This window comes from Blastopirellula retiformator (assembly GCF_007859755.1).
Taxonomy (GTDB): Bacteria; Planctomycetota; Planctomycetia; order Pirellulales; family Pirellulaceae; genus Blastopirellula; species Blastopirellula retiformator.
In genome coordinates this window covers 924,294-981,964 of the sequence record NZ_SJPF01000002.1, presented here as the reverse complement: position 1 = coordinate 981,964, position 57,671 = coordinate 924,294, and the positions used below count along the sequence as shown (strand labels likewise).

49 protein-coding genes (2 of these 49 cut by a window edge) are annotated in these 57,671 nt (G+C 60.3%); 25 read left to right on the top strand and 24 right to left on the bottom strand.

Annotated elements, in window-relative coordinates:
• The 5 genes from Enr8_RS11285 to Enr8_RS11265 form a co-directional block, all read right to left on the bottom strand.
• Positions 1 to 512, bottom strand: the 5' end (the start) of a protein-coding gene (locus tag Enr8_RS11285; RefSeq protein ID WP_146431466.1) for a flavin-containing monooxygenase. 943 nt of this gene lie to the left of the window's left edge; the window shows 512 of its 1,455 coding nt (coding positions 1–512); the start codon lies at positions 510 to 512; its stop codon lies beyond the left edge, outside the window.
• A gap of 474 nt (positions 513 to 986) precedes the next feature.
• Positions 987 to 2,645 carry an FGGY-family carbohydrate kinase gene (locus Enr8_RS11280; RefSeq protein WP_146431464.1) on the bottom strand — a complete coding sequence of 553 codons (1,659 nt, stop codon included), beginning with the start codon at positions 2,643 to 2,645 and terminating at the stop codon, positions 987 to 989.
• 4 nt (positions 2,646 to 2,649) lie between these two features.
• Positions 2,650 to 4,275 (bottom strand): fucose isomerase, encoded by a 1,626-nt coding sequence (locus Enr8_RS11275; RefSeq protein WP_186767582.1) that lies wholly within the window; start codon positions 4,273 to 4,275, stop codon positions 2,650 to 2,652.
• 5 nt (positions 4,276 to 4,280) lie between these two features.
• Entirely contained in the window at positions 4,281 to 5,192 is a 912-nt protein-coding gene (locus Enr8_RS11270) for a dihydrodipicolinate synthase family protein (RefSeq protein WP_146431460.1), read from the bottom strand.
• A 64-nt stretch (positions 5,193 to 5,256) separates the two neighbouring features.
• Complete coding sequence (locus Enr8_RS11265; RefSeq protein WP_246120039.1) at positions 5,257 to 6,801, bottom strand: sodium:solute symporter; 1,545 nt, start codon at positions 6,799 to 6,801, stop codon at positions 5,257 to 5,259.
• A 333-nt stretch (positions 6,802 to 7,134) separates the two neighbouring features.
• On the opposite strand from Enr8_RS11265, the gene Enr8_RS11260 reads away from it, so the two are divergent.
• Positions 7,135 to 7,914, top strand: a complete 780-nt coding sequence (locus Enr8_RS11260) for a GntR family transcriptional regulator (protein WP_146431456.1) — start codon at positions 7,135 to 7,137, stop codon at positions 7,912 to 7,914.
• Positions 7,915 to 8,103: 189 nt separating this feature from the next.
• Positions 8,104 to 10,038, top strand: a complete 1,935-nt coding sequence (locus tag Enr8_RS11255; protein WP_146431454.1) for an FG-GAP repeat domain-containing protein — start codon at positions 8,104 to 8,106, stop codon at positions 10,036 to 10,038.
• On the opposite strand, the gene Enr8_RS26155 is transcribed toward Enr8_RS11255, so the two are convergent.
• A complete protein-coding gene (locus tag Enr8_RS26155) occupies positions 9,999 to 10,589 on the bottom strand; it encodes a LysR family transcriptional regulator substrate-binding protein (RefSeq protein ID WP_146431452.1) in 591 nt (196 codons plus the stop codon). The genes Enr8_RS11255 and Enr8_RS26155 overlap by 40 nt on opposite strands.
• A 24-nt stretch (positions 10,590 to 10,613) precedes the next feature.
• Here Enr8_RS26155 and Enr8_RS26150 point away from each other — a divergent pair, with 24 nt between their 5' ends.
• From Enr8_RS26150 to Enr8_RS11225, 7 genes are all read left to right on the top strand, one after another.
• Positions 10,614 to 10,862, top strand: a complete 249-nt coding sequence (locus Enr8_RS26150; RefSeq protein WP_246120038.1) for a c-type cytochrome domain-containing protein — start codon at positions 10,614 to 10,616, stop codon at positions 10,860 to 10,862.
• Between the two features lie 79 nt (positions 10,863 to 10,941).
• Positions 10,942 to 11,079, top strand: a complete 138-nt coding sequence (locus tag Enr8_RS25410) for a hypothetical protein (RefSeq protein ID WP_186767581.1) — start codon at positions 10,942 to 10,944, stop codon at positions 11,077 to 11,079.
• Between the two features lie 250 nt (positions 11,080 to 11,329).
• The gene (locus tag Enr8_RS11240; protein ID WP_146431448.1) at positions 11,330 to 12,763 is read left to right on the top strand and encodes a purple acid phosphatase family protein; all 1,434 of its coding nucleotides are present in this window, start codon (positions 11,330 to 11,332) and stop codon (positions 12,761 to 12,763) included.
• Between the two features lie 265 nt (positions 12,764 to 13,028).
• Complete coding sequence (locus tag Enr8_RS25405; RefSeq protein WP_186767580.1) at positions 13,029 to 13,415, top strand: hypothetical protein; 387 nt, start codon at positions 13,029 to 13,031, stop codon at positions 13,413 to 13,415.
• Positions 13,416 to 13,585: 170 nt separating this feature from the next.
• The gene (locus tag Enr8_RS11235; protein WP_186767579.1) at positions 13,586 to 14,968 is read left to right on the top strand and encodes an efflux RND transporter periplasmic adaptor subunit; all 1,383 of its coding nucleotides are present in this window, start codon (positions 13,586 to 13,588) and stop codon (positions 14,966 to 14,968) included.
• A gap of 62 nt (positions 14,969 to 15,030) precedes the next feature.
• Positions 15,031 to 18,234 carry an efflux RND transporter permease subunit gene (locus Enr8_RS11230; RefSeq protein WP_146431444.1) on the top strand — a complete coding sequence of 1,068 codons (3,204 nt, stop codon included), beginning with the start codon at positions 15,031 to 15,033 and terminating at the stop codon, positions 18,232 to 18,234.
• A gap of 75 nt (positions 18,235 to 18,309) precedes the next feature.
• Complete coding sequence (locus Enr8_RS11225; RefSeq protein WP_146431442.1) at positions 18,310 to 18,852, top strand: hypothetical protein; 543 nt, start codon at positions 18,310 to 18,312, stop codon at positions 18,850 to 18,852.
• Positions 18,853 to 19,096: 244 nt separating this feature from the next.
• Here the strand turns inward: Enr8_RS11225 and Enr8_RS11220 are convergent, their stop codons facing one another.
• The 8 genes from Enr8_RS11220 to Enr8_RS11185 form a co-directional block, all read right to left on the bottom strand.
• Positions 19,097 to 19,621 (bottom strand): response regulator, encoded by a 525-nt coding sequence (locus Enr8_RS11220; protein WP_146431440.1) that lies wholly within the window; start codon positions 19,619 to 19,621, stop codon positions 19,097 to 19,099.
• A 91-nt stretch (positions 19,622 to 19,712) separates the two neighbouring features.
• On the bottom strand, positions 19,713 to 20,105 hold the full coding sequence (locus Enr8_RS11215) for a hypothetical protein (RefSeq protein ID WP_146431438.1): 393 nt from the start codon (positions 20,103 to 20,105) through the stop codon (positions 19,713 to 19,715).
• A gap of 226 nt (positions 20,106 to 20,331) precedes the next feature.
• A complete protein-coding gene (locus Enr8_RS11210) occupies positions 20,332 to 21,780 on the bottom strand; it encodes a TolC family protein (protein ID WP_146431436.1) in 1,449 nt (482 codons plus the stop codon).
• A 229-nt stretch (positions 21,781 to 22,009) separates the two neighbouring features.
• Positions 22,010 to 22,546, bottom strand: coding sequence for an IclR family transcriptional regulator (locus Enr8_RS11205; RefSeq protein WP_246120037.1), 537 nt, complete (start codon positions 22,544 to 22,546; stop codon positions 22,010 to 22,012).
• 139 nt (positions 22,547 to 22,685) lie between these two features.
• Positions 22,686 to 23,165, bottom strand: a complete 480-nt coding sequence (locus Enr8_RS11200; protein ID WP_186767578.1) for a tetratricopeptide repeat protein — start codon at positions 23,163 to 23,165, stop codon at positions 22,686 to 22,688.
• A 615-nt stretch (positions 23,166 to 23,780) separates the two neighbouring features.
• Positions 23,781 to 25,031 carry an NAD(P)/FAD-dependent oxidoreductase gene (locus Enr8_RS11195; RefSeq protein ID WP_146431430.1) on the bottom strand — a complete coding sequence of 417 codons (1,251 nt, stop codon included), beginning with the start codon at positions 25,029 to 25,031 and terminating at the stop codon, positions 23,781 to 23,783.
• A 27-nt stretch (positions 25,032 to 25,058) separates the two neighbouring features.
• The gene (locus tag Enr8_RS11190; protein WP_246120036.1) at positions 25,059 to 26,021 is read right to left on the bottom strand and encodes a proline racemase family protein; all 963 of its coding nucleotides are present in this window, start codon (positions 26,019 to 26,021) and stop codon (positions 25,059 to 25,061) included.
• 9 nt (positions 26,022 to 26,030) lie between these two features.
• Positions 26,031 to 26,933 (bottom strand): dihydrodipicolinate synthase family protein, encoded by a 903-nt coding sequence (locus Enr8_RS11185; RefSeq protein WP_146431428.1) that lies wholly within the window; start codon positions 26,931 to 26,933, stop codon positions 26,031 to 26,033.
• A gap of 137 nt (positions 26,934 to 27,070) precedes the next feature.
• On the opposite strand from Enr8_RS11185, the gene Enr8_RS11180 reads away from it, so the two are divergent.
• The 4 genes from Enr8_RS11180 to Enr8_RS11165 all read left to right on the top strand — a co-directional run bounded on the left by Enr8_RS11180 (position 27,071) and on the right by Enr8_RS11165 (position 33,434).
• Entirely contained in the window at positions 27,071 to 27,931 is an 861-nt protein-coding gene (locus tag Enr8_RS11180; RefSeq protein ID WP_186767577.1) for a GntR family transcriptional regulator, read from the top strand.
• Between the two features lie 310 nt (positions 27,932 to 28,241).
• A complete protein-coding gene (locus tag Enr8_RS11175; RefSeq protein WP_146431424.1) occupies positions 28,242 to 30,905 on the top strand; it encodes an AMP-binding protein in 2,664 nt (887 codons plus the stop codon).
• Between the two features lie 40 nt (positions 30,906 to 30,945).
• A complete protein-coding gene (locus tag Enr8_RS11170; protein WP_146431422.1) occupies positions 30,946 to 31,710 on the top strand; it encodes an ABC transporter ATP-binding protein in 765 nt (254 codons plus the stop codon).
• A 110-nt stretch (positions 31,711 to 31,820) separates the two neighbouring features.
• Positions 31,821 to 33,434 carry an ABC transporter permease/substrate-binding protein gene (locus tag Enr8_RS11165; protein ID WP_222434846.1) on the top strand — a complete coding sequence of 538 codons (1,614 nt, stop codon included), beginning with the start codon at positions 31,821 to 31,823 and terminating at the stop codon, positions 33,432 to 33,434.
• Here Enr8_RS11165 and Enr8_RS11160 read toward each other — a convergent pair.
• From Enr8_RS11160 to Enr8_RS11145, 4 genes are all read right to left on the bottom strand, one after another.
• Complete coding sequence (locus tag Enr8_RS11160) at positions 33,412 to 34,290, bottom strand: hypothetical protein (protein WP_146431420.1); 879 nt, start codon at positions 34,288 to 34,290, stop codon at positions 33,412 to 33,414. The two genes, Enr8_RS11165 and Enr8_RS11160, sit on opposite strands and share 23 nt — an antisense overlap.
• A 118-nt stretch (positions 34,291 to 34,408) precedes the next feature.
• Positions 34,409 to 35,638 (bottom strand): esterase-like activity of phytase family protein, encoded by a 1,230-nt coding sequence (locus Enr8_RS11155; RefSeq protein ID WP_146431417.1) that lies wholly within the window; start codon positions 35,636 to 35,638, stop codon positions 34,409 to 34,411.
• Positions 35,639 to 35,743: 105 nt separating this feature from the next.
• Positions 35,744 to 36,718 (bottom strand): DUF1559 domain-containing protein, encoded by a 975-nt coding sequence (locus Enr8_RS11150; RefSeq protein ID WP_146431415.1) that lies wholly within the window; start codon positions 36,716 to 36,718, stop codon positions 35,744 to 35,746.
• A gap of 106 nt (positions 36,719 to 36,824) precedes the next feature.
• Complete coding sequence (locus tag Enr8_RS11145) at positions 36,825 to 37,301, bottom strand: hypothetical protein (RefSeq protein WP_146431412.1); 477 nt, start codon at positions 37,299 to 37,301, stop codon at positions 36,825 to 36,827.
• A gap of 441 nt (positions 37,302 to 37,742) precedes the next feature.
• Here Enr8_RS11145 and Enr8_RS11140 point away from each other — a divergent pair, with 441 nt between their 5' ends.
• Positions 37,743 to 38,771, top strand: a complete 1,029-nt coding sequence (locus Enr8_RS11140; protein ID WP_146429833.1) for an IS110 family RNA-guided transposase — start codon at positions 37,743 to 37,745, stop codon at positions 38,769 to 38,771.
• Positions 38,772 to 39,164: 393 nt separating this feature from the next.
• Here Enr8_RS11140 and Enr8_RS11135 read toward each other — a convergent pair whose 3' ends face one another.
• Complete coding sequence (locus Enr8_RS11135) at positions 39,165 to 39,827, bottom strand: 3-keto-disaccharide hydrolase (RefSeq protein ID WP_146431410.1); 663 nt, start codon at positions 39,825 to 39,827, stop codon at positions 39,165 to 39,167.
• A gap of 94 nt (positions 39,828 to 39,921) precedes the next feature.
• Positions 39,922 to 40,986 carry a PA0069 family radical SAM protein gene (locus Enr8_RS11130; RefSeq protein WP_146431408.1) on the bottom strand — a complete coding sequence of 355 codons (1,065 nt, stop codon included), beginning with the start codon at positions 40,984 to 40,986 and terminating at the stop codon, positions 39,922 to 39,924.
• Positions 40,987 to 41,169: 183 nt separating this feature from the next.
• Between Enr8_RS11130 and Enr8_RS11125 the strand changes: the two genes are divergently transcribed.
• Positions 41,170 to 42,042: a S1 family peptidase gene (locus Enr8_RS11125; protein ID WP_186767576.1), complete on the top strand. Its 873-nt coding sequence runs from the start codon at positions 41,170 to 41,172 to the stop codon at positions 42,040 to 42,042.
• 189 nt (positions 42,043 to 42,231) lie between these two features.
• Here the strand turns inward: Enr8_RS11125 and Enr8_RS11120 are convergent, their stop codons facing one another.
• Entirely contained in the window at positions 42,232 to 43,107 is an 876-nt protein-coding gene (locus Enr8_RS11120) for an SMP-30/gluconolactonase/LRE family protein (RefSeq protein WP_146431405.1), read from the bottom strand.
• A 159-nt stretch (positions 43,108 to 43,266) separates the two neighbouring features.
• On the opposite strand from Enr8_RS11120, the gene Enr8_RS11115 reads away from it, so the two are divergent.
• Entirely contained in the window at positions 43,267 to 44,217 is a 951-nt protein-coding gene (locus Enr8_RS11115; RefSeq protein ID WP_146431403.1) for a 3'(2'),5'-bisphosphate nucleotidase, read from the top strand.
• Between the two features lie 98 nt (positions 44,218 to 44,315).
• On the opposite strand, the gene Enr8_RS11110 is transcribed toward Enr8_RS11115, so the two are convergent.
• The 3 genes from Enr8_RS11110 to Enr8_RS11100 form a co-directional block, all read right to left on the bottom strand.
• The gene (locus Enr8_RS11110; RefSeq protein ID WP_146431402.1) at positions 44,316 to 44,630 is read right to left on the bottom strand and encodes a Rieske (2Fe-2S) protein; all 315 of its coding nucleotides are present in this window, start codon (positions 44,628 to 44,630) and stop codon (positions 44,316 to 44,318) included.
• A 162-nt stretch (positions 44,631 to 44,792) separates the two neighbouring features.
• The gene (locus tag Enr8_RS11105; protein ID WP_315851754.1) at positions 44,793 to 45,878 is read right to left on the bottom strand and encodes a 3-deoxy-7-phosphoheptulonate synthase; all 1,086 of its coding nucleotides are present in this window, start codon (positions 45,876 to 45,878) and stop codon (positions 44,793 to 44,795) included.
• Positions 45,879 to 46,023: 145 nt separating this feature from the next.
• Positions 46,024 to 46,473 carry a hypothetical protein gene (locus tag Enr8_RS11100; protein WP_146431400.1) on the bottom strand — a complete coding sequence of 150 codons (450 nt, stop codon included), beginning with the start codon at positions 46,471 to 46,473 and terminating at the stop codon, positions 46,024 to 46,026.
• A gap of 27 nt (positions 46,474 to 46,500) precedes the next feature.
• On the opposite strand from Enr8_RS11100, the gene Enr8_RS11095 reads away from it, so the two are divergent.
• The 9 genes from Enr8_RS11095 to Enr8_RS11055 form a co-directional block, all read left to right on the top strand.
• Positions 46,501 to 47,874: an ATP-binding protein gene (locus Enr8_RS11095; protein ID WP_146431399.1), complete on the top strand. Its 1,374-nt coding sequence runs from the start codon at positions 46,501 to 46,503 to the stop codon at positions 47,872 to 47,874.
• Between the two features lie 74 nt (positions 47,875 to 47,948).
• Positions 47,949 to 48,482, top strand: a complete 534-nt coding sequence (locus Enr8_RS11090; protein WP_146431398.1) for a response regulator transcription factor — start codon at positions 47,949 to 47,951, stop codon at positions 48,480 to 48,482.
• A gap of 272 nt (positions 48,483 to 48,754) precedes the next feature.
• A complete protein-coding gene (locus Enr8_RS11085) occupies positions 48,755 to 49,456 on the top strand; it encodes a cytochrome c3 family protein (RefSeq protein ID WP_146431396.1) in 702 nt (233 codons plus the stop codon).
• Complete coding sequence (locus tag Enr8_RS11080; protein ID WP_146431395.1) at positions 49,453 to 52,626, top strand: TAT-variant-translocated molybdopterin oxidoreductase; 3,174 nt, start codon at positions 49,453 to 49,455, stop codon at positions 52,624 to 52,626. Before Enr8_RS11085 ends, Enr8_RS11080 begins: the two co-directional genes overlap by 4 nt.
• Positions 52,627 to 52,672: 46 nt before the next feature.
• Positions 52,673 to 54,067, top strand: coding sequence for an NrfD/PsrC family molybdoenzyme membrane anchor subunit (gene nrfD / locus Enr8_RS11075; protein WP_146431393.1), 1,395 nt, complete (start codon positions 52,673 to 52,675; stop codon positions 54,065 to 54,067).
• A 12-nt stretch (positions 54,068 to 54,079) separates the two neighbouring features.
• The gene (locus Enr8_RS11070) at positions 54,080 to 55,495 is read left to right on the top strand and encodes a quinol:electron acceptor oxidoreductase subunit ActD (protein ID WP_146431391.1); all 1,416 of its coding nucleotides are present in this window, start codon (positions 54,080 to 54,082) and stop codon (positions 55,493 to 55,495) included.
• A gap of 3 nt (positions 55,496 to 55,498) precedes the next feature.
• Complete coding sequence (locus Enr8_RS11065) at positions 55,499 to 56,734, top strand: quinol:cytochrome C oxidoreductase (protein ID WP_146431390.1); 1,236 nt, start codon at positions 55,499 to 55,501, stop codon at positions 56,732 to 56,734.
• A gap of 21 nt (positions 56,735 to 56,755) precedes the next feature.
• A complete protein-coding gene (locus Enr8_RS25400; protein ID WP_186767575.1) occupies positions 56,756 to 57,196 on the top strand; it encodes a hypothetical protein in 441 nt (146 codons plus the stop codon).
• 6 nt (positions 57,197 to 57,202) lie between these two features.
• Positions 57,203 to 57,671 carry the 5' portion of an SCO family protein gene (locus Enr8_RS11055; RefSeq protein WP_146431387.1) on the top strand. It continues 419 nt past the right edge of the window, so the window shows 469 of its 888 coding nt (coding positions 1–469); it begins with the start codon at positions 57,203 to 57,205; the stop codon falls past the right edge of the window.

Below are 57,671 nucleotides of genomic sequence, written 5' to 3'. Positions count from 1 at the left end.
TGATCAGCGCCGGTCGGGCGGAGCTTGACCTGCCAGGTTCCGGCTTCGCTTTTTCGCGCATCGACGAAGGAGGTTTCAAACTTGATTTTGTCGACCAGTCGGTGCGACTGGGCGAACGCTTTGAACTGCTCGAACGCTTGTTCATGCGGGATGAAGTTGGGGACATCGCCGGCCGCTGGCGACTCGCCGACGAAGGTGGTGAACCGCGACGTGACGGTGCGGAGACCTTCGTAGGCCGAACTGATCGGGTTGGAGATGTCCCAGATGCCGCCGACCTGACGGTGGCTTTCGACCCCGACAAAATCGATCCCTTGTTTGGCCAAGGCCGCCATCCCGGAGAGCCCGGCCGGTCCGGCGCCAACGACCAGGATCGGCAGTCCAGGGACGGTTGGCGTCGCTTCGCTCGGCGATGCCGGATCAGGCGTCGCCAGCCACTTGGCGAAGACGCTGCGGGGGCGTGCGGTTGTTTTCTTCGTCTTCGGCGGGCTACTGGCGACGGTATCAAAAGCCATGTTTCAGTCCCTTTTCGTAATCGACTTTCGATCGAGAGGACGAGCCCCCCCGGCGGGTATTCGTCGAACTAATTTCGACTACGTTGCCTGGTTGGACGCATCGTTATAAAGCTCTCATCCTGTGCAGACTGAAACTTTTAATGCTCGCGTTAGTAGATGTCGAGCATTCGATGCGAAAATAACCAAAATGGGGAGCAAATAAGGGAAGGTTTCGTCGTCGATGGAAGAAGCCGCAGGCGGCTTGCGGCGCCTAAAACGAGGTGGATTTTCTCGAAGGTTTCTCGTAGCCGCCCAAAAGTAATCGAACGGTTTTCCACACAGCAAAAAGGGGGGGGTAATTTTGCGCGAGGAGATGGGGTCTCATAGAAGATGCCGCGGCGAATTGCTATTTGGGTGCGAATGAATCGCATGTAGAATGTTGGCCGCGAACGTATCGTAGGGTCCGCTGCACGGACCCTACCCGTGGCACAAAGGTTAGCTGGGCTGCATTAGCGCCCGGTAGGCCAGCTGGTCTTCGTGCATCCGCCGGAAGACGGCGTACTTGGCTCGGTGATATTCAACCGTCGGGCCGTCGGTGGGCGCCAAGACCTGGCTGACGCCGCTCATCGCGGCCATCGCCGCCGGTAGGTCGGCATGGTCGCCTGAGGCGACGGCGCCCAGCATGGCGCTCCCTAATAGCACCGACTCGGTTTCTTGCGCCAGCACGATGCGGCAACCGGTGATGTCGGCATGCTCGCGCAGGAAGATCGGGTTCTTCGTCCCGCCGCCGCAGGCAAAAATCGTGTCGATCTGGTAACCCTGGCGGTTCATCTCTTCGATGATATGCCGCGTGCCGTAGGCGATGGCCTGGATGGTGGCCAGGTAAAGCCGAGCCAGGTCGTCGAGCGACGCCGAGAGCGACAGCCCGGCGATAATGCCGCGGAGCGAAGGATCGGCCCAGGGAGAGCGATTGCCGTGGAAGTAAGGAGAAACGTGCAGGTCGCGGGTCAGCGACGCCGGCACCTTGCGCTTCGAGGAAAGCGCGGCCAGGCGATCGTTGAGGATCTCGTAGACCGACGTTCCGGCGTCAGCGGCGCGTTGTTTCAGCTCGGCCGTGGCGCCGTGGTTCTCGACAACAAAGTCGACCAGAGCGCCGGTCGCCGATTGCCCACCTTCGGTCAGCCACATCCCCGGGATCATGGCCGAGTAGTTCGGTCCCCAAATCCCTTGGATATAGCGAGCCTCAGGCGAGACCGCCATGTGGCAGCTCGACGTGCCGCCGATCAGGGCGAGCCGCTGATCGAGGTTCACCGTTTCGTTATCTCGGCAGGCGCCAATCATACCGATGCCGCCAGCGTGGGCGTCAATAATCGAAACGCCCACGGCGGTTCCCGCTGGCACGCCCAGTTCGGCGGCGGCAGCTTCGTGGACCCCTTGCCCGATCGATTCTCCCATCGGACGCACACGCTGGCCGATGCGGGCAAAGTTTTCGTCGGCTAAATCTTCCAGGCCAATCGCGCGGAAGTATTCGGCGTCCCAGCGACCGGGCTGCTCGGCGCCTTCCGTCGTTTCATGGCCGAGGTAGGTCCACTTGCAGACGGTGCTGCAGAGCGAGCGGGTCTCGTCGCCGGTCGCGCGATAGGTCAGATAGTCGGGCAGGTCGAAGAACTTCTGCCCCCGGCGCCAACTCTCGGGCAGGTTTTCTTTCAGCCACAGCAGCTTCGGCGTTTCCATCTCAGGCGAGATGACGTTGCCGACATACTTCAGCACTGCGTGATCGCCGGCGTTGATTCGGGCCGCCTGATCGTTGGCCCGGTGATCCATCCAGACGATGACGTTCTGGGCATCGTCGCCATCGGGGCTGACCGTGACGGGGCGTCCTTGTTCGTCGATCACCACCAGCGAACAGGTCGCGTCAAATCCAATCCCGCCAATCTGGGCGGCGTCAACTTTCGCTGCGGCAATCGCCGTGCGAACGCACTGGCAAACGGCTTGCCAGATGTTTTCCGACGATTGCTGCACGAAGTCAGTCTGCGGGCGAAACATCTCAATCGCTTGGGTGGCCGAGCCGAGCAACGCGCCCTTGCCGTCGAACAGACCTGCTCGAGCGCTGCCGGTGCCGACGTCGACGCCAATGTAGTAACGCTGGTTCATACGATTACGCTTTCTTGCCCAGGGGAGCGCCGGCTTTGTCGGCGCCGCAGAGGTTGACCTTCATTCCCAATGCCGCCGCCATCGCGGCCCGAGCCCACATCGCCTGGTCGGCGGCAGCGGCGTCGGTGGCGTATGCGACCTGAATGTGGTTCGCCTGATGCTTGGCCATCATCTGATCGCGGCTAACGCCGTAAGTGACGCCGTGCATGATCGGCCAGACAGGCGTCGTCGAATCGAGGCGTCGTTGCGTCTCGCTCTCGGGCAGCGCGATCGCTTCGCCGCGGCCGATGTCCATGTTCAGCGACTCGTTGGCGACGTAGATCCGGGACCAGACGAGCTCGCCCGGCTTCGATACGCCCGCCAAGGTCGAACCTCCCTTGGGGAAGTACATCGACGGTTGGCGATAGCCGTGGCACTGGTTCCAGCCGCCTAGATGTTCGGCCGGGGCCGAACCGGAGATCTCAAAGACCCAGACGTACTGATCGGTTGTGCCAGACTCGTCGGGGCATCCCCAGCGCAGATCGTGTAGCGTCGTTTCGACCGGCTGCCCCAGTTCGCGATGGAGTCGCTGGATCAGGATCGCGTCGAGCCCCGCACATTCGTCGACTTCGTTGAAGTGCGGAATCGCACGGCCGGCGTAGAGTTCTCGCTTGCCGCTGGAGTCGAAGACCGGCGGCCGCGACGTGCTGTTGAGCGTCCCTTCGACCAGGTCGCTGGCCGGCGTCATGTCTTTCAGCCCTTGTTGGTACTGAATGCCGATCGTCTCGCAGCCGAAGTGATCGGCCAGACGGACCGCGGCGACATACATATGGCATTGCTGCAGCACCTGCGACTTGGTCAGCTCTTCGTTGTCGTTTTCGCCAAAGTGGAACTGCATTCCCTGGTCGCAATACCAGGCGAACGCTTGATGCGCTTCGGCGACCGAGACGGTCTGCATCTCGGCGACGAGCGCCGATTGGCTGAGACGTTCTTTAAAGACGCCGACCGCGTGGAGCAAGTGATCGGGAATGATCGCGTTGAACATCCCCATACACCCTTCGTCGAAGACCCCCATGATCGCCTTGTCGTGTCGTAGACGCCCGGCCAGCTTTTCTCCCAGGGCGGCCGCATCCGCTGGAATCTGCTGTGGATCAAGCGGGGCGACGTGGTCGAGCGGATGGTCGCACTTGCCCGACTTTAGCCACTGCTGCAAGCGGATGGTGAAGTAGTCATCGGTGAAGTCGACGCTCCACAGGGTCGAGTAGTCGACGCCGGCCTTGGTGAGCGAACCGTTCAGGTTGAGCATGCCGACCAGGCCGGGCCATTGGCCTGACCAGTTGGCGACGGTCAAGATCGGCCCGCGATGGCTGATCAGTCCGGCCAGCACATGATGCGAGTATTGCCAGACCGCCTCGGCGACGATAAGCGGCGCGTTCGGATCGAGCGCGCGAAAGATCTCGATCCCGCGTTTCTGGCTATCGATAAAGCCATGTCCCGCGGCGGTCACCGGATGGGCCCGCTCTAGCTGATAGCCGAGCTTTTCGACGGCGGCGGTCAGTTGTTGTTCCAGCTGTTGTTGAGCGGGCCAACAGGTTTGATTGGCCGAAAGACGCGAGTCGCCGCTGGCGACCAAAAGGACCGAGGGGGGCATGCGAATCAACCTTGTGCGACGGGGATTTCAAGTTCCTGCAGAATCGTGGCGATCTTTTCACGTTCGGGGGCGTGAAATTTGTGAAACGGCTGCGCCATGCAATCATCGCAGATTTGCAGCAGCGATAAACAACACTTGGTCGCCTTGATGTATTTCGAGCCATATTTGCCGACTTCATAGATCCGCTGAAAGTCGACGATCCGCTGATGCAATTCGGCCTGTTTGACGCTGTCGCCGGCGACGACCGCATCGTAGCAGTCGACAAACAGTCGCGGCAAAACGTTGGCGCCGCCGTTCACGCCGCCATCGCCGCTCAGGGCCAGCGACTGCGGCAGCAGCGCTTCGGGACCGATCAAGATTGACCAATCGGGGCGCAGCGCTTTCAGCTTGGTCGCCTGGGCGTAGTAGTCGAGATCGCCGCTGCTGTCCTTCAGCCCGACGATCCCTGGCAGGTCGCTCAGCTTTTTCAGCGTCTCGATCTCGAACCAGATCTTGGTCAACTGCGGCATGTTGTACAGCATCAACGGCAGCGGCATCTCGGCGACGATGTTTTGGACGTACGACGTCAGTTCGGTCTGCCCAGCCGGAAAGTAATAAGGCGTGGTCAACACCACGGCGTCGGCGCCGGCGTCGGCCGAATGCTTAGCGAGCGCAACCGATTCAACAAACGCCGTATCGGTGACGCCGACCAACACCGGCACGCGGCCGGCGGTTTGCTTGCAGACGGCGTCGACCAACTCGCGGCGGAGTCGATAGCTGAGGCTCGGCGCCTCGCCGGTGCTGCCCAAGATGAAGAGGCCGTGGACGCCTCCTTCAATCACATGTTCGAGCAACCGCTCCAGGCCCGCGTGATCCAGCTGATCGTTCCCAAGCAGCGGAGTGACGAGCGGGGGAATGATTCCATGAAACTTTGACATAAGGGAACTCACGCGGGACGGATGAATGTTGTTAGGAGAACGAGGATCGCTTGTGGGGCGACCTTTAGGTTTTGTCTTGTGATGGCGGATCGGGATGTCGGAGGTTGGCAGACGCTCCGCGGGCGAACAGTTGCGTCAGCAAGAAGCCGACCAGCAAAATCGAAAGCGTGCCGAACACAATCACCAGGAACGAATCGAACGGGCTCTTCACGCCATCCAGCTCTGTCGGCCAGATCGTGGTTTGCGACAACGTCATCCAGAGGATCACCGCCACGCCGGTCGTCACCGCCAAAATCGCCGAGGCGTTGCGCGCCTGACGCGACAGGATGCCAAGCAAAAACAGCCCCAACATGCCGCCGCTGAAGATGCCGGCCAGTTTCCACCAGACGTCGAGAATGCTCTTCACTTCGGTCATCGCGAGCGCAGTGCTGGTTCCCAGGATGCCCCAGACCAGCGTGCCGACGTACAGTACGGTCATCGACTCTTTCTCGCTCGCTTCGGGCCGCAGGAAACGTTTGTAAAAGTCGGCCAGCGTCAGCGTGGCGGCGCCATTGAGACTGGTCGAAAGGGTGCTCATGGCCGCGGCGAAGATCGCAGCGACCAACAAGCCCGAAACGCCGACCGGTAGCCCCGCCACAATGAAGTAGGGGAAGACGCCATCCCCTTTGCCCTCGGCGATTTCGGCTTGCAGAGCAGGGGGCAGCAGCTCCGGCCGAGCGCCGTAGTAGGCGAACAGCGACGTGCCGATCCACAAAAACAAAATCGAGATCGGCACGTAAACGATCGCCCCTAGCCAGACCGACCGCCGGGCGTCGCCATCCGACTTGGCGGCGATATACCGCTGGATGTAGCTTTGATCGATGCCGAAGTTTTGCAGGTTGATAAACAAGCCATACACCAGCACGACCCAAAAGGTCGGCGCGGTCAGCACCGGCGCGAGACTCCCCAGGCTAAACTTGTTGTGCTCGGTCGCGATCGCCATCAACTGCGATGGGCCTTCCGGCATGCTGTATGGAATCAGAATCGCGCAGACGATCGCCCCGGTCGCAAGCACCAAACTTTGCAAAGCGTCAGTCCAGATCACCCCTTCGATCCCGCCGAGCAATGTGTACAGGGTCGTCAAACCGCCGGTCACGAAGATCAACAGCGGGATGTTCCAGCCCAGCAATTGATGCAGCGGCAAGGCGAGTAAGTACATCACCGATCCCATCCGCGCCACTTGCGTCAGCAAGTAGCAAACCGCGGCGTAAGTGCGGGCCCATGTGCCGAAGCGGGTTTCCAGGTGTTCATACGCGGAGATCGCATTCCCCTCGCGGTAGTACGGTACAAACCACCGCGTCGCCACCCACGCGGCCAGCGGCAGAGAGATGCTAAAGGCGATCGCGTTCCAGTTGCTCGCATACGCTTTGCCCGGCAGCGCGATAAAGCTGATGCTGCTGACGTAGGTGCCGAAGATCGAAAGCCCAACGACCCAGCCCGACATCGAGCGACTGGCCGCCATGTAGCCGTCGGGGTTGCTGCTCTTGCGATAGAACCAGGCGCCCAGACCGACGACGCCCGCTAGGTAAATAACGAGCACGCCCACGTCGATCGGGGAAAAGTGGGGCACGAAAAACTCCTCGCTGCGGATCAGATCAGGCATGACGGACAGGGTGGATCCCGCTGGTATCCCAGCAGTATGGATGCGCAATTTTGGAGATGCAACCCCTTGGTCGGCCTGTTCGCCGCGACGACTGGCTTTCGCCCGCAAGGTCGTCGGCGCAAGCTCTGCGATGCGTAAGTCGCCTGGCCAACCCTGACCGAGAAACGTCGCTGTCGCGAGGCGGTCTGCGGGGCGCCCGATCTCGCTATCCTGGCGAATCATAAGAGGATAGACTAACGTGAAGGGACTGTTCGCCTGCCCGCTCGTCGCAATTTCGCCTGGAACCGCAAAAAGGAAGTCATGGAAAAGATTCCCCGGCGACGTCAGGCCTATCTCTACATCCAACAGCGGATTCTTTCGGGCGACTTATCGGCCGGCAGTCAGGTCTCGGAACTGGCGCTCGCCAAAGAATTGGGCATGAGCCGGATGCCGGTTCGCGAGGCGATTCGCCAGCTCGAAGTCGAAGGTTTGGTGCGGCAGGTTCCGCGGTTCGGCACGATCGTCCACTCGCTCGATCGGGCCGAAATGGCCGAGCTGTACGAAGTTCGCGAAGCGCTCGAGAGTCACACCGCCGAGTCGGTCGCTGGCCGGCTAACGGACGAAGATTTGCAGATGCTCAGCCTCCTCTGCAAGCGGCTGCTTCAGGTGGGCCGTCAACTGCAGGAAAGTACTCAGAAGACGTTTGACCCCAAGTTGCTGCAGAGCTTTCTGGCGGCCGACATGGGGTTTCACATGGTGATTTTGCGGGCCGGCGGCAATCGGCGGATGATGAAGATCGTCGCCGATTTGCGGGTGTTGTCGCGGATTTTCGCCACCCAGCGTGAGCCGCACGACTTGAAGATCGTGGTGAACGTCTATCGATTTCATCGCCGGATCTTGCGGCAGCTGAAAAACGGCAATACCCAGAAGGCCCGCTACTGGATGCAGGAACATATCCGCGCCAGTCGACGGTTGGCGCTGGAGTCGTTTGATCGGCGTCAGGCGCTGGGCGAAGCGAAAGCGGCGATGCCTTTAGCGCTGCCGCAAGACTTGCTGGAAGAGCTGAATCAGCTGGAAGCCGGCGAGGCGAACAAACGCTAATCGAGTCGCACTTTCCCCCCTTCCTTTCGCGGTTAGAAAAACTACTTGCTTTCCATTTTTGCATGACCTATCCTGGGATCCCAGTGGGATTCAAAGGCAGCCGCGGCTAGTTTTCCTCGGAAATCGCGGCGATGATGGGATTCCCTCTCACCCCCGCCGACGATTGCCGCCCCGGAGATTGTTTCGACGATGAAGATCACGCCCCCCCGCGTTTTTCTCGTACTGCTGGCCCTGCTGATTTCCTTTCCTGCCCAGGCGCAAGAGTCGCTGCCGCCGGTCACCTATGGCGACGCCGATTTGAGCGTCGACTTGGGGGTGGGCCTCTGGGCCTGGCCGATGCCGATGGATTGGGACGGCGATGGCGATCTCGACCTGATCGTCGGTTGCCCCGACGTGCCGTTCAATGGCAGTTATCTGTTTGAGAACCCCGGCGGCGACAGCAAGATGCCGGTCTTTTTGCCGCCGGTGAAGATTGGGCCGGGGATGCACTCGCTGCAGGTCTCTTATGTCGATGGCCAGCCGAAGGTCTTACTGCCGGGCATCGAGTTTCGCCATTTCCTGAAACAGGGATACGCCGAGAAAACCGAGATCCACCCGACTAAGAACATCTACAAGAACAAGGTTCGCGCCAATCAATGGCGGTATGTCGACTACAACGATGACGGTGCGCTCGACCTGGTGATCGGCGTCGGCGACTGGAGCGACTACGGCTGGGATGACGCGTTCAACGAGCAAGGAGAATGGACCCGCGGGCCGCTACATGGGTATGTCTATTGGATGCGGAATCAAGGGACGACCGCGAAGCCGAACTACGCCGAACCAGTGCAGTTGGAAGCGGCCGGTTCGCCGGTCGACGTCTTTGGCATGCCGACGCCGAACCTGGCCGACTTTGACGGGGACGGCGATCTCGATCTGTTGTGCGGCGAGTTTCTTGACGGCTTCACTTACTTTGAAAATGTCGGAACGCGGAAAGAGCCCCACTTTGCCGCCGGCCGCAAGCTGGCCGCCGATGGACAGCCGCTGAAGATGGACCTGCAGATGATCACGCCGACGGCGATCGACTGGGACGCCGATGGGGACGTCGATCTGATTGTGGGCGACGAAGATGGCCGCGTCGCGTTTGTCGAGCATACCGGCAAGATCGTCGACGGCACGCCGCAGTTCCTGCCGCCCAAGTACTTCCAGCAACAGGCCGATCGCCTGAAGTTTGGCGCTTTGGTGACGCCCTATAGCGTCGACTGGGATGGAGACGGCGACGAGGATCTGATCGCCGGCAACTCGGCTGGCTACATCGCCTTTTTTGAAAATACCGACGGCGGCAATCCGCCGAAGTGGGCCCCGCCGCGATTGCTGGAAGTGGATGGTCAGCCGATCCGCGTTCAGGCGGGCGAGAATGGTTCGATCCAAGGCCCGGCCGAAGCGAAGTGGGGCTACACCACGCTGAGCGTCGCCGACTGGGATCATGACGGCCAGTTGGACCTGATCGTCAATTCGATCTGGGGCAAAGTCGAGTGGTACAAAAACCTCAGCGGTTCGCCAGCGAAACTAGCCGCCGCGCAGCCGATTGAAGTCGAGTGGGAAGGCGCCGCCCCCAAACCGGCGTGGAACTGGTGGAACCCCGAAGGCGCCAACTTGGTTACGCAGTGGCGCACCACCCCCTACGTGATCGACCTGAACCAAGATGGCTTGAACGACCTGGTTTGCTTGGATCACGAGGGCTATCTCGCCTTCTTTGAGCGGAAGAAGACTGGCGACAAGCTGACCCTATCGCCCGGCCAACGAATCATTACCAATCCGAAGGGCGAGCCGCTGCGCCTGAACGCGCGGAATGCCGGCGGCAGCGGTCGACGCAAGCTGACCTTCGCCGATTGGGATGGAGACGGTCGTTTGGACCTGCTGGTCAACAGCGCCAACGTCGACTTCTTCCGCAACGTTTCGACCGACGAACATCCCTGGGCGTTTGAAAATCGCGGCCAGGTTCATAAGCATCGCCTGGCGGGACATACGACCAGTCCTACTACGGTCGATTGGGACCAGGACGGTCGAGCCGATCTGCTGATCGGCGCCGAAGATGGTCATTTCTACTACTTGAAAAACAATGTGGCGCCGACTGCAGCGAAATAGATCAAGACGCCGCTCCGCATTTCACGCCTTATCGTGTCGCCCCGGCTTTCCTTCGAATTGCGGGCACGGAATACGATGCTGGCCGAGTGGTGCAAGCAGGTTGATGCGCAGATGCCAACCGAGCCGTAGCGCCCCAGTCGCTCTTTCGCCAAATCGATAAACGCCCGCAGGGTCGGATCCTCGGTAATGCGGCGGCGATCGGCCAGCGGATGGCCGACCGGCATGATCACCATCGGCTCGATCTCGTACATCTTTTCGACCAGCAGTTCCTCGGGATTACGACAGCATTTATTGTCGCCGATCACCAGATCGACCTCGCCTGCTTCCAGCATCTCGTTGCCCAGCGACTCAAACACTTCCCGCATCACTAGCCGCACATCGGGATAAGTCGCCCTAAACTCATTGATCACGCCGAGCAGGTCGTCGGTATAACTGCGCGGGGGAGCGGCGATCGACAAGGTCCGCGGCGCCGCCAGGCAAGCGTCGACGAGCTGAAGTTCTTTGAAGCCAAGATTCGCCCGCGGCTGGTCGCCAAGTGCGTCGATTGCCATGGCGCCGATGCGGCGGAGTCCGACTTGCGGTTGGATACCTACGCCGGCATGGTCGGCGGCGGCGTTTTGGGTCCGGCGGTCGCGCCGGGCAAATTGGACGAAAGCTTGCTGCTGACCGCGATCAGCTACGAACATCAATTGCTGCAGATGCCGCCCGACGAGAAACTGGCGTACAACACCGGAGAAGACGTGCAGCGCTACCTGACGGCGCTGCAGAAGTTGATCCCCAAAACGCACTCGCCGGCCGCCCGGTTGGCTGGCAGTCGAACTTGACGAGCATCATTGATCCGAGCAGCAACGCGTCCCACGGGATGCGCAACCCTTTCTTACCCCCGTAGAGGACCCAACCGCAGTGAAAACGGAACTCCGCAAAAAGCCCGCAGCACGCGCCGCCGTCTCGCCGACCAACGTCGAACCGCTCGATTTTCTGACCGCCGACGACAAAACGTGGATGCTGCAAAAGACGGCCGAGAAGGTCTATTGGAGCTAGCGCCAGCGGCGGCATCGTGAAGGCTGCTCAGAGTTCGCGTTGCTGCTAGTTCTAAGACGCGATATCCGTCTGAAAACTTATTCCGAAGACGCTTTCGACGAGAGGGCGGTTCCTGGGAATGTGAAAATTTCGCGATCTGAAAATTTCTCGACGTGAAAGTCAAGCGAAGCGATTGGTGAGCGGAGGCAGGTGCATTAGCATTTGTTCTTGGCTTTCGTTCGGTTTGCTGTGGAAAGGTGGTGGGGACGCGATGCGGACTCTTCTAGGATGTGCACTGATGTTGGCGACTACGGTGGGTGTGGCGCTGGCGCATGAAGGGGAAGATGGACATGCTCACGCGCCGATCGCGGTCAAGCCGGCCGAGATGTACGCGCCGACCGCGATGCCCGATCGAGTTGTGTTGACCTGGACCGGCGATCCCCGCACCACGCAAGCGGTCACCTGGCGGACTTCGGTCGACGTCGCCGAGGGGTTGGCCGAGATTGCCGAAGCGGAAGCGGGGCCTGGCTTCGCCGCCAAAGCGACCCAGCACAAAGCGGTCTCCGAAGCGCTGAAGACCGATATCAACACGGCCCACTTTCACACGGTTGAGTTTGACGACTTAAAGCCGGGAACGCGATACGCCTATCGGGTTGGCGATGGCGTGAACTGGAGCGAATGGTTCCAGTTTTCGACCGCGACCCAGCAGCCCGAGCCGTTTTCGTTCATCTACTTTGGGGACGCCCAGAACAACCTCCGGTCGATGTGGTCGCGGGTGATTCGCGAAGCGCATCGCGACGCGCCGAAGGCGGCGTTCTTGCTGCATGCGGGCGACCTGGTAAATCGGGGCGCCCAGGATGCGGAGTGGGGCGAGTGGTTTGGCGCCGGCGGCTGGCTCAATGCCATGACGCCCAGCGTCGCCGTCCCGGGCAATCACGAGCAAGCCAAAGACGAAGATGGCGAGCGCTACTTGACCAAGCATTGGCGGCCCAGCTTCGCCTTCCCCGAACACGGACCGCGCGGGCTGGAAGAAAGCTGCTACACCTTGGTCTACCACAATCTGCGGATCATCGCCCTGAACAGCAATGAAATGCAAGAGGAGCAGACCGCTTGGCTTGAGAAAGTATTGGCCGAGAACACTTCGCCGTGGGTGGTGTGCACCTTCCATCATCCGATTTTCGCGACCGCGCAAACACGGGACAACGCCGAACTGCGGAAGCTGTGGAAGCCCCTATTTGACCGCTACAAGGTTGATCTCGTCTTGCAGGGGCATGATCATTCGTATGGACGCACCGGTCTTGAAGTTCCCGGCGTCGAAATGCCGAAAGACGAGTTCTCGACGTTTGGCCTCGCCGTCGAAGAGGCGGAGCGGGAGCAGAAAGGGGACGTTGAGGTCGGCACGGTCAACGTACCGGTCGGCGTGCAGAACGTCGACAAAGAAAATGGGACCGTCTATGTGGTGTCGGTCAGCGGGCCGAAGATGTACGACAACGCCCGGTGGCCGTTTATGGTTCGTAATGGCGAAGACACCCAGCTTTACCAAGTAATCCACATCGACGGCGACAAGCTGCGGTTTGAGGCTCGCACGGCGATCGGCCAACTGTACGACGCCTTTGAACTGCAGAAGCAGGGGAAAGACAAGAAAAACAAGCTTGTCGAGGTTCCGGTCGAGATGCCCGAAATTTTGCGCGGCGTGACCGAGTAGCGTCGGTCTGGCACTACCGCAGGGGAAATTTGTCCCTGCTAATTGCCGTAAATGTGGCAAAGTAGACGCGTTCCTTTACCAGTCGTCCGTTTCCAGATAGGCGCGTTTGCTCCGCCTCTGGGTGGGGCTCGGCGGGGGCCGATCGTGAAAAGTCCTGTTGATCGATTCCCCCTCCGGCCGATAATTTACCGTGGTCCAACCGATTTCTGTAACCGGAACCAGGGTCGTGATACGTCGTGTAGCGGTAATTCTGACGATAACAGCCATGCTATGGCATGCGGTCGCCGGGTGCTGCGCTCATCACGTGCATGCCGCCGAGCCGCATGATCAAGCGACCGCGGCGACCGAGAATCACGGCTGCTGCGGACATCATCACGCAAACCTGGCGACCGCAGAAGTCGCCGCCGAACCTAAGGCGCCAAGCGAATCGGAGCATGACTCGCAATGCTCGGAGCAACGTTGCGTCTACGTAACGACCAGCTCTGACGACTCCGGCGTCGATCTCGACTCGCAGCCTTGCTATCTCACGACGCCGAACGATGTCCTGCTGGCGATCGCCGGCGAAACCTTGGAGTGCGCGAAGCGCCATCCTCTCTTGCCCGACGGCGCCGCTATGCGCCGTCACCTGTTGCTGGGCGTCTTGCGGATATAGACCGGCCGCTAGGGCAGGTTTTCTAGCTGTGCTGAAACGTACGCAGAGCGATCGTATCGCGCGCTGTATTCATGGCCGCAGCCCATCGCTTAGTCCCAAGGCAGAAACAACGACTTCTCGGCTCGTTTGCGCCGCTAGCGTGGCGCAACGCCAAATCGGAAGAAAAAGAGATGAACGCTCCTCAAAAGACAAGTTCCAGCGGTTTCGGGACGACCTTTGTCGTCGCTGTGGTGGTCGCGGCGATCGCGGCTGGATCGGTTTATGTCGTCATGCGTCCGGGGCAGACGACCACTGCAGCGACGGACGAGCACGTCGATCATGGCCTCGAAGAAGAGCATGGCCATGATCACGCCGGGCATTCGGACCAATCTTCGATCGAACTGAGCGAGAAGGGGCTGAAGAATATCGGCTTTCGCCCGCTCACCGTCGAGTTGGGAACCTATACCCAGCGGGTCAATCTGCCGGCGATGGTGGTCGAACGGCCTGGGCGGACGCAGATTCACATCTCGTCGCCGCTGACTGGGGTCGTTTCCAAGATCCTGCCGATGCAAGGCGCGGCGGTCGCCCCGGGCAGCCCGCTGTTTGAGATTCGGCTGACCTTTGAAGAGTTGGTCACCGCGCAAAGCGACCTGATCAAGACGCAGGAAAACCTGGACGTGGTGAAGGCCGAGATCGCGCGGCTGCAATCGCTAACCGCAGGGGTCGTGCCGGGCAAGCGGATTTTGGAACAAGAGTACGAGCAACAAAAGCTGGAAGCGTCACTCAAAGCGGCTCGTCAGGCGCTGCTGTTGCACGGGCTGAGCCAGGCGCAGATCGATGCGATCACGCAAGAACGCCAACTGTTTCAAACCTTGACGGTCAACGCTCCCGAGTTGTCGGACGAGGGAGAAACGTGCGGGATGGATCATTTTTTCCACGTGCAAGAGATCTCGGTCAACGTCGGGCAACAGGTCGAAGCGGGAGAGCGACTTGGCGTGCTGGCCGACCACTGCGAGCTGTACATCGAAGGCAAAGCGTTTGAGGATGACGCCGAGCGATTGCGGGAGGCGGCTTCTCAAGGTTGGCCAGTGACCGTTCAACTGATGGCCGGCAAAGGGGAACGCGCAACGATCGACGGACTGCAACTGTTGTACTTGTCGGACGTGGTTGATTCGCAATCGCGCGCGTTTCGCTTCTACATGGGCCTGCCCAATAGCGTCGTCAGCGACAAAGTCGCGTCGAACGGGCAACGTTACGTGGAATGGCGATTTAAGCCGGGACAGCGAATGGAAGTGCGAGTGCCGGTCGATCAGTGGCAGGACCGGCTGGTGCTGCCGGTCGCAGCGATCGTTGACGAAGGCGCCGAGAGCTACGTCTATCAGCAAAACGGCGATCACTTTGACCGGGTGCCGGTGCATGTTGAGTTCCGCGACCAAGAATCGGTCGTCGTCGCCAATGATGGGGCGATCTTCCCGGGAGACGTGATTGCCGCCCGCGGCGCCTACCAGATTCATCTGGCGATCAAGAACAAGTCGGGCGGGGCGGTCGATCCGCATGCTGGACACAATCACTAGGCCGTGCCGAAAGTCGCACGTCGTCACACGCTCTCCACGACCTTCAACCCACGCGCCGACGCATGCTCAACTCTATCATCCGGTTTTCGCTGCAAAATCGCCTGTTGGTGATCGTCTTCGCCGTCTTCTTGCTGGTTTACGGCGGATGGCAGTCGTACCAACTGCCGATTGACGTCTTCCCCAACCTGAACCGTCCCCGCGTCGTGGTCATGACCGAGGCGCCGGGGATGGCGCCGGAAGAGGTCGAAACGTTGATCACCTTTCCGCTGGAAACGGTGTTGAACGGGGCGACCGGCGTGCAGGCGGTTCGTACGCAGTCGGGGGTCGGTCTTTCGGTCGTCTATGTCGAATTCGACTGGGGCACCGACATCTATAACGACCGCCAGATTGTCGCCGAGCGTTTGGCCCTGGCGACCGACCTGTTGCCGAAGACGGTCAAGCCGCAACTAATGCCGATTTCGTCGATCATGGGACAGATCATGATCATGGGGATGTACAGCGACGGCGGCGCGACGTCGCCGATGGAACTGCGGACGATGGCCGACTGGGTGGTGCGGCAGCGTTTGCTGACCATCCCTGGCGTGTCGCAGGTGGTCGTCATGGGAGGCGAACGAAAACAGTTCCAGGTGCTGGTCAATCCGAACGACATGCGCCGTTATGGCGTGACGCTGCACCAGGTCAAACAAGCGCTCGGCGAAAGTAACCAAAACACGGCCGGCGGATACCTGGATGAACAGGGGCCGAATGAACTGTTGGTCCGTTCTCTGGGACGCGTGACGACCGTCGACGAACTTGCCCGCATTGTGATCACTCACCGCGACGGGCAGTCGATCCGCTTGTCGCAAGTGGCGCGAATCGTGGAAGGCCCACAGACGAAGCGGGGCGATAGCTCGGCATTTGAACGGGGCGAAGACGGTACCTTCAGCGGCGGTCCCGCCGTGGTGCTGACAGTGCAGAAACAGCCAGAGGCCGATACCCGCCGCGTCACCGAAGAGGTGATGGAGGCGCTCGAAGAACTGCAATCGTCGCTGCCGGGCGATGTGCGCGTGCTGCCCGAGCTTTACCAACAGAAGGCGTTCATCGACCTGGCGATCGACAACGTGATCGAGGCGCTGCGGGATGGCGGCATTTTGGTGGTGATCATCCTGTTCCTGTTCTTGATGAACCTGCGAACGACCTTCATCACGCTGACGGCGATTCCGCTGTCGATTGTGATTACGGCGCTCGTCTTCGCCCTCTTCGGCCTCTCGATCAACACGATGACGCTGGGCGGTTTGGCGGTGGCGATTGGCGAGTTGGTCGATGATGCGATCGTCGACGTGGAGAATATCTTCCGCCGCCTGCGCGAAAACCGGCATAGCGATCATCCAAAGTCGCCGCTGCTGGTCGTGTTTCAAGCGAGCTGCGAAGTGCGCAACTCGATTGTTTACGGCACCTTGATTGTGGTGCTGGTGTTTGTGCCGCTGTTTGCGCTCTCGGGGATGGAAGGTCGGCTGTTTGCTCCGCTGGGCGTGGCCTACATCGTGTCGCTCGTTTCCTCGCTGTTGGTTTCGCTGACGGTGACGCCAGTGCTTAGCTATTGGCTGCTGGGTAATCAAAAGCTGAAGCATGATGAGCAGGATGGCATTTTGCTTCGGGTCTTGAAACGGGGCGCCGGCGTGGTGATGGGCTTTAGTTTGAAGCTGGCCGGGCCGATTCTCTTGATCGTAGCGATCGTGGTGGCGGTCGCCGGTTGGGGAATGTTGCAATTGGAGAGCGACTTCCTGCCGCCGTTTAACGAAGGCGCCGTGCAGATCAACGTCGTCTTGCCGCCGGGCACGTCGCTAGAGACGTCCAACGCGATCTCCGATCGGGTGGAACAACGCTTGCAGCAGATCGACGATATCGCCGCATTCGTTCGCAAAACGGGGCGGGCCGAGGTGGACGAACATGCCGAAGGGGTCAACATCAGCGAGTTCGTCGCGACGATCGACCCCGATACGACTCGGTCGCGCGAGGAAGTGATCGAAGAAATCAGCGAAGCGCTCGCCGACGTGCCGGGGATTGTGACTGCGGTCGAACAGCCGTTGGCTCACTTGATCTCGCACATGCTCTCAGGCGTGAAAGCCCAGATCGCGATCAAGTTGTATGGGGACGACCTGGACGACCTGCGGCGTTACGCCCAGCAGATGCAAGCGGCGATCGCCACCGTGCCGGGGGTGCGCGACTTGCAGGTCGAACAGCAGGTCAACATTCCCCAGTTGCGTATCGAAGCGGATGGAAACGCCCTGGAGCGATACGGTCTTCGCCGGATGGACGTCAACGAGTTTGTCGAGACCGCCATGCAAGGTGAGGTCGTGTCGCAAGTGCTCGACGGTCAGCGAACGTTCGACCTGCTAGTGCGGCTAGACGAGCCGTTCCGCGAAGATCGCAGCGCGATGGAACGCCTGGTATTGGAAACGCCGGACGGCGGCTCTGTGATGCTGAAACACGTCACCGACATCTATTCGTCGGATGGACCGAACACGATCAATCGCGAACAAGTTCGCCGCCGTATCATTGTGCAGTGCAACGTCAGCGGCCGCGGGCTGGTTGACGTGGTGGAGGATATCAAACAGCGGCTCGAGCCGATCGAGGCCGAACTGCCGACCGGCTACTTCACCGAGTACAGCGGTCAGTTCGAGAGTCAGCAGTCGGCCTCGCGGATGATCGCGGTGCTGTTTGCGGTTTCGTTGATCGGCATGTTCCTGGTGCTGTACAAGATGTTCCAATCGGTCAATCTTTCGCTGCAAGTGATGATCGCGCTGCCGATGGCGTTCATCGGCTCGGTCGCGGCGCTTTACCTGACGCAGCAAACGTTGACGGTGGCCAGCATGGTCGGGTTCATTTCGCTGTGCGGCATCGCATCTCGAAACGGCATTCTGCTGATCAACCATTACTTGCACCTGGTGAAGTACGAAGGAGAAACCTGGTCGCAGGAAATGATCATCCGGGCCGGCAAAGATCGCCTGGCGCCGGTGCTGATGACGGCGCTGACGTCGGGGATTGGTCTGGCGCCGCTGGCAATGGCGGCCGGCGAACCGGGCAAAGAGATCTTGTATCCGGTCGCGACGGTCATCATCGGCGGCTTGATTACGAGTACATCGCTGGAATTTCTGGTGCGGCCGGCATTGTTCTGGACGTTGGGAATTGGCGCCGCCAAAGCGGTGGTCGAAGCGAACGAGCAGCAAGTGGCGCTAGTCGAAGAAGGGGAAGAGCCCCATCTGCCGACGACGCCCGAGTTTTAACGAACGAACGTTATGCGATCGCCAAGGCGGAGATCGCTGATCTGATTCACCAATAACTTGGAGGAGATGGGGCCTATGAAGATCACGGAACTTTGGACCGGTCGAGCCGCTCGCCTGATGGCGACGGGGCTATTGACGTTGTCGTTGGCCTCGCTGGGCTGCACAAGCGGTTCGGCGCCAGCGTCTGAGGGCGATAGTCATGCCGAGCATGATCACGACGAACACGAACATCCAGGCGAAGGGCCACATGGCGGTTCGCTGATCGAACTGGGGAACGAAGAGTGTCATGCCGAACTCGTTCACGACGAAAAAGCGAAGAGCGTGACGATCTACATCCTCGACTCGGCGGCCAAAGCGGCGACGCCGATCGAAACGCCCGAACTGACGATCAACCTGAAGCATGACGGCATGGGTGAGCAGTTCAAACTGGCGGCCGCCCCTGAGTCGAGCGACCCGGAAGGAAAGTCGTCGAGGTTCGTATCGACCGAAGCGGAACTGGCCGAGGATCTGGATCATGAAGGCGCCGACGCCCAACTGGTGGTGACGATCGCCGGCAAGCAGTATCGCGGCGCCGTCGAGCATGACCACGATCACGAAGGTCATGACCACGACCACTAGAGCGGTTTTCCTCCATCTGTATCGTTCTGGCTGGTTGCGGCGGCGCTGGTCGGCGTTGACCTGCATCGACGAATCTTGAGGATTCGCCTGCTTCGGTCGCCTTGACCAGCTTGCCTCACTAACGCCAGAAACGCGACAGCTATCAGAAAAACGCTCTAGTCGCTAAGAAAAACGAAAGCCCGGCCGAGGGAATTGTTCCTGCGGCCGGGCTTTTTTTGTGAGTCTTCGTCGAAAAGGGGGGGAGCTAGTAGAGCCGGAAATGCCGTCGCATTTCGGCCGTCAGCTCAATCGCTTCCGCTTCTGGGAAGCGACGCAGCAGCCGACTCTGAATCATCTCGCCCAGGTTTTGCACGACGCCGTCGTACTTCAGCACTTTGTCGATGCCGCAGAACTTGCCGTACCGCCGGGCGGCCGCCTGAGGATTGCAGCAGTAGAGCCAGACGATCGGCAGGCAATGGTTCAGCCGCATCTTGTTGGCGATCAAGCTGCCTGACTCATCGGGCATCGACTCGTTGATGAGCACCAACTGCGGGTCGTATAGATTCAAGCCAGCGGCCACGTCGGCTGCCCGTTCAGCGCGAATCACTTTCCAACCGAAGTCTTGTAGACGAGCACGTAGCTCGACGAACACTTCGTCGCGAAACTCAACAACGAGCGCCGTCTGATCAAACGGCGTTTCCTCTAGGCGGCGAACGATCGCCGGGAAGAAGGTGGGATCGATCCGCGATCCGAACAGTTTGCGGGGATCGGGGTTTTGACTTCTGTGCATCGGTAACTCTCTTGGCTATGCGTTTAGCGGATAAAGCGAAACGAAGAATCGCGCAGATCGCCAAAGACGTTGGCGATCTGCGGCATTCGCTTTAGAGCCGAAAACGCGAGAGCGTAGCGCACAGCGCCAGCGCTGGTACCGAACGGGGAGGGCTTTCCGTAAGCGAAGAAAGAGGGGGCGACCGCCAGTCATGACCTGGCTGCCAATGACAAGCGGCCAGTCGAACGGCTTGATCGACATCGTCGGCGGGGCGAATTTCACGCGGCGTCGGCGTCGCCTGGCGGGGAGCGGAATGACGACACTGGCAAGGGCAGGCGTCTTTTCCGTGCGACGCCGACAGATGCGGATGCCCCGGCGAATTGCACTGCGCCGTTTGCAGCGCATCGGCGCATAGGTGCGCCAGCTGCTGCAGGCAGTCGCAGCTTTCCAGGCCTTGGCCCGGCAACGACAACAGCGCGCCGACGACCCAGATCGTCGTACGCATCGTCAGCGATTTTGGTGTGCCGGGAGATGACATCAGCGGGGCTGCCGTCACGCATAGGAAGGAAAGTGCGGGAACCGGCGCAGGCGGGTGAGCCGGTCCCTTGAAGCTAACACACAACCAGGCAGGTTGGAACGCTAATTTTCGTTAACAAAATTTAAGGAATGCAGCTTGCGAGGGGAACGCTGGCGGCGGCGTTCCCCTTACTATGCAGGCTGGGTGAGATCGCTTACTTTTCGAGACTGCCTTGCAGCATTAAGCCGCGGATCTCGGTCGCCGAAATCCACAGTTCGCGTTGCGAGTCGAGATACGCCAGGTTCGTTTGGAAATAGGTTCGCTGGGCGTTCAGCAGGTCGATGACGGCGAACTCATCCGCTTCGTAGCCGATGCGGATCAGCTCGAGCGAACGCTGGGCGTTCTCCAGAATGCCGCCGGGGCGTGCATACTGCGTGACCTGGTTGCGGGCGCTTTCATATCGCTGAAACGCGACGGCCAGCCGGGCCTGCAGATCCATCGACAGTTTGTCGGCGGCGCGATTGGCGGCGGCCGCATCGGCGTAGGCCCGCTGAATGCCGCCCTGATTGCGGTTCCACAGCGGCAGCGGTAGCGTCACTTGCAGGTTGCCGTCCGTGCCGTCGATGCCGCGGTCATCTTGAATGATCGCTTGGACTTCGATGTTGGGGATGACCTCGGCGTAGGCTCGCTGCACCGCCCAGTGGGCCGCTTCGACGTTGGCCAGCGCCGCCGCCAGTTCTGGGCTTTTCTGCATCAGGTTGGTGAGCGTCTCGTCCCACTGCAGATTCATGTCGTCCGCGTTGATTTCCCCTTGCAGCGGTTGCAGCTGCATCGCCGGCATGCCGAGCACGGCGGTCAAACGGCGCCACGCTTCGACGTGCTGATTGATCGAGTTCTGCAGCACGATCCGGGCGGTTTGGGCTTCGACGCTTGCACGCAGCGGGTCGGCTTGGCTGACCTCTTGTCCTTTGAAGAGGGCCGCGGCGCTTTGCTCTCCCTTTTCGGCGATCTGCACCAGTTCAGCCGCCAGCTCGCGACGTCGCTGAGCGATCAAGACGTCGTAGTAGCCGATCCGCACGTCGGTCAGCACCCGCAAGCGGAACGCGTCGAGATCACGCTCGGCCCGTTGAATCTCCCACGCGGCGATCTCGCGGTTCAGCCCGAGCTTGTGCCCGGTGACGAACTCTTGCCCGATAAACATGCCGGTTTGCGTCGCCAGGCCGCCGCTACCAAGCTGCTGACCCGAGTAGCCCAGCACCGGGTTGGGCGCCAGGCCGACCTGCACCCAGTTGCCATGGGCGGCGTTAACGCGAGCGACCGCTTCGGCCAAGGCGGGGTTGTTTTGCAGGGCCAGCTCTTCAAGCTCGGTCAACGACCAGTCGCCGGTTGAGCGGATGGCCGTAACCGGCGGGGAGATTGGTTCGGCCGTGGCGGGCTCTTGTTGATACGAAACCAGCGACGCTGCCGGCAGGTCTTGCGGCGCCGCTTTGGCTGCGGGAAGTTCGCTCGCCTGGGTAAGCGATTGCTCGGCCGAGGCGAGCGCCGCGGCGGTGGGGGCGGCGCTGGCGACCGGCACATGAGCTGTAGACGCGGGCGAGGTAGTGCGGCAACCGCTGGTGATCGCCGCAAGTCCGATCGTGAAGGCGATGCTGGCCTTTTTCATTGTGTCAAGTCAATGGAATCTTTGAGGAAGGTTTCGATACCAGAGTCCGCGCAAGCGACATCACGTTCACGATTGAGACGTAATGGTTCCTTCGGTTGCGACGATTGGAAGTGTTGATGCGATGCTGCGTCGTGTGACGGATACGCGGCGCGTCGGGGCCAGTCGTTCCGGTTAGGAAAGCCTTGACGCCGTGCGGTCTGGGTCGCTAGCGAGAGAGACGCTGGCGCCGCTACGTCGACAGTTGGGCCGAGATTTTCTCCGCCGTTTGCTTGACCGCGTCGATCAGTTGCGGCTGCGAGTCGGCGTCGACGCGGGCCGTCGGAATGCTAACGCTGACCGCCGCGACGATCTCGCCGCCATCGCGGATCGGGGCGCCAATGCAGGTGACGCCAATGTCGTTTTGATCCTCTTCGATCGCGTACCCTTGTTGGCTGGCCCGCTGGTGAATCTCGTACAGCTGAACCGGGTCGATCACCGTCTGCGGCGTGCGGGCTACCAGCTTGGTGTGGTGGATCAGTTCGTTCCAGTCGTCATCGGCTAGCGCCGAAGTTAGTGCGCGACCCAGCGCCGTTGAGTAGAACGGATCGCGACTGCTGGCGTCCACCACCAGGCGAAACGGATGCTTGCTCTCCAATATCTGCAGGTACCGAACCGACGTGCCCCGCAGCACGCCCAAGTTGACCGTCTCGCCCGTCTGTTCGTGCAGCTCTCGCAACAGCGGATCGGCCGCTTCCAGCAAGTGATCGTCCAGCTTCCCCAGCGTCAACCGCAGACAGAAATAGCCAGCAGCGATTCGCCCACCCCAAAAGACTTAATAATCTTATCTGCGAACATCTGCGCTCATCTGCGGTTCGAATCAATCTGGAGAACAGGTTGAAACCACAGATGAACGCAGATGAAGATCATCAGTCTGTGGCTTTGCTAATCTCCGCCTGCAACTGTGCCGCCAGCGCCTGGCCGGCCGTGATCTGGTCCCCAATCTCTTGGCCGACAATATCCCGGGCTTGGGCGGCGCCCTCGGCGTCTCCGGTGGCGGAGAGGGCGAGCCAGGCGTAGGCGGTGACGTTGTCGGCCGCGACTCCTTCGCCGCTGACGTACATCATGGCGATGTTGTACTGCGCCTTGGAGTGCCCCTGCATGCCGGCTTTGGTATACCAGGCGAGCGCTTCTTCATTGGACTGCGCCACGCCGGCGCCATCGCGATACATCTCGGCCAGGTTGAACTGGGCGTCGGCGTGCCCTTGGTCCGCCGCTTGGCGATACCACTGTATGGCGGTCGCCAGGTTTTGCTCAACGCCCTCACCGACGTCGTAGGCGTAACCCAGAGCGGCTTGGGCTTGTGGATTTCCGTTCTCGGCGGCAGCTTTCATCGCTTCGAAGGACATGGTGGATTCCTGTGGTGAATGGATTGGACTTTCGCGGGATGTCCGCATCCTACCGCATCCGTGGTGGGAAGTCGAAAATGTTGGAGTAAGAGAGTGAGATCAAGACGAAGAGGCGATAGATCGATTGGCGGGCGAGTACGAATGTAGCCAGCAAACGTCGGAGGCCCGGAGGGCCGATCTAATCTAGCCTGGGGCGAAGTCGCGTTTCGCGGCGCAGCCCCAGGTCAGTTTGCCCGTTGAATCGTTGACGCTGGACGCGACCGTGCGCTTCGTTGGATCGCCCCGCTGGGGCTTGCATCGGTTCTCGACGTTGTTACCCAGGGCTGCATCGCCGTTGGCGACTGCGCCCTGGGCTAGGTTGGGACGGCCCTCCGGGCCTTGGGAGCCTGAGATTCTCTACCGAGTCGCGATTAACACGCGAATTCGCCCGCCATTCCCTCAACAAATCTGCGCCCATCTGCGGTTCCGATATTTGCCGCCAGATTATACCAAAGAGGTCGCTTGGAGCGGTTGCTCTTCTCGCGGGGATCGGAGGTTCGCTTTGCCTCTTGGCCGCGTTTTCCTCGCTTGCGCTGCGGGCTAGTATTGCTGTGGCCGTGGCGTTGGAAGGGTGCGTTAGATCTTCCGCGACAGCGAATAGCGCGTCGCGTCCAAGTGCGGCGTTTCGTCGTTCATCAGTTCCGCCACCAGTTTGCCGGTGCCGGGGGACATTGACAGGCCGAGCATGTTGTGGCCGGCGGCGACGTAGACGTTTTGGTACCGTTTGCTGCGGTCGATGTAGGGGGTGCTGTCCGGCGTCATCGGGCGCCAGCCGTACCATTTTTCGATGATCGGGGCGCAGTGCGGATTCTTCAGGTAGACCTCGGCGCCGCTCGTCAGGATGCCGAGTCGCTTTTCGTTGATCGTCGTGTCGTAGCCAGCGAACTCCATCGTCGAGCCCAAGCGGTAACCGCTTTCCCACGGCGTAACGCCGACGTGATGTTGCTCGAGCAGCATCGGGAACCGGGGGCAGATCTCGGGGCGGGGCATCGTTATCGAATACCCTTTGCCCGGCTGGATCGGGATCTTGGCGCCCAGTTGGTCGTTCAAAAAGGGAGTCCAGGCGCCGGTTGTGATCAAGAAGTCTTCGCCATCGACTGTGCCGGTCGACGTTTCGGCGGCGGTCGCCGTTTTGCCGCCGCTGGTAAACTGCTTGAACTCGCAGTTCTCGCGGATCTCGACGTTCATCCCTTCCAGCACTTTTCGCCACGCCGTCATTAGGCGATCGGGGCGCAAGTGGGCGTCGCCCCCAAACAGCCAACCGCCAGCGATGCCTGGTTTTAGGGCCGGCTCTAGTTCGTTGAGCGCTTCGCGGGCATAGGGGGCGGCGACGACGTCAAACTCGCGGGAGAGGAGTTCGTTGACATGCTCGAATTCGTGGAAGTGCGACTCGTCTTTGTAGACGAACAGCAGCCCCCGCTCTTCGAATTCGCAGTCCATCTGTTCGTCGGCGATGATCTGGCTGTAGAGCTGTCGCGACGATTGCAGCAGCGCGTGGATGCCGCCGGCGGCCTGCATCATTGGTTGGCGACGGCAGCGCAGCGCGAACTTGATCAGCCAACTCCACAGGGCAGGGGAGAAGCGGAACCGGATTGAGAAGGGGGAGTTCGGTTTGAGCATCGACAGCAGCGATGGCATCAGCACGCCAGGTTGGGCGAGCGGCAGCACATGGCTGGGAGAAAGGTAGCCGCAGTTGGCGTGCGAACAGGCGGCGCCGAACTTCCCTTTTTCGAGAATGACGACGGGGCGGCCTGACTTGGCGAGATAGTACGCGGCGGCGGCGCCGACGACCCCTCCACCAATAACGACGGCTGGTCGATTGCTCACGGGCTGATTGCTTTTTGCTGGCGGAACTTAGCGGGGAGGAATGCCGAACGCGAAACGATCGGCCGGGTCGATGATCAATTGCGAAACGCCGGTCACGAAGGCCGATCCGCGAATCGTCGGAATGATCTGATCATCGACTACAGCATAACTGGCGTGGAAGATGCTGCCAGTGATCGACTCTTGCCGCCAGGTTTCGCCGGGCTGCAGTTTGCCTTCGGCGGCCAGAACGGCGACCTTGGCCGAAGTGCCGGTTCCACAGGGAGAACGGTCGTATTCGCCGCCGGGGCACAGCACGAAGTTGCGCGAGTCGGCGGCCAGTTCATTTTGCGGCAAGCCATACAGCTCGATATGGTCGATCTTGCCTTCGCTGGCGCCGGTGATCCGCTGCTTGTCGATCGTTTTGCGGATCGCCTTGGTAAACCACAGCAGTTCGTCCCGGTCCGAGTACTTCAACTCCATGGCCGGCGACTTGACTAGAAAGAACCAGTTGCCGCCATAGGCGATGTCGCCGACTACGTTGCCGTAGCCTGGCACGTTGAGTTCGACGTCGGCCTGATAGCGATAGCTGGCGACGTTGCGGACGCTGACTTCGCCATTGTCGTGCAGGGTGGCCAAGACGTCGCCGACCGGCGTTTCAATCCGATGCGGGCCTGGCTGGATCCGGCCGAGATGGGCGAGCGTGGCGATCACGCCGATCGTGCCGTGCCCGCACATGCCGAGCACGTTGACGTTGTTGAAAAAGATGACGCCGGCGGTGGCGTCCGGATTGGTCGGCGGCGTCAGTAGCGCGCCGACCATCGCGTCGGATGCCCGCGGCTCGGTACAGGTGCTGCTGCGGACCCAGTCGAACTTCTTTTTGAAGATGGTACGACGTTCCGACAGCGGACCAGCGCCCAGGTCGATCTCTTGATCAATGACGCGGGTCGGTTCGCCCCCGGTGTGGGAATCAATCACCGAGAGCGTCGTTACCGAGCGGGGAGTATTAGCCACAGCGTCCTCTTAGACAGTAAGAACCGGCCGCGTGGCGATCGCCTTGCGAATGACGCCCAGGACTCTTTCACGTTCGTCGCTGATCAGCGGCAACCGCGGCGGACGGGTCGTTTCAGTTCCATAACCGCATTCGGCGTTCGCCAGCTTAATATACTGTACCAGCTTCATGTCGGTATCGAGGTGCAGCAGCGGCGTGTACCAGCGATAAACTTCGACCGCTTCGGCGTAGCGACCTTCCATCGCCAGGTCCCACAGCAGACGGTTTTCGGCCGGGAAGGCGTTGACCAGGCCCGAGACCCAGCCGTCGATTCCCAGGACCATGCTTTCGAGCACGACGTCGTCAACGCCGCAGAACAACAGAAAGCGATCGCCGCAGACGTTGCGGATGTCGGTGATGCGGCGAGTGTCTTCGGTCGATTCTTTGATCGCGACGAACTTTGGCTCGTCGGCCAGCTCGGCAAATTCTTCCGGCGTGATGTCGACCTTGTAGGAGACCGGGTTGTTGTAAATCATGATCGGCAAGTCCGACGCGGCGGCGACCGCGCGGAAGTGGGCCGCCGTCTCGCGGCTATCCGAACGATAGACCATCGCCGGCAGCACCATCAGGCCATCGACGCCAAGCTTGGCGGCGTCGGCGGCAAAGCGGCACGCGGTGGCGGTCGTAAATTCGGCGACGCCGGTCAACACCGGAACGCGTCCGTTGATGTGAGCGACGCTCGCCTTCAGAACCTCCAGTTTCTCGTCGTAGCTGAGCGAGCAGTTCTCGCCGACCGTACCCAGCATGATCATGCCGTGGACGCCGGCGGCGATCATCGCATCCAGATGCTGCAGCGTGGCGGGAATATTAACGGAAAAGTCAGCGTTGAATTGCGTAGTCGCTGCCGGAAATACTCCGCTCCAATCGACTTTCATGTGGTAGGTCCTTTGGACGAACAAGAGATTGTTTTTGTGTACAAAGACACGATAAGCAATCTGGTTCGCTTCGTCAATCGTTTTTCGTAAAATCTTCAGGTTAACCTTTGTGTCGGACCTACCCAGGAATCGTGCCCGTGTCGTTGTCGGAACGCATTGTTGAAGAGCTTTCGGATCGCATCCATAGTCGGGAGGGCTTGCCCGAGCCGTTTTCGATCGCCAGCGTCGCGCGTCTGTTTGACGTCAGCGCCTCCCCCGTGCGGACGGCGTTTGACCAGCTAGTCGAAGAGGGGCTGTTGGTTCGCGATGCGACCGGTCGCCTGACGCCCAACCCGGACCGCAAGGCGAAACGCCGCGTTCAGCGGAGCGAACCGCGAGAGCCGGCCCTGGAAGTCCGCATCCGCGAGTTCATCATTCGCCGCAGTCTGGCAGGCGACGATTCGTTTTTGCGTGAGGAAGCGACCGCCGAGATGTTCCGGGTCAGCCGCACCGTGCTGCGGCATTGGCTGGGGAAGCTGGCCGGGCAAGGCTTTATCGAACATGTGCCGCGCCGCGGCTGGCGGAGCCGGCTCTTCTTGCCGCAAGACCTGGAGCATTACTCCGAAGTCCGCGAGGCGCTCGAGCTGATGGCGCTGCGCACCGTCCGCGCGCAGCTTGACGCGGAGTTCCTGCAGGAGATGCTCGACGGCAATCAGCCGGCGGCCGATGGCACGCCGCAGCTCGATAACCGCCTGCACGCTTACTGGATCGACCTGTCCGGCAACCACTACATCCGCGACTTTTTCGAGCGGCATGGTCTGTTCCACGCGGCGATCTTCGACCTAGCGACGACCGAAACGGCGGCTGTCGAAGAAATGGCCGAGCAGCACCGCCTCATCTTGCAGGCCCTGATCGAAAAGAACTGGAAGAAGGTCGAGACGGTCCTCACGAAACATATCCGCTCGCAGATCCCCCGCGTGGAGCGGATGCTGGAAGAGATTCGGGCCGAAGGGAAGTAGCAAAGTCTGCTGTTGCCATGCTCTTGCGGCGTCTTCGCCGGCTTGAAGCATGTCTTTGCTCTGGGGAAAACGCATTGAAGACATGCTCATCTCGCGAAGAGGCGATAAGAGCATGACGCTAGGGTTTCAGGATCCATATCCAAATGGGGGGATGATTCGCTTTCACCTGGATTCCTGCGGCCCACTCGGGGTATAAACGTGCGTGCAAGCGACGTTTGGCCTGACTTTTCCCGATTTCTTGTCTCCTTTCGTCCTCTAATACGCCTAAGTAGGCGGTAGTCACAACACTGCTTACGAGGAATCTCGACCGATGAACGGTCTGCTGCAAAAAATCATGTGGGCGACTCTGCGGTTTTTGCTCCGCTTCCGCTATCGAGTTCAAGTCGACGGGCTGGAAGAGCTACGAAACCTGAAGGGGCCAGTCCTGGTTTTGCCCAACCATCCCGCTTTTGTCGATCCGCCGACGGTGCTCAGCCATCTTCGCTTTGGCCGCTCGCTGCGGCCGCTGGTCTTTACCGATACCTACCGCAGCTGGCTGTTTCACCCGTTCTGCATCGCCAGCAACGCGTTTGAAGTGCCGAACCTGAAAAGTCATAGCCGCGACGCCCATCGCCAAACGACCGAGATGATCGACAAGGTGGTGGCCGGCATCGAAGCGGGCAACGACTTCTTGATCTATCCCTCGGGACGGCTAAAGCGTCAGGGGACCGAAATAATCGGCGGCGCCCGGATTGCGTACGAGCTGTTGTCGCGCTGTCCTGACCTGCAAGTGGTGTTGGTTCGGACCGAAGGTTTGTGGGGCAGCCATTTTGGGTGTGCCCAGACCGGCGGCGTGCCCGACTTGGCTGGTGGGGCGAAGACGGCGGTTTGGAGTTTGATCTCGAGTCTCCTCTTCTTCGTGCCGAAACGCGACGTCTCGATCACCGCCGTGGCGATCGATCGCGATCAGTTGCCGCTCGACAGCAAAGAGTCGCTCAATCGCTATCTCGAAGGGTGGTACAACGCCAATGGGGGCGAAGAGCCGAAGTACGTGCCCTACAATCCGTGGTTCGGTCCCCGCGACTTTGACTTCGAGTCGGTCAAAGAACAAATCGACATCGACGCCGATGCGATCAAACCGGCCACCAAAGAAGCGATCGCCGCAATGCTGACCGAGCATCTCGGCCGCGAGCTGGAACCGTCCGAGCAGGCGCCCGAGACGACGCTCGACACGCTGGGGCTCGATAGTCTTGAGCGGATGGACATGGCGCTCGAGATGGAGCGGGAGTTCGGTTTCCGCAGCAATCATGTGCCGACCAATGTGGGCGAGCTTTGGCTGTTGGCCGAAGGGCAGCTTTCCTCGGACGAGGACGAAGAGTTGGTTGTGCCCGAGATTTGGAACCAACATCCGCAGGTCAGCAGCGAGGTTCCGCACGCGTTGGCCGACAACCTGGCCGAAGCGTTCGTCCGCCGGGCGACCGAGCGTCCCGATTCGGCCGCCGTCGCCGATCAGCTGTCGGGCGTGCTGACGTATCGCAAGCTGCTGACCGGCGCCACGATCTTGTCCAAACGGATCGCCAAGCTTGACGGCCATACGGTTGGCGTTCTGCTGCCGGCTTCGGTGGCGGCCGATACGTTGTTCCTGGCGATTCAGCTGGCGGGCAAGTTGCCGGTGATGCTGAACTGGACGACCGGCGATGCCGGCCTGGCGCATGCCGTGGCCAAGCTGGAAGTGAAGAACGTCGTCACCTCGCAGCGGTTCCTCGATCGACTCGGGATCGAAGTCCCCGGCGCCAACATCGTCGCCTTGGAAGAAATGCGGGAAGGGATCAGCAAGTGGGAACAGACGAAGACCTACCTGGCGACCTACGTCGCGCCGAAGTCGTTCCTCCGCAGCTTGCCGCAGGTCGACGTTGACGCTCCGGCGGCGGTGTTGTTCACGTCGGGGTCAGAGGCATTGCCGAAAGCGGTGCCGCTGTCGCATCGCAACCTGATCGCCGACATCAACGCCGGCGTCAAACTGATTCAGTTTGAACAAAGCGACATTTTGTTCGGGTTCCTGCCGCCATTCCATAGCTTTGGTCTGACCGCCGCCTTTTTGATGCCGGTGCTGACCGGCATCCGCGTGGTGCACTATCCCGACCCGACCGATGCCCGGGGATTGTCGCGGATCATTCGCAGCTACGGCGCGACGCTGATGTTCGCCACACCCACCTTTTTGCAGTACATCTTCGGCGTCAGCACGGCCGAGGATCTGAAGACGCTGCGAACGGTGATGGTCGGCGCCGAAAAGTGCCCCGACGCGCTGCATGATCATTTTGCCGCGACCTTGCCTGGCGCCGAACTGCTGGAAGGTTATGGCATCACCGAGTGCTCGCCGGTCGTCTCCGGCAGTAGCCCCTGCGACAGTCGCCGCGGCACGATTGGCAAGCCGCTGGAGTGCGTCGAGATGCTGGTCGTGCACGCCGAATCTCACGAGCCGATCGACGATGGCGAGACCGGCCTGCTGTTGGTCAAGGGAGAGAGCATCTTTCAAGGCTACCTGAAACATGACGGCCCGCAACCGTTTGTCGAAGTCGCCGGCGCCACGTGGTACAACACCGGCGACCTGGTGATGAAAGACCCCGACGGGTTCTTTCACTTCCGCGGCCGGATGAAGCGGTTCCTGAAGATCGGCGGCGAGATGGTTTCGCTGCCCGCTTTGGAAGAGCCGCTCGCCAAGGCGTTTCCGCCCGACGAAGAAGGGCCGAAGATCGCCGTCGAAGGGATCGAACTGGATGGGGGACGCAAGATCGTCCTGTTCACCTGTGCGGCGATTTCGCTACGTGACGCCAACGCGATGATTCGCGAAGCCGGCATGCAGGGAGTGATGCGACTGGACGAGGTTCGCCAGGTCGAGCAGATTCCGGTTCTGGGGACCGGCAAGACCGACTATCGCACGCTGCGAAGTTGGGTTACCGAAATGCCATCCGGCGCCGAGCAAAAGTCGGCCTAACGTCAGCGAAACGTTCATCCAACCTGAGGGATACTGCGTCATGATCGCACTACGCGACGTTTGCAAAACCTGGGACGGCGGCCAGTCGTATGCCGTCAATAATCTCTCGCTGCAGATTGAGCAGGGAGAAGTTTTGGCCCTGCTCGGCGGATCGGGATCGGGAAAAAGCACCACGGTTAAGATGATCAATCGCCTGATCGAGCCAAGCGGCGGCGTGATCGAAATCGACGGCGAGAACATCATCGAGCAAGACCCGGTGCAGCTGCGACGCCGCATCGGCTATGTCTTTCAAAGCATCGGGCTCTTTCCGCACATGACGATCCTGGAGAACGTCAACATCTTGCCGAAGATGCTCGGCCAAGACGCGGGGGCGTACAAAGCGAAGGGATCGCAGCTGCTCGACATGGTCGAACTGCCGGCCGCCCAGTATGCCGATCGATATCCGCATCAGCTCTCCGGCGGACAGCGGCAGCGGGTTGGCTTTGCAAGGGCGTTGGCGGTCGATCCGAAGGTGATGTTGCTCGACGAACCGTTTGGCGCGCTCGATCCAGTGACTCGAGATAGCCTGCAGGCCGAGTTCCTGCGACTGCAACAAGAGCTTGGCTTTACGGCGGTAATCGTCACGCATGACATGGCCGAGGCGCTGCTGTTGGCCGACAAGATCGCCGTGATGAAGGACGGCGAGCTATTGCGTTTTGGCACGCCCCGCGAACTGCTGCAAGATGCCGGCGATGAGTATGTCGCGCAGCTGCTAGAAACGCCGCGTCGCCACGGCCGCCTAATACACGATCTAGAAACCACTTAACGCAGCCCTCCCAAACGTGTGCCACCGCTGGCTTACCCAGCCGTGGATCACTGGTACCAGGTTCGCACTGCTGGACAAGCCAGCAGTGGCGCCCGAATGAGACAAATCCCATGTCCGAAATCTTCACCCCTTGCTGCTTTCTGGCCTCCGAGATGGGCTGGCATTTTGAGTGGGCCAAAGTGGTCGAGCAACTCCAGTTCCTGCCTGACCGTCTGCAAGGGCATGTCTTCCTGTCGTTCACCGCGCTCTTGATCGGCGGGCTGATCAGCGTGCCGCTGGGGATCTGGTGTTCGCGCCGCAAACGGGTCGAACGGATCTCGCTGACGACCGCCAGTTTGATTCAAACGATCCCGAGTCTCGCCTTGTTGGCGGCGATGGTCTTCGCCTCGGGCGAAATTGGTTGGGGCCCGGCACTGGTGGCCTTGGTGCTGTACAGCTTATTGCCGATGCTGCGAAACACGATCACCGGCATCCAGTCGGTCGACCCGGCCTGTTTGGAAGCGGCGGAAGGTTTGGGAATGGATAGTCGACAGCGGCTGTTGATGGTGGAGTTGCCGCTGGCGGCGCCGACCGTTGTGGCTGGCGTCCGGACCGCGGCGGTCTGGGTGGTCGGCGCGGCGACGATCGCCTTTCCGGTCGGTGCGACCAGCCTGGGGGACTACATCTTCACCGGGCTCTTTACGAACAACGTTTACGCGCTGGGCGTCGGTTGTTTTTTCTGCGCCGCTTTGGCGCTGGGGCTTGATGCGCTGTTGGGGACGCTGGAGTCAGGCGTTCGGACTCGCAACCGGCCGGCGCGGATTGGATCATTGATCGGAATCGCGGCGCTGGCGTTGAGCCCCATGTTGGTCGGCATGTTGCCGCTGGGACCGAAAAGCTACGACGGGGCCGGGCCGCGCAATGTCGCTACTGGCGACGAGTTCGACGGTCGCAACTATGTGGTCGGCTGCAAGGGCTTTACCGAGCAGATGATCCTCGCTCGCGCGATCTCCGGCGAGCTAGAAGAGGTCGGCCGCACGGTTGAGCGGAAAGAAGGGATCGGCTCGGCGATGATCTTTGAAGCCTTGGAAAACGGCAAGATCGACTGCTACGTCGACTACACCGGCACGCTGTGGGCGAACGTGCTGAAGCGAGACGATCAGGTTTCGTCCCCTGAGATGCTAATCGACCTGGCGACCGACCTGAAGGGAAAGCATAGCGTGATTTCGCTGGGGCCGCTTGGCTTCCGCAATGACTATGTCTTTGTGATGAAGCGGGCCAAGGCGGAAGAGCTGGGGATCGAGACGCTGGATGACCTGGCGAAACATGCCGATCAACTGCGAGCCGTGACCGAGGCCGAATTTTGGCAACGTCCCGAGTGGGCCGCCGTGCGGAGCGCGTACGGATTCGACTTTCAAAGCAAACAGGCGATGGACGCCGGGTTGATGTATGGCGCGATCGCGAATGACAACGCCGACGTGGTGGTCGCCTTTCGGACCGATGGGCGGATCGCCGCGAACGATCTGGTCGAAATCGAAGATCCAGCCCGAGCGTTGCCGCCGTACCAAGCCATCTTGCTGGCCTCAAAGCGACTCGCCGAAGATCCGGCCGCGGTCGAGCGATTGAGCCAACTGGTCAACTCGATTACGACTGCCGAGATGCGTGACGCCAACCGCTCGGTCGATAGCGAAGGGAAGTCGATCGCGGCGGCCGCCGAGGCGATCAAGCCGGGCGAACAAGGGTGATCGATTCGTCGCCCCCATACCGTGAGCCGACCAGAATCGTGCGGTCGTCGACCTGGGCGCCAAGGACGCCGATGGTATCGCCGGGAGCGAACGTCGCTTCGTAGCCAATGTGAAACGAAACGACTTCGATCTGCTGCTCTGTCTGGTAGACCACCGGAAAGAAAAGCGATTGGCGACGGTCGGCGATCGTCAGCTGGCGCTCGACCGGCGGGGCCGCGACCAGCGGAACTGGGGCGGGAATTTCGTCCCAGTTCCGCACGCCTCGTACGCTGAACCGCGTGCCAAGATAGTAGCCTTGGTTCCATTTTTGCTCACACAGCTGTGCGAACGACGCATCGCTGAGATGGGGCGGCCGCTGGATGAACTCCGGCGTGATCGGTTCGATTTCCGGCAGGGCGAAGATCCGTTCGGGCGACTGCAGCCAAACCTCACAGTTATCGGCGCCATAGATGACCAGATCGATATCGGAGTCGGAGTTGCCGGCGCTCCACAGGAGCGAGTCGGTCAGGCTGAACGCATCTGGCGGCAAGTTTAACTTCTCCGCGAACAGGTCTGCCAGTTCCACCGCTTTCTGCAGTCGGCCGACCTGAAATGACTCCCGCAATTGCGGCAGTCGTTGATCGCTGAAGTAGACAAATGCGATCGACTTCGAGGGGACGCGGATCAATTGATCGACGTAGTGGGGATAGCGTTGCTCGAGAAACCGCAGCGCTTCGTCATAGTTTGCGAGCCACTTTTCGCCGGCGACATACTTGAGCCCGCATACGTAGGCGCCGTCCGGATGATCGTAGCCGAGCACATTGAAGATCAGGCCGTCGTTGGTGAGCAGGTAGTCTTTGTCGCGCAGTCGCAGCATGGAACGGCCGAGGGGAAAACGAAAAAGGGACGCCAGTTGGCGGCGTCCCTTGGTGGATCAACGTTGATCTTGGCGCGACGCGTCTAGCGCGTCGTTATTCTAGCGGAAACTGCGGCTGTTACCGAGCGGCGAACAGCTGGTCGTTGACCGCAAAGACCCAGAACTTGGTCGGCAGCGACCCTTCAAAGTCGTTATCGACGGCGAGCACGATCGTCTGGCGGCCGTCGGCCAGTTTCGGACCGAAGGTCAGCCCTTCGATCTTCTCGGGCATTTCTTTGCCGGCCAGGTGAAACTCGGGGGCGTTGAAGTCGAGGAAGGTGCGCTTTTGGACCGGCTTGATCTCGGCCGGCAGTTTGTCGGCCGGCAGCGATTCGACGCTCGCGATGTCGGTCGCGCCGTTCAGATCGATCCAGTTTAGCTGGCGGTACTTGGCCGCTTCCCCTTGTTCGCCGTCCCGCTCCAGCACGAGAAACTGCCCCGGACCGCAGGCCAGGATTTCGCTCATGCCGTAGCTCGGGTCATCCATCGGATAGGCGAACTCGCGGACCTCGCCCGAGTCGACGTCGATCTCGACCAACCGGGCATAGCGGCCCATGATCTTACCGCTGCCGGTCCGCAGGCCATCTTGCAGCAGGCTGCTTTGCATGATGCCGACCAGCTTTTTTCCATCCTGGGTAATGGCCAGGCCTTCCATGCCGCGGTTCGAGGCGCGGCCGATGGTGTTGTCGTTGTTCTCCGCCTTCTTCGAGTCGGAGGGATGCAAACAGCGGAGATGGGCCGGCATTTGATAACGGCGGGTTTCGCGATCGTTGGCGTCCAAGAGCAGCACCAGCGGACCATATTCGTCCGACAGGAACTTGCGACCGTCAGCCAACACGCGGATTCCTTCCGGATCGAGACGACCGGCGCAGTCGTCGGTGCACTTGATCGCCTGCGAGGCGCCGGTGAAGCAGCGGTTCTTGGCGTCGTGCAGGATGTGGGTTTCCTTCAGCGCGACGGTGACCGGCGAGGCGGCGCCCGGCTGGACGTTGATCTCGACCACCTGATAGCGGCACTGATAGCCAGTGGCGCCATCGTCAGGGCCGCGGTCAGGCAGGGCGATGTAGCGATTGCCGACGCCGGCGTATTCGAGCGCCGAGATCCCGCCAAAGCGATTGTGGGGCTCGCCGTTTTCCAGCTTGTTAGCATGGCCCGACAGGTCGGTGGCGGTTCCGGAAATTTGCGCTTCGCCGAGAAATTCGATTGGAGCGGCGGGGCGTTCGGCGGCCAGGGCGACGCCAGGCAAACCTAGCAATGCGATTCCCAGCGATAACGAACGAAGCGAACCAGTGGCAAACATGTTTTTCATTGGATTACGTGACTTGGTCGACGGGGAAGAGGGGATCAATAGCGACTGCCAGGCGTCGCTGGTCGGCTGCGCGACCAGCGACAACGGATGACGGTAACGCAGCGATTAGTACTCGCCGTTGACTTCGCCGCCGGCGCGGGTGCAGAGGTAGACGAAGGTCTCGGTGTCGACCGTTTCGCCGACAAAGCGAACCGAACCGTCGGCCAAAGCGAACTGGGCGCCGCCGCTGTGGAAGCTGAAGACTTCGCTGACGTTGATCGCGTTGATCATCTTCGGGCCGTACGGCGTCAAGCCGTCGTTGGTGGCGCCGTTGATGCTGAACCCGCAGTCGGGATCGGCCCAGCCGGTGCCGTCATGGGCGACATAACTGCCGCTGACGTTTTCGACTTTGTCATCGGTGTAGAGGCCGAACATCGTGGCGTTCATCGGACCACGGCTGGTGTAGATGCTGGGGTTGCCCGACTTCTCGGCGACCATCAGGGTGTTCGACGTGCCGTCGATGATGTCGCGCAGTTGGTTCTTCACCGCCTTCGATAGTACGCCGGCGCGGGCGGCGCTGCCCGGATTGGCCAAGCCCAGCACGTTGGTGTAGACCTTCTTTTTGACTTCGTTGATGCTGCCATAGTCGCCAGCGGCGGCGCCAGCGACCCAGAAGCTATCAACGCGATCCGAACCCGGCGTCGACGGGCATTGGAACGCATCCAACTGTTGGCTGACGGCGGGGCGATTGGCCGACGCGCTCCAGGCCTGCTTGTAATCGATCAGGTCGCTCAAGTTGCCTTGCTCGATCATCGGCAGGATCAAGGTCGTCCACGACTGATAGGCGCTGTCGTTGCCGGTGTTGTCGTAGATCTCCACATCGGGATCAAGCCGGCTCGGCGGCAGGCAGCGATGGGCGCTTTCGTAGTTGTGCAGCGCCAGCGCCAGTTGCTTCAGGTTGTTTTGGCAGCTCATTCGGCGAGCCGCTTCGCGGGCTTGCTGAACGGCGGGCAAGAGCAGGGCGATCAACACGCCGATGATCGCAATCACGACCAGCAATTCGACGAGCGTAAAACCACGACGCGAGAGATTGACTTTCACTAGAAGACTTCCTTGGAATTAAGTAGGGAGAATTTAGGGGGGGCGAAAGCCGCTGCGTTGGGCCTTCGCAGGTGTTCGTGAAAACGGTTTTGCCGGCCAGATCAGTTCAGTTCAGTTCGATCGCCGGAAGCTTCGTCTCGGTGTCGCCAATTTCGACGACGATGCCGGATGTCGCCGGCTTGGTGTATTTGCGGGGGAGGCGTTCCGGACGAGCGTCGCGCTCTTCTTCGGTCAGACCTTGCAGCGAGCCGGCCCAAGAGACGGCGACCTGGTACTTGCCGGGAGGCGCCCCGTCGCCGGTGTTGTAGGTCGAAAGTTGGAACGTGCCGTCCGCTTTCGAGCGGGCTCGCGGCAGCGGAATGTTGGGCTCGCCGGACGCAGCGGCGACCGGGTACAAGCTGAGGAACGCGTCTTCCAGCGGTTTGCCCTTGTAGGAAACGGTGCCGGACGCCGGGGTAACGCCCGGGCTGTCGCCACTGGCGCCCGAGCAGCCAGCCAACGATGCGATCAGGGCCAGGCCAAGGACCGCCGCGACGCCTGTCCGCAGTCGGTTGTCAACAACTCCACCGTCAGTCGTTTTCATTTGCTAAAGAACTCTTAAGGTTTTTCTGAGATTTGAAAGGCCACATAATGCCGCCCTTATGTGAAGAAGCGATGAACAATATGTGTGTCTTCGATGAAGACAGACGCGAAGAAGAGGGGCGGCCAATCTGGCCACGCAGTGAGAATCAACAATGTCGATCGCGGGGAAAAACGAAGGGCGAATCAGGTCGCCGAGCGGGCCAGAAAGGGACTTTGGTTCGCTATAAAATTGTTCGCCAGAGAACTGTTGTCGCGGGTAGAGGAACGTCCGTCAGCGCATGAAAAAAGGGACGCCTGAGGTGGGCGTCCCTTTCGTGTTTTAAGACATGCTCTTCTCGCGAAGACGCGATAAGAGCATGAAGATATAGGAAGCCGGGGCTCAATGTGGGTTAGCATTTGAAGATGTTCAACGTCTCGATGCCTTCCAACAAGGAGCCCGGCCGTGGCCTATTTTATCGCGTTTGATACACATTGCGAGTTTACTCAGATCGCCGTCCTGAATTCCCGAGGGAAGGTGGTCCAAGAGATGCCTTGCGATACCGCCATTCCAGCCCTGATTGAGGCGCTCGAAGCGTATCGACGGCCGCGGGAATTGACCTTCGAGGAGGGGCCGCTGGCTGATTGGCTGGCTCGCAATTTACGTCCTTACGTCGACCGGTTGGTGGTCTGCGATCCGCGGAGAAACGCCTATGTCGCCAAAGAGGGGGACAAGGATGATGCGATTGATGCGAAGCGGCTCGCGCAGTTGCTTCGCGGCGGATTTCTCAAGGAGGTTCATCAAGTCGACTCGGTCGATCGAGCGTTACTGAAACTGCACGTGGCGTTTTATCACGATCGGGTTCGCGAACGCGTTCGACAAGGGAATCAACTAACGGCGTTGCTGCGTCGGCAGGGCGTTTTTACTTCGATCGGCAACGTGCTCGATCCTGAACAACGACAGCAGTTGTGGAAGAAGCTGCCGCGCCGCAAAGTGCTGCACGAAGACCTCGATCTTGTCCTGAAAGTCTACGAACTGTTGCTGCAGCAGGAGGAAGAAATCAGAGCCAGGCTCATTCAACTCGGTCGCAAAGAGCCGCCGATTCGCCGCTTTTTAGAGGCGCCGGGCGTCGGCCCGATTCGTGCGGCGACCTTTTACGCTTACATCGACACGCCAGACCGCTTTCGCAGTAAATCGGCCCTGTGGCGTTACTGCGGGCTCGGTCTCGAGCGACGTCATAGCGGCAGCGGTCCGCAACGCGTACGACTTAGCAAACGGGGAAGTCGCCCGCTGAAAAGCGTCCTGATCGGCGCCGCCAGAACCGCCATCGCGCAGTCGGGCAGCCCGTTCGCAGAAAAATATCGCCACTGGACTCAAGAGAAAGGACTAAATCCCGCGACGGCTCGTCGCAACGTGGCCCGCAGCCTGGCGACGACGTTGTGGAGCCTGTGGAAAACTGGAAAAAGTTATGATCCGGCGATCGCCAGTTCGTAAGACGAATCGTTGAGCCTGGAATGAAGTTGAAACCGCAGCTAGAGCCAGGAGCGGAGTTCCCGTGGCGCCATTGAACCTCGAGTTCCCGAGCATGAATGAACCCGCTCCCTTCCGAACAGGAAACGCTCCGATATCCGCATAGACCTCCGCATGGAAGAGTCTCCAATAGGTGCCTGGGCGAACCTTAAAAGCCCCTGACATAAAGCGGACAAAAGCGAACACGACTCTCCAGCCCAACGACGCAACGTCAACCGAACCAGCAGCGTCCCAAGATCAACCGTTAACCTACAAGCCCCTTCCCCTGCAAAAAAGAAAGAAGGGCGAAGGCCCGGAGAGGGTCTGCCTTGACAGGGGACTTCCTATAGGTGGCGCCAAGCCAGGAATTCGTTTGAATTACAGCGACTTGATCTTGATGTTCTTCCAGCGAACCTCGTACGGGCCTTGGCCTTTGCCGATGCCGTGGACCTGCAGGCCGATGAAACCTTTCGGATGGGTCTTGTAGATCTCAGCGTCGGTCAGGTCTTCGATCGCTTCGCCATTGATGAAGGTCTGGATCCGCGGGCCCTTCGCGATGACGCGATAGTGGTTCCACTCGCCGTTCTTGAAGTGGTCGTGCGGCTTCAGACGTTCTTGCGGGGTCAACCATCCGCGGCCGGTCGCTTCGCCATAGACGTAGCCCGCTTCGCCGGTGCTCTTTTCGATCTCGACCTGCGGACCATTGACGCGACCATATTTGGCGTCGCCCTTGGCTTCGGCCGTTTGCGAGCGGATCTGGACGCCCGAGTTCAAACCGTCGTCGCACTTGACGTCAAATTCGAGTTCAAAGTCGCCGTAATCTTTGTCGGTGCAGAGGAACGAGTTGGGGCTACCTTCTTTGGTCTTGCCGCGGATCACGCCGCCGTCTTCGACGACGTAGGTGGCGGTACCGTTCTTTTGCGTCCAGCCGGTCAGATCTTTGCCGTTAAACGGCTCGGTCCAGCTATCAGCGGCGGAAGCGACGCCAACAAAGCTCAGCGTCAAAGCGGCCAGCAGGGCCGTGGTCATCATTTTACGCATGCAGAAATCTCCTGATTCACGGGGCGGGTGTACATGGTGGGGGAGGGCGGAATGACGCATTATGACCCGAACGGGGGCGACTGGCAACTTGCGGCTAGAACAAGTTCTTCTGCCGTCCGTTGGGATCGGGCCGCCGAAATTGCGTCGTATCGAAGCGGAATTCGCTCTGGTCCAGTTGGTAACGTTTCTTGAAGACGCGAAACGTTTGATCGATCTGCTGGGCGATCAGGCCTTCGCCCCGCATCCGTTTGCCGAACTGGCTGTCGCTTAGTTCGCCTCCGCGGACCGACCGCAGTCGCGACTCGACCCGGTCTTTCGCTTCGGGAAGTTGCTGCTCGAGCCAATGGAGGAAGATCTCCTGCACGCCGAGCGGTAGCCGCAACATCGTGAAACTGGCGCCGATCGCGCCGGCGTCGCCCGCCGCTTCCAGCATTTTGGGGATCTCGCTGTCGTTCAGCCCGGGCACGATTGGTGCGGTCAGCACATGGACCGGAACGCCGGCTGCGGATAGTTCGCGAATCGCCCGCAGTCGGGCGTCGGGGCTACTGGTCCGCGGCTCCATCTTGCGGGTCAGCGATTGATCGAGCGACGTCAGGCTGATGTTGACCTGCACCAAGTTGCGGCTGGCCATGTCGGCCAGGATGTCGATGTCGCGGGTCACCAGGGCGTTCTTGGTGATCAGGCCGAGCGGCTGATTGGCGTCAGCGGCAACCTGCAGGCACTGCCGGGTGACTTCAAACTGCCGCTCGATCGGCTGGTAGCAATCGGTGACGCCTGACATGACGATCAGTTGGCACTTCCAACTTGGCCGAGCGAGGAACTTGCGAAACAGCGCCGCCGCGTTGCGCTTGACCATAATCTTGGTCTCGAAGTCGAGCCCGGCGCTAAAGCCGAGATACTCGTGATAGGGCCGGGCATAGCAATACGAACAACCATGCACGCAGCCGCGATACGGATTCAAGCTGTAGCTGAACGAGATGTCGGGGCTGTTGTTCTCGGTCACGACCGATTGCGACTGATCGTCAAACAGTTCGGTCGCCACCTTGCGCGGAGCGCTGTCGACGTCTGTCGCGTCGAGATGCTCCCAATCGTCGACCGTCGCCAGACGCTCAAAGCGACTGGTCGGGTTGTAGTCGGCGCCGCGTCCGATTATTTCCATCGTGCCTTCCCTGTGGATCGAATTACTACTACGGTACTGTACGCACGTATATTCTTCAAGCCGGTTCTGCCCACAGATTCGCCGCAAATCGCCTCTTCTTTTCCTGACCGGTTCGTCCTATCGCGTTTTGGACTAAGTTGGAGGATTGTCCCGCCTGTTGCCTTTCCACCTGAGGTCTCCGCTGTGTCGCGTTTACCGCTGCTCGCCCTGTCGGCTTGTCTTGCTCTCTCGTTTCTTACGACGCCGCTGTTGGCCAAGCCGGGGGACAAAACGCAGGTCGCTTCGTCGGTCTATCGATTTGGGGGAAGAGGATCGAACGCGACCGGTTGGGTCGTCAAACGATTGAATCCGACCAACGCCGAAAGCCCCGAGTATTGGCTCGTCACGGCGAAGCATGTGTTGGCGGCGATCAAAGGAGAGAAGGCGACGCTGACGTTGCGCAAGTTTGACGCCGAGAAAGATCTCTGGGAGCGAGCGCCGCTGGAGCTGACGATCCGCGAAGGGGAAAAGAAACTGTGGACCGAAGCGGATGAACTCGACATCGCGGTGATGCGATTGCCGGCCGATATCAATCCGGCGACCGATTCGATCCCGTACGAGTGGCTCTCGCCGGCGTCCGACTGGGATGCGCTGCCGATCGAAGCGGGGCAGATGGTTCGCTGCATTGGCTTCCCCCACGCATCGCAGTTCAATCCCAGCAAGGCAGGCTTTCCGATGGTGCGGCTTGGCTGCATCGCCTCGGTGACCCGCGAGAAAGATCCGATGTTCCGCGTCGACTTCAACACGTTTGAAGGAGACAGCGGCGGCCTGGTCTACATGGAGACCGACGCCGGCGACGTCAAAGTGATCGGCCTGACCCGGGCTCAGCACTTCTTGGACGAGCGCTACAAGATGGTTTACGGCGAAGGAATGGTTCGGCAGCGTCTAGGGATTTCGATCTGCGTGCCGAGCGAAGATATTCGAAAGTTGATTGAATCGTTCGACCACGTCCAAGCGCCGACCGAACAGGAAGCGAAGGTCGAAGAAACGGTCAAAGCGGCGGCGTTGGAGAAGTAAGCGTCGCACCCGGGTCTCTTCTTAGGCGATCCTCTAATAGCTGCCTGTTGAAAAATGCCATCGTCGCATTTTTCAACCTCGCCAGGCTCAGAGCATAGCTCTTCGCGGCTCGCAACATAACGACTTACGTCGTTATGTTGGGATCGCATCCGTGCGATCACGCAGTCCGTCGAGAAAATCAACGGACTGCTAGGCGAACTTCACGCCTGCTTTGCCTTTCACCCCAACATCGGCCACAAACAGCCCGCCGGCGAGCGGTTGTTCGGCGACTTGCTCTGGCGAGAGGCCTTGCCGGGCACAGGTGATGTACAACCGATCGAGATCGGGCCCGCCGAAGCAGCAAGAGGTGACGTTGGAACAGGGGAGTTCGACCTTCGCCAATAGCTCGCCGCTGTTGGGGTTCCATTGGCTGACGCCGCCGCCGCTCCACTGGGCGACCCACAGCATTCCTTCGGCGTCGATCGTCATGCCATCGGGCTTGCCCATGTCGTGCGGCAGATCGAACGCTTTGCGGCGATTGGTGATGGCGCCTGACTCGACGTCGTAGTCGAAGGCGTCAATCTTGCGCGTTGCGGTATCGATGTAGTAAAAGGTTTTCTCGTCCATCGACCAGGCGAGGCCGTTCGAGTTGACGACGTTTTCGACCAGCCGGCGCGGCCGTAAGGTTTCGTCAAACATGTAGAGGCTCGACTCTTCGGCTCGCGTATCCGAGATCGTCCCGCCAAACAGCCGCCCCCGCGGATCGCACTTGCCGTCATTAAAGCGGGTGGTCGAGATGTTTTCTTCCGGATCGACGACCGGCGTCACCGCGCCGCTTTCGACGTCCAGGCGAATGATCCCTTTGCGCGTCCCCGCGATCACGTCGCCAGAGGTGGTAGGGATGGCGAACCCGACCTGACAGCCGACCGACCAAGACTCGTTTTTGCCGGTAACCGGATTCCAGCGATTGATCAGGTGGCGTTCGATATCGACCCACCACAATTTGCCCAAATCGGCGTCCCAGACCGGCCCTTCGGCCAAAATCGCCTTACCGTCAAACGCACATTCTGCCGGGATGGTCTGCATTGGGTATTCTCCTGGGCCGAGGCTCGCCCCTTGGGGAGCCGCGGATATTTGCGTATTCTGGTTGCTCGATGCCAAGCACTTCCAACCCTAGTGCGAGTCGTGGTTTCTGGCAACCATGGGGGCCATCCGACTCTCGCGAAACTGTTGAAACGAAAGCTTATGTCCGCCTACCAGCGTGAAGTTGAAATTGCCCAGCATGCCGTCACCTCGGCCGCGGTCTTGTGCCAGAACGTCCGCCAGGGAGATGATTTTGCCGCGCTGGCCAAATCGGACAATAGCCCGGTGACGGTCGCCGACTTCGGCAGCCAGGCGATCGTCTGCCGCGCGATCCGTCAGGCGTTTCCCGACGATCTGATCATTGCCGAAGAAAACGCCGACGCGCTCCGCAGCGACGATCAGGCGGAGCTGCGCGGCCGAGTTGTGGCCGAAGTGCAGCGGGTGTTGCCCGGCGCTGACGAAACGCAAACGTTGGCCTGGATTGACGCCGGCGTCTCGCGCGATGCGGCGCCGCGGGTTTGGACGTTGGACCCGATCGACGGGACGAAAGGGTTCTTGCGCGGAGGGCAGTACGCGGTGGCGCTTGGTTTGTTAATCAATGGCCAGGTGGAAGTTGCGGCGCTCGCTTGCCCGGCGCTGGATGACGATGGAGCGATCTTCTGGGCGGTGCGCGGCGCAGGCGCCTTTCAGCACACGCCGGAAGGGGACAAAGCGATCGCCGTCACGCCGACCGCCAACTCGGCCGAGGCCGCACTGTGCGAGTCGGTTGAGTCTGGCCACAGCGACCACGATCAATCGGCGCAGATTGCGAAGACGCTCGAGATCGCTCGCCCCAGCGTTCGCATGGATAGCCAGGCCAAGTACGCGGCGGTCGCTCGCGGCGACGCCGACATCTATCTACGCCTGCCGACTCGCGCCGGTTACGAAGAAAAAATCTGGGATCACGCCGCAGGCTACCTGGTCATCACCGAAGCGGGCGGCAAAGTGACCGATATCGAAGGCAAGCCGCTCGACTTCTCGCTCGGATCGACGCTGAAGAACAATCGAGGCGTGGTGGCGACCAACGGAAAGTTGCACGATACGGTGATCGCCGCGATTGTGGCGGCTTCTTAGTCGTAGGGTCCGCTGTGCGGACCACGCCCTGCTAACCAACGGGCAATCATTTTTCGCGCTTCCTGGTCCGCACAACGGACCCTACGAGCCTGCCAACGTCAAGCCTCCGGCAAATCGACTTCAATCTGCCCGTCGACGACGCGGATGGGGAACATTCGCAGGTCATGCCGCGGGGCGTCCTCGTCCAGATACTTTCCGTCGCTCAGCCGGAATCGCCAATGATGGATCGGGCAGCTGAGGACGCCGTCGCAGACTTCACCGCGGGTCAGTAGTGCGCCCGCATGCGGACAGCGTGCGTCAATGGCAAAGACTTGCCCGCCGAGTTGATAGAGACCGATCCACTCTTCGCCGCAGACGCGAAAGAGAACCTCGTGGGGGAGGAGATCTTCACGACGTGCGAGCGGCACAAACATGGGATTGGCTTTGCAGCCTGTTGGTTTTTGCGACTGGCTGCTAGATCGCAGGGATGCGATCCCAAAATAGCGACGAAAGTCGTTATTTTGCGAGCCGTAAAGAGCTTTGCTTTGAGCTTGGCGAGGTTCAAAAATGCCACGAGGGCATTATTGAACAGGTATTTACGTGGCGCTGACGGCGGCTTCCGAAAGTTGCGTGTGGGCGGCTCGCAGCAGTTCGGCCGTTTCGTCCCAGTCGATGCAGGCGTCGGTAATCGAAACGCCGTAAGTCAGGGCCGACGGTTCGGCGCCCAGTTTTTGATTACCGGCGCTGATATTGCTTTCCAGCATCATGCCGATGATCGAACGGTTGCCTTCGGTCCGCTGGTTCAGCACGTCGAGCCAGACGTTGCGCTGCTGCGTGTGATCTTTGTTGCTGTTGGCGTGGCTGCAGTCGACCAACAGGTTCGATTGCAGGTTCGCCTTTTCGAGCTGGGCGATCGCGTCTTTGATATCTTCGCGGGCGTAGTTCGGGCCGCTGCGGCCGCCGCGCAAGATCAGGTGGCCCCACGGATTGCCTTTGGAGTGAACGACGCAGGTGGCGCCTTCGGCGTCGATCCCCAGAAAGCTGTGCGGGCTGCCGGACGAGGTCATCGCGTCGAGCGCGATTTGCAGCGAACCGTCGGTGCCGTTCTTGTAGCCGACCGGCATCGACAAACCGCTCGCCATTTGGCGATGGGTCGGCGATTCGGTGGTGCGGGCGCCAATCGACGCCAGCGAGATCAAGTCGGCGATGTATTGCGGCGTGATCGGCTCGAGCGCTTCGGATGCGGCGGGCAGGCCCAACTCGGCGATGTCGACCAACAACTGGCGAGCGATGCGGAAGCCGTGCGCGACGTCGAACGTGTCGTTCAGATGGGGATCGTTGATCAGCCCCTTCCAGCCGACCGTGGTACGCGGCTTTTCAAAGTAGACCCGCATCACCACGAACAGGCGATCGCTGACTTCGTCGGCCACTTGCTTCAGGCGATGGGCGTAGTCGAGGGCCATCTTCGGATCGTGGATCGAGCAGGGGCCGACGACCGCCAGCATCCGATCATCCTCGCCAGAGAGGATGCGTTTGACTTGCTCACGCGACTCGAAGATGAAGTCCTGCGTCGCCTCGGTGACGGGAATCTCGACCTTGATTTCTCGCGGCGAAACGAGCTTTTCAATGCTGCGGACGTTGACGTTGTCGGTCTGATGCATGGCGAGTGGGCTATTTTTCACGGCGCAGGGGTTTCAACACGGGGAGAAATCAAAGTTGCAAACCTCTATATTCGCACGGATTAGGCCAAACCTCTAGCCCAGCGGCGCCTTTCGACCAAAAAAGAGGGGGTGGAAGTCAGGCCATTTCGGCCTGATTTTCGCGATTCTACCGATCTTGTCCCGCGTTGATCTCAATATCGCGAGTCGCTCGGTGACCGCTAACGCGGCGAGCGGCCACGTTTACGTCGGTGATTTCCACGGCAGCCGGATCAAACGGCAGCCCGCTACGCCGCAGAAAGGCGATTGCCGGCAGGGCCAGTTCCTGCCCCTGCGGAAGGGGATGTTTGTAATAGTGGTAGAATGCACCATTGAGCGAGACGCTCACGTTCGACCAGTCATCGTCGTCCCGGTTGGTGATTACCACTTCCGGCGGATCGACAGCGCGGTTGATTTTGACGTCGACCGGCAGCGGCTCGCTCGAGGTTGCCGGCAGCGTGAAGTATAAAATGCCGACAATCAATACCGGCAGGGTCGCCAGCCCGGCAAGCAGCATGGTCAAGCCGCGGCTGGTCAGGCGGGGCGAATCAGGTCGGGAAGGGGCGGCTTCGTTAGTCATGGTTTTACTCTAAGGCTTAATCAGCGCATGTCACCCAATGTTGCTTCGCAGGTCGCGCCGACGTCGACCGGCGATCGAATGTCGATCAACGCGGCCTGGTTGATCAAGTTGCGGTGGGTCGCCGCGTTTGGGCAGTTGGGCACCATCACGGTCGTCGGATCGCTGCTGGATGTCTCGATCCGCTGGGGCGTGCTGCTGACTGCAGTGGCGATCACTGCGGTCAGTAACATCCTGCTAAACCTCTATTATCGCCGACTTCGCCGTTCGACGGAAAGCGGGTGGCTGTGGGAAAACGTGCTGCTGGGGGTTATGCTGCTCGACCTCGTCTCACTGACGGCGCTGTTGTACTTCACCGGCGGCATGACCAATCCGTTCTGCATTTTCTACATGGTGAATCTTACGCTGGCGGCGATCGTTCTCCCAGGTCGCAGCGTCTGGGGGTTGGCCGCAATTACGGCGGTGGTGATCGCTTTCTTGTTTTACGACCATGTCGAAGTCCCGATTTTGATCGGCCGCGACCGGATGCAGGCGCTGCGGCAACTGGGTTATGTCCCCATGTCGCAGACCGGCATGTACGTGGCGTTTGTGACCTGTATTTTCGTGATCGTCTACTTCACGACACGACTGACCGACGAGGTTCGCCGCCGCGACGCCGTGCTGCGCCGGGCCGAATTACAACGAGCCCGCAGTGAAAAGCTGGAAGCCCTGGGCACGTTGGCGGCTGGGGCGGCGCACGAACTTTCGACCCCGCTGGCCACCATCGCCGTGGTCGCCAAAGAAGTGCAGTTGGAACTGGCCGAGATGCCAGTCTCCGACGATCTGAAGGCCGATATCGCCCTGATCCGGACCGAACTGGACCGTTGCCGTCATATTTTGGATCAAATGTCGACCAACGCCGGCCAGGCGACCGGCGAGACGTTGGCTGACGTCACGTCGTCGCAATTAATCGAGGAAATCCGGAGCCTGCTCGATGTGCGACTGCTCAATCGGCTGCGGATTCGCGATCGATCGGACAACGCCGTCATTCGTTCGCCCCGGTTGGTGCTGGCCCAGTCGTTGCGGGGGCTGATCAAGAATGCGTTCGACGCGTCCCCCGAAGGGACCGATGTGGTGGTGCTGCTCGAGCGGACCGATCAGCATCTGGTGATGACGATTCGGGACGAAGGGCCTGGGATGCCGACCGAAGTGTTGGTCCGGATCGGCGAGCCCTTCTTCACGACGAAAGAGCCGGGGGCGGGGACGGGGCTCGGGATATTTCTGGCCAAGAACGTCATCGAGCGGATTGATGGTTCGCTGCGAATCGAGTCGAACGCCAACGACGGCACGACGGTGGTGGTCCGTCTGGTTCGCCAGCAGGAGCCGGAAGAAATTGCCGCCGCTGGGGCCTTAAGGGGAAAGTAGCGCAGCTCGAATAGTAAATTTGGAGCGGTCTTTTTATATTAGAAGTCGATCGAAACGCCACTTCCGGGATTCTCATGAGTCGCCCTACGTTATTGCTCGTTGATGATGACGACACGCTCCGCAATCGCCTGACGCGGGCCTTCTCGGCGCGTGGTTACGACGTCTACGCCGCCGCCAACTACGAGGAAGCGATCAGTCAGGCGAGTGAGGCGCAGCCCGATCGCGCGGTGCTCGACCTCAAGATGCCAGGCAAGTCAGGGCTCGACCTGTTGCGGGGTCTGCGCGAGGTCTCGCCCGACACGAAAGCAGTGTTAGTAACCGGTTACGGCAGCATCTCGAACGCCGTTGACGCCATACGGCTTGGCGCAGTGAACTATGTAACCAAGCCGGCTGACGCGGATGAGATATTGGCGGCTTTTGACGGTAAGGGGGAAGAGGACCCTCCTGCGACCCCGATCGACTACCAGCCGCAATCGCTCGCAGCAGCGGAATGGGAGCATATTCATCGCGTGTTGGATGATTGTGGCGGAAATCTTTCCGAGGCGGCGCGGTTGTTGGGCATTCCGCGACGAACCTTACAGCGCAAATTGAAGAAGCTCGCTCCATGATTGCGGTGCGCGATTAGGGCAATCAGGGGCACACCCCTCATCCTAGTGTGACTCTTTGACGCATCGCGCTTTTCTGATGATTTCGCTAACATCCTAGTCTTTCCCACGGCACGCCCTTTATCGCCCCGAAGAGCAAAGCCTTGCCGCAGTCTGTGGTAATTTTTTACCCAATAGAAGGCGGAGGGGGCTTGGCGAAAAACGGCTCGCCGGAGAGACTTGTCAGTTTGCGTGCTCGATAGAAGACCAGCCGTCCCCTAGGACGAATTGCAGTCATGGACCGTTTCTTATTTCCACGTTGGGTGAACCGTCTAGTGCCGCTCGCTGGCGCCGGTTTCGTAGCGTTTGCCATTTATGGCGGCGTCGTTTTCGTCTTTGCGACGGCGCCCGAGACGATCAGTATCGGGCATGCCCCGGTTCAGCCGGTTCCCTTTAGCCACCGGATACATGCTGGTCAGCTAAAGATGGATTGCCGCTACTGTCACAACACCGTCGATAAGGCGGCTCAAGCGGCCGTTCCGCCGACGGCGACCTGCGGCAACTGCCACAGCCCAGCCGGAGGGGATGGTACGACCAAGTACGCCGCCGTGCTGACCAATAGCCCCAATCTGGAGCCGGTGCACCAGAGCATCGCGTCAGGCGAGTCGATCGACTGGCAACGCGTGCATGATCTGCCCGACTTCGTCTACTTCGACCACAGCGCTCACGTCACGCGTGGCGTTTCCTGCGTCAGCTGCCATGGTCGGATTGACACGATGGATGTCGTGAAGCAGGAAAAGACGCTCTCGATGGCGTTCTGCCTGGACTGCCATCGCAATCCTGACAGTCACATTCGTCCGCTGGACGAAGTGACGAACCTGGCCTGGGAAGCTCCCGGCAGCTCAGACGATCAGAACGCCGCGGCGCTGTTGGGCGCCGAGATTCGCAAAGCTAACGGCATCAATCCTTCCACGAACTGTTCGACGTGTCATCGATGAAGTCCGACTCGCAAAAAACATACTGGCGCAGCCTCGAACATCTCGAAAATACGCCTGAGTTCGAGCAGTTCCTGCACCGCGAATTTCCTGTCGCCGCCTCCGAATTTCCGGAAGGCGTGTCGCGTCGTCGCTGGATGCAGCTGATGGGCGCCTCGCTTTCGTTGGGCGTCGGCGTCGCCGGTTGCCGCTACGAAGAAGAGACGATCATCGGCTGGCGCTATCCGGAAGAAACGGTCGCTCCGTTCGCCGTTCGCCCCGAAAATCGCGTCCCCGGCAAGACTGAGAAGTTCGCCAGCACGATTGAAATCGCCGGCGAAGTTCGCCCGGTGGTCGTCACCAGCTACGACGGTCGCCCGATCAAGGTTGACGGCAACGTTGAGCACCCGGAAGGGCGCGGCTCGAACCAATACATGCAAGGGACGGTGCTAGAGGTCTACGACCCAGATCGTCTCCGCGGTCTGACCGAAGCGTCGGGCGGCGAAGCCTTTGATCGCTCGTGGGACGAGTTTGAATCGAGCTGGAAGCAGATCGCCCAAGAGCTGGGCGCCGGCGGTAAGCTGGCCCTGCTGATGCAAAAATCGGCTTCGCCCGGCTTCCACGATTCGCTGGCCAAGCTGCGTGAGCGCTTCCCGCAGGCAATGGTTTACCAGTACGACTCGATCAACCGCGAAAACGAAGCGGCCGGTCTGCAGGCGGCGTTCGGACAAGCGGTCACGCCGAAGTACCATCTCGACAAAGCGGACGTCATCCTGGTCATCGACGATGATTTCTTTGGCGACCATCCGACCGGTCAGCGCAACTCGTATGAGTTCGCCCAGCGTCGGGCGCCGGAAGATGGCGCGATGAATCGCCTGTACGTCGCCGAAAGCCAATTCACCACGTGTGGCTTGGCCGCCGATCATCGCGTGGCCGTGCCGGCTTCGCGGATCGCCAGCTTTGTGGCCGACCTCGAAACGCGTCTTGCTGGCGGCGAAATCGCCGAGCCCGCGGAAGACGCCAGCCGCCAAGACAAGTTCCTGGCCGCGCTGGTTGACGACCTGAAGAAACATCAAGGCAAAGCGGTCATCGCCGTCGGACCGCGTCAGTCGGCCGAAGTGCAGGCCGCCGTCTGGAAGCTGAATCAGCAGATCGGCGCCATTGGCGAAACGGTCGAACTGATCGACGCCGGACTGCCGAGCTCAGGCGACGTCGGCACGCTGGCCGATTTGACGACGCAGCTCGACGGCGGCTCGGTCGAAACGCTGATCGTGCTGGGCGGAAATCCTGCCTACGACGCCCCGGCCGACATCGCGTTTGGCGAAGCTCAGAAGAAAGCGGCTCGCCGTTTGTTCCTCGGTTATTACAACAACGAAACGTCGGAAGAAGCGACCTGGATCTTGCCGGAAGCGCACGGTCTGGAATCGTGGGGCGACTTTATCGCCGCCGACGGAAGTTACTGCGTGGCGCAACCGCTGATCGAATCAATCTTCGGCGGTCTGTCGAAGGCCGAGTTCGTCGCGCTGTTGGCTGGTTCGGAAGAGCGTGACGGGCGGTCGATCGTTCGCCGCGTCGCCAAAGATCGCATCGGCTATGCGACCGAATCGGCCTGGAAGAAGATTGTGCATGATGGTTTTGCGAGCGGTACCGCTAGCAAGACGCAAAGCGTGGAAGTGGCTGGTGACTTCGCCCCCCTGACCGCTGACAAGGAAGCCTGGAAGACGACGCCTGCGAAAGACGAAGTGGAGCTGGTGTTTACGCCAGGTACGTCGACCTACGACGGCCGCTTCGCCAATAACGTTTGGTTGCAGGAACTGCCCGATACCTTGACCAAGCTGACTTGGGACAACGCACTGCTGGTCAATCCGACGACGGCCGGATTGCTAGGTCTGAAGCAAGGTATCTTGGCGACGGTGACTTCTGGTGGGAAGTCGATTGACGCGCCGGTTTACTTGATGCCGGGCCTGGCTTTGGGAACCGTTTCGCTCGCACTCGGATATGGACGAACGCACGCCGGCAAAGTCGGCGGCGAAGTCGCCGCTGGAATTGATCCGGTCGGCGTCGACGCTGGAAAGCTGCGAACCTCTAGCGCGATGAACGTCCTGACCGGCGTGAAGGTCGCCTCGACCGGGCGTTCCTATTTGCTGGCGACCACGCAAGACCATCATGCCATCGACGACTTGGGTCTGCAGGAAATTGCTCGCCGCATTCCGACGCTGGTTCGCGAAGGAACGCTGGAAGAGTACAACCATCATCCCGATTTCGCTCAGCATGTCGTCCATCACCCGCCGCTGGAATCGTTGTGGACGGAAGTCTCCTACGAAGGGCATGCGTGGGGGATGTCGATCGACCTGACGAAGTGTCTGGGCTGTAACGCCTGTGTGGTCGCTTGTCAGGCGGAAAACAACGTGCCGATCGTTGGTAAGGAGCAAGTCGCGAAAGGCCGCGAAATGCACTGGCTGCGGATCGACCGTTACTTTGCCGGCGATCCCGAGGATCCGGTCGCCGTCACTCAGCCGGTCACCTGCCATCACTGCGAAAACGCTCCGTGCGAACAGGTTTGCCCGGTCGCTGCGACCGTTCACAGCAACGAAGGCTTGAACGACATGGTTTACAACCGCTGTATCGGTACCCGGTACTGCGGCAACAACTGCCCCTACAAGGTGCGTCGCTTCAACTTCCTCGACTACCGCGCGAGCGACTATCGGTTTGACGAATCGAACCGCCAGCTGGCCGAGTTGGTTTTCAATCCGGAAGTGACCGTCCGCAACCGCGGCGTGATGGAAAAGTGCACCTACTGCGTCCAGCGGATCCAAAACACCAAGATCGACGCTCGTCGCGATCGTCGGGCGATCGGCTCGAACGAAATCAAAGTCGCCTGCCAAGAGGCGTGTGCGACCGACGCGATCCAGTTCGGCGATTTGAACAATCCCGAAAACCTGGCCGCCAAGGGACATGCCAATCCCCGCGCTTACGCGATGCTGGGCGAGTTGAACATCAAGCCGCGTACCAAGTACCTGGCTCGCATTCTCAACCCGCATCCGTGGTTGGCCGAACCGTACGTCGAAGACGAACACATTCCTGGTCACGAAGGGCATGTCGAGTCGGACGGCGACCATGGTCACGAGCATGGCGAGCACGGCCATGACGATGAGCACAAAGAAGAGCACGCAGCCGAAGCCGGCGACCAGTAGTAGCGAAATTCACCTACGCGAAACCCTGTAGTCCACGCGAAAAAAAATGGCCACAGTAGAAGAAGTCGACAACATCACGCTCGAGACGCCTGGGAAGCGTGCGCCGCTGGTTACCGGCGGGCTGAAGTTCGGCTCGATTACCGAGATCGTCGCCGGCGTCCCAGAACAAGAGAAGCCGCCGCTGGCGTGGTACATCGGGTTTTGCGTCTCGCTCGCCGCCCTCGGCATGCTGTTCGCCCTGATCGGCTACCTGATCATGACCGGCGTCGGCGTCTGGGGTAACAACGTCCCGGTTTACTGGGGTTGGCCGATCGTCAACTTCGTCTTCTGGGTCGGTATTGGTCACGCCGGAACGCTGATTTCGGCCATCCTCTGCGTCTTCCGGCAAAACTGGCGTACCAGCATCAACCGCTTCGCCGAAGCGATGACGATCTTCGCCGTCGCGTGCGCCGGTATTTTTCCGGCGATTCACATCGGTCGCGTCTGGGTCTTCTACTGGCTCTTCCCGTATCCGAGCTTGTACTTGAACATGTGGCCGAACTTCCGCAGCCCGCTGCTGTGGGACGTGTTCGCCGTCTCGACTTACGCCACCGTGTCGGTCTTGTTCTGGTACATGGGGATGATTCCGGATCTCGCGACCTTGCGTGACCGGACCAAATCGCGACTGCACCAAATCGGCTATAGCGTCGCCGCTTTGGGCTGGACCGGATCGGCCCGCCAATGGCATCGCTACGAAAAAGCGTATATCCTGCTCGCCGCTCTGGCCGCTCCGCTGGTTCTCTCGGTGCATACGATCGTTAGTTTCGACTTCGCCGTTTCGCAGCTGCCCGGTTGGCACACCACGATCTTCCCGCCGTACTTCGTCGCGGGCGCCGTGTTCAGCGGTTTCGGCATGGTGCTGACGCTGATCGTTCCGGCCCGTCAGTGGTTTGGCCTCAAAGACATGGTGACGACCCGTCACCTGGAGAACATCTGCAAGATCTTGCTGGCGACCGGCTCGATGGTTGGTTACGCCTACGCGATGGAATTCTTCATGGCGTGGTATAGCGGCGTCGCGAACGAACAGTTCACGTTCCAGAATCGCGCTTTTGGTCCTTACTATTGGGCCTACTGGACGATGATTTTCTGCAATGTATGCGTGCCGCAAATCTTCTGGTTCAAGAAGTGTCGCACGACGCCTTGGATCATGTTTATCGCAAGTATTTTCGTGAACATCGGCATGTGGTTCGAGCGGTTCGTGATTACGGTCACGTCGCTGTCTCGCGACTTCCTGCCGTCGAGTTGGGGTTACTTCACCCCGACCTGGGTCGACATCGGCATGTTCGTCGGCAGCTTCGGTTTGTTTTTCACGCTGTTCCTCTTGTTCCTTCGGTTCCTGCCGATGGTCGCCATGGCGGAAGTGAAAAGCGTCATGCCCCACGGCGAAGAGGATCACCACTAGGCCGAAACGATCATGGCAAATAAGAAAGACAACGCGACTCCCCAAACGCTGGGCCTGTTGGTCGAGTTTGAAGACCAAGACCAGCTGTTGAAAGCGTGCGAAGCGGTTCGCGACGCGGGGTTGACCAAGACCGACGCCCACGTTCCGTTCCCGGTGCATGGCATCGACGAAGCGCTCGGCATCCGTCCGACGGTTCTGCCCTGGCTGGTCCTGGCAATGGGCCTGACCGGCGGTGCGACCGGCTTGGCGATGCAGTACTTCATGAACGCCACGGTTCAGCCGGGGGCGCTCTTTTCGGGTTACCCGTACATGATCTCGGGCAAGCCGGAATTCAGCCTGCCGGCCAATATCCCGGTCACGTTCGAGCTGACGATTTTGTTGTCGGCGTTTGGCGCCCTGTTTGGGATGCTCGCCCTCAACAAGTTGCCGAACTTCTCGAACCCGCTCTTCCGCCACAAAAACTTCGCCCGGGCGACCAACGATCGTTTCTTCCTGACGATCGACGCCACCGATCCGAAGTTCAAAGCGAACAAGCATCGCGAGATGCTCGAAAAGCTCAGCCCGATTACGATCGACGAGCTCGAAGCCGATCCGAGCAGCGATCAGATTCCGACCTTCCTGAAATATGTGGTGATCGTGTTCCTGGCCGCCCTGACGGTGCCGCCAATGCTGGTCTGGAACGCTCGCAATACGACTTCGCCGCTGCCCCGGATCCATCCGATCCAGGACATGGATAACCAGCTTAAAAAGAAGACGCAGACCACCTCGCAGGTTTTCGCCGACGGTCGCTCGATGCGTCCCCGCGTGCCTGGCTCGGTCGCTCGCGGCGAATGGCAGCCGATCGATTACCTCACCGGTATCGTCCCCGGCGGCGAAATGACCGAGAACGTCGCTTTGCTGCAAGATGAAGAGGCGAAGCCCGCCGACGACGCTCAACCGGCCGAAGAACAACCGGCTGTTGACGCGCCGGCCGACGGCGAACCTGCCGCTGCGGAAGGCGCCGCCGTGGAAGGGGAAGATAAGCCGCCGGAGCCAGATTGGGTGACCAGCTTCCCGGAAACGCTCGACGTCGACACGGCTCTGATCGAGCGTGGCCAAGCCCGCTTCAACATTTACTGCGCCGTCTGCCATGGCGTCTCGGGCGAAGGAAACGGCCTGGTGTCGCTTCGCGCCTTTGAGATGGAGCAGCCGACCTGGGTGCAACCGACCAACCTGCATGACCCCAACGTCACGAAGCAGCCGGTTGGCCGAGTCTTCAATACGATTACCAACGGCATTCGCAAGATGCCGGCTTACGGAGCTCAAATCTCGCCGGAAGATCGCTGGGCGATCGTCCTCTACCTGAAAGCGCTGCAGAAGTCGCGTGACGCGACGATTCAGGATGTTCCGCAAATCGAAGCCGACGCGCTGAAGGGTCAAGGAAACTAAACCATGGGCCACCACAAAAAAGAAATCAAGGTTGCCAACGACGAATCGGTTCGTCTGGGCGAAGGACTTCGCTCGGTGCTGATGGTCGGTGGATATGCCGCTGGTCTGGCGGGGCTGTTGGTCGCGCTGGTGATGGGCATGGTTGAAGGGGATCGCCTGCGTCACTTCTTCTTCTCTTACCTCACCAACTACCTGTTCTTTCTGAGCATCGCTCTGGGAGCCTTGGGCTTTATCGCCCTACAGCACCTGACGCGTGCCGGTTGGAGCGCCTCGGTCCGCCGCATTACCGAAATCATCGCCATGACGCTCGCGCCAATGGCGCTGCTGTTCGTGCCGATCTTGTTCTCGGTCCTCTCGGGAAGCGATTCGCTCTTCTCGTGGAACAGCGCCGAGGCGATGGAGCACAATCCGGTTTTGGCCGGGAAGGCCCCGTACCTGAACTCGTTCTTCTTTGCGATCCGTGCGGTGATCTACTTCGCCGTCTGGATCTTGGCCGCTCGGTTCTTCTTCGCCAAATCGACCGCTCAGGACGAATCGGGTGATCCGGAGCTGACCCTGCGGATGGAAAAAAAGAGCCCGCTGGTCGTGTTCGCGTTCGCGTTGACGGTGACGTTTGCGTCGATCGACTGGGCGATGTCGCTCGATCCGATGTGGTTCAGCACGATGTTCGGCGTCTACTTCTTCGCCGGAGCAATGTTGGCCTTCTTCTCGTTCACGCTGATCTGCTGCTCGACCTTGCAGTCGTGGGGCAAATTGACCGAGGTGATTACGGTAGACCGCTACCACGATCTGAGCAAATTCATCTGGGGCTTCACCCTGTTCTGGGGTTACATTGCCTTTAGTCAGTACCTGCTGTACTGGTACGGCAACATCCCGGAAGAAACGGTCTGGTACCTGGTGCGACAAAATGCCGCATGGCGGAACGTTTCGCTACTGTTACTATTTGGACAGTTCATCATCCCGTTTTTCGGAACAATGTCCCGCCACGTTCGCCGCAATCGCCCATTGATGGTGGGTTGGGCGACGTTCATTCTGGTGATGCACTGGTTCGACATTTACTGGCTCGTCATGCCGCAGTTCTCGCCGGATGCGCTTCCGCTGGGACTGATGGAACTGGCGTGCCTGATTGGTTTGGGCGGCTTTTTCATCGGGAATCTCGCTTGGATCGCTGCCGAACGTCCGCTGTTGGCGCTTCGAGATCCGCGACTTACCGAAGCGCTCACGTTGGAAAACCTGTAACAAGCGAAGGGGTTTTGGGCTATGTCCGACGCTGCCGATAAAGAACCTGTCGATCAAGAAACTGCCGCTCCCGAAGCTGTCGTTCCGGAAGCTGTCGTTCCGGAAGCTGTCGTTCCGGAAGCTGTCGTTCCGGAAGTCGATGCCGAACACGCCGCCCATCTGCCGGCCCAGGCCGACGACCTGAATACCCCGGTCATCGCCGTGGTCGGGTTCGTCAGTGCGATTTTGACATTCGCTATCGTGGTCGGTTTGCAGGCCGGGTACCATCAGTATGCCAACTACCTGCACAATGACAGCAAAGTCGCCAAGCCGGGCAGCGACGCCTCGGCCGCGATCATCGCCTCGCAAAGGGCGACGATGAACGACTATGGCTGGGTTAACAAGCAAGAGGGCAAGGTCGCCCTGCCGATCGACCGCGCCATGCAGTTGGTCGTGAACGAATACTCGACGAAAGCGAAATAGGATCCGATGTCGCCGATCGCCAAGTTCACCAACGCCGCTTTGCTGCTGATCGTCCTGCTGGGGATGGTGCAGCCGGTGCGCGCCGTGGCGCCAGGCGAAGATCCGAAAGAGCTGCGCGGCTTGGAAGTGGTCGAACACTCCAATGAGAAACTGCCGCTCGATCTCACCTTTCAAGATGATCGGGGCGAAACGGTTCGCCTGGGCGATCTGTTTGAAGGAAACAAGCCGGTCATCCTTTCGATGAACTACTCCAGCTGCCCGATGCTTTGCCGGGTGCAGCTGAACGCCTTGGTGGTGGGGCTGGATCAGGTCCTCTGGACCGCCGGTGAGGAGTACCAGGTGATTTCGGTCAGTATCGACCCGACCGAAACGCCCGAGAAGGCGGCCGAGACGAAAGCCAAGTACCTGGACCTGTATGGTCGCCCCGAAAGCGCCGACGGTTGGCACTTTCTGGTCGGTAGCAAAGAGAACATCC

Bases quoted from the DNA above. Each gene is read 5' to 3' on its own strand.
- Enr8_RS25400 (WP_186767575.1), top strand. From the start codon at position 56,756: ATGTCCGACGCTGCCGATAAAGAACCTGTCGATCAAGAAACTGCCGCT.
- Enr8_RS11200 (WP_186767578.1), bottom strand. From the start codon at position 23,165: ATGTCCTTCGAAGCGATGAAAGCTGCCGCCGAGAACGGAAATCCACAA.
- Enr8_RS11230 (WP_146431444.1), top strand. From the start codon at position 15,031: ATGCTCAACTCTATCATCCGGTTTTCGCTGCAAAATCGCCTGTTGGTG.
- Enr8_RS11100 (WP_146431400.1), bottom strand. From the start codon at position 46,473: ATGACTAACGAAGCCGCCCCTTCCCGACCTGATTCGCCCCGCCTGACC.
- Enr8_RS11255 (WP_146431454.1), top strand. From the start codon at position 8,104: ATGAAGATCACGCCCCCCCGCGTTTTTCTCGTACTGCTGGCCCTGCTG.
- Enr8_RS11170 (WP_146431422.1), top strand. From the start codon at position 30,946: ATGATCGCACTACGCGACGTTTGCAAAACCTGGGACGGCGGCCAGTCG.
- Enr8_RS11225 (WP_146431442.1), top strand. From the start codon at position 18,310: ATGAAGATCACGGAACTTTGGACCGGTCGAGCCGCTCGCCTGATGGCG.
- Enr8_RS11145 (WP_146431412.1), bottom strand. From the start codon at position 37,301: ATGAAAACGACTGACGGTGGAGTTGTTGACAACCGACTGCGGACAGGC.
- Enr8_RS11175 (WP_146431424.1), top strand. From the start codon at position 28,242: ATGAACGGTCTGCTGCAAAAAATCATGTGGGCGACTCTGCGGTTTTTG.
- Enr8_RS11070 (WP_146431391.1), top strand. From the start codon at position 54,080: ATGGCAAATAAGAAAGACAACGCGACTCCCCAAACGCTGGGCCTGTTG.
- Enr8_RS11160 (WP_146431420.1), bottom strand. From the start codon at position 34,290: ATGCTGCGACTGCGCGACAAAGACTACCTGCTCACCAACGACGGCCTG.
- Enr8_RS11085 (WP_146431396.1), top strand. From the start codon at position 48,755: ATGGACCGTTTCTTATTTCCACGTTGGGTGAACCGTCTAGTGCCGCTC.
- nrfD (WP_146431393.1), top strand. From the start codon at position 52,673: ATGGCCACAGTAGAAGAAGTCGACAACATCACGCTCGAGACGCCTGGG.
- Enr8_RS11235 (WP_186767579.1), top strand. From the start codon at position 13,586: ATGAACGCTCCTCAAAAGACAAGTTCCAGCGGTTTCGGGACGACCTTT.
- Enr8_RS11215 (WP_146431438.1), bottom strand. From the start codon at position 20,105: ATGCGTACGACGATCTGGGTCGTCGGCGCGCTGTTGTCGTTGCCGGGC.
- Enr8_RS11260 (WP_146431456.1), top strand. From the start codon at position 7,135: ATGGAAAAGATTCCCCGGCGACGTCAGGCCTATCTCTACATCCAACAG.
- Enr8_RS25405 (WP_186767580.1), top strand. From the start codon at position 13,029: ATGCTATGGCATGCGGTCGCCGGGTGCTGCGCTCATCACGTGCATGCC.
- Enr8_RS11165 (WP_222434846.1), top strand. From the start codon at position 31,821: ATGTCCGAAATCTTCACCCCTTGCTGCTTTCTGGCCTCCGAGATGGGC.
- Enr8_RS11280 (WP_146431464.1), bottom strand. From the start codon at position 2,645: ATGAACCAGCGTTACTACATTGGCGTCGACGTCGGCACCGGCAGCGCT.
- Enr8_RS11095 (WP_146431399.1), top strand. From the start codon at position 46,501: ATGTCACCCAATGTTGCTTCGCAGGTCGCGCCGACGTCGACCGGCGAT.
- Enr8_RS11210 (WP_146431436.1), bottom strand. From the start codon at position 21,780: ATGAAAAAGGCCAGCATCGCCTTCACGATCGGACTTGCGGCGATCACC.
- Enr8_RS11240 (WP_146431448.1), top strand. From the start codon at position 11,330: ATGCGGACTCTTCTAGGATGTGCACTGATGTTGGCGACTACGGTGGGT.
- Enr8_RS11110 (WP_146431402.1), bottom strand. From the start codon at position 44,630: ATGTTTGTGCCGCTCGCACGTCGTGAAGATCTCCTCCCCCACGAGGTT.
- Enr8_RS11275 (WP_186767582.1), bottom strand. From the start codon at position 4,275: ATGCCCCCCTCGGTCCTTTTGGTCGCCAGCGGCGACTCGCGTCTTTCG.
- Enr8_RS11185 (WP_146431428.1), bottom strand. From the start codon at position 26,933: ATGAAAGTCGATTGGAGCGGAGTATTTCCGGCAGCGACTACGCAATTC.
- Enr8_RS11220 (WP_146431440.1), bottom strand. From the start codon at position 19,621: ATGCACAGAAGTCAAAACCCCGATCCCCGCAAACTGTTCGGATCGCGG.
- Enr8_RS11135 (WP_146431410.1), bottom strand. From the start codon at position 39,827: ATGCGTAAAATGATGACCACGGCCCTGCTGGCCGCTTTGACGCTGAGC.
- Enr8_RS11065 (WP_146431390.1), top strand. From the start codon at position 55,499: ATGGGCCACCACAAAAAAGAAATCAAGGTTGCCAACGACGAATCGGTT.
- Enr8_RS11080 (WP_146431395.1), top strand. From the start codon at position 49,453: ATGAAGTCCGACTCGCAAAAAACATACTGGCGCAGCCTCGAACATCTC.
- Enr8_RS11115 (WP_146431403.1), top strand. From the start codon at position 43,267: ATGTCCGCCTACCAGCGTGAAGTTGAAATTGCCCAGCATGCCGTCACC.
- Enr8_RS11090 (WP_146431398.1), top strand. From the start codon at position 47,949: ATGAGTCGCCCTACGTTATTGCTCGTTGATGATGACGACACGCTCCGC.
- Enr8_RS11270 (WP_146431460.1), bottom strand. From the start codon at position 5,192: ATGTCAAAGTTTCATGGAATCATTCCCCCGCTCGTCACTCCGCTGCTT.
- Enr8_RS11130 (WP_146431408.1), bottom strand. From the start codon at position 40,986: ATGGAAATAATCGGACGCGGCGCCGACTACAACCCGACCAGTCGCTTT.
- Enr8_RS11120 (WP_146431405.1), bottom strand. From the start codon at position 43,107: ATGCAGACCATCCCGGCAGAATGTGCGTTTGACGGTAAGGCGATTTTG.
- Enr8_RS11155 (WP_146431417.1), bottom strand. From the start codon at position 35,638: ATGAAAAACATGTTTGCCACTGGTTCGCTTCGTTCGTTATCGCTGGGA.
- Enr8_RS26155 (WP_146431452.1), bottom strand. From the start codon at position 10,589: ATGGCAATCGACGCACTTGGCGACCAGCCGCGGGCGAATCTTGGCTTC.